Raw genomic sequence first — 57,671 nt, forward strand, 5'->3', positions numbered from 1 at the left:
AGGGCAATTTTACGAGCTTTAGATAAGGCTTCATTGACGATCCGGTCTGCATTTTTTTCTGCTTCCTTAAGGATCAGTTTTGCTTCCTTCTGCGCATTTCTTTTAACTTCTTCACCGGCTTCTTGAGCAATTACAATCGATTTATTCAATGTATCTTCGATGTTCGTAAAGTGGCCAAGACGGTCTTGAAGGCCCTCCAGCTTTTCTTCCATTTCTTTCTTTTCACGAAGAATCATTTCATAATCTTTAATAATTTGGTCTAGAAACTCGTTAACTTCATCTTCGTCATAACCACGGAAGCCTTTGCTGAACTCCTTGTTATGTATATCTAACGGGGTTAAAGGCATTTTCGCACCTCCAGAGCATTTTCAGAGTCTAATATAATCATATAATACTATACTAAATTTCGACAGACTATTTGTAAACCCTTCAACTGTCTATTATTTTTGTCTTCCAGCTGTCACACGCCATTTTTCCTTTTTAGTTCTGCCCTCAAGTGACAAAATTTTGAACCGGCCAAATCCTCTTGCAGAGATTACATCCCCTTCCTTTAATTCAAAGGACGACTGATCAGCAGGCTTCCAGTTCACCTTTACTTTGTTTTGATCAATTAAGGTCTGCGCTTTCTGCCGAGAAAGCTTCGTTAATGAAGAAAGCAGAGCATCAAGCCGCAGTGAACTTACAGTGAGAGACATTTCCTCCCAGGAATCCTTTACTTCTATAATGTCATCAAATGAAATTTTCTTTAGTGAGATAGAAGACCTGCCGATTTTTTCAAGGTTGGCAGTCAAATAGGATTCAATTTCTTCTGCAGCTAAAAACTGGACGTGCTCTCCATCGATTAGGACATCGCCGAACTTTTCCCTCTTCAATCCTAAAGACATCAAGCTGCCTAATACTTGCCTGTGCTCGATCGCAACAAACTTTTTCGGGTATGCAATTTCAAATAAGGAAATATGAAAATCGTCATCTGCTGGCGAAAAATAGGAAGGGCACAGTAAAGCTCTTTTTCTTTCGGCAGTTTCATTTCCTCCAAAGGTATAGACTCTAATTTCGTCATCATGGCCGATTATCGTGTTTAATATATATATTTCTCTTGGATCCAAAAAATCTGTAAGCTTAGGAGCATAAAAGTCCTTTACTTGTTCCCTCCACCCTAGAAACAAATCGATTAGCTCTTTTTCTTCCGGTCGAAAGTGCTGATAAATACTCATAAGAAGACTCCTTACCTGTGTAAATCCTATATCCTGATATAAAAAAACCCTGCCAAATAAAATTATTCTGACAGGTCATACGTTATTTGCTGCGCACCTTCAGCCTAAGTTAACCAAAAATAAAGCTGGTTAAGACCTGATGCAGCAAAATTGAGAACCATTATGGCAATAATGGGAGAAATATCGATCATGCCCAGGGAAGGAATAAATTTCCTGAATGGCTCTAAATATGGTTCACATATTTTTGCAAGGAACTGGCCGATTGATGTCTGGCGTGCTCCGCCGAACCACGACATTAAAATATAGATAATTAATGCATACGAATAAATGTTCAGCAGTTTTCCGATTACGTTAAAAATAACATCCATTAAGACCTACCACCTCGCTTCATCATACTCTTGTTCCTGCGTAAATCCTGTTATCGTGCCGGAAACATCTACATTATCCGGTGTACATAAAAAGATATTTGTTCCGATTCTTTGTATATCTCCGCCTAGCGCATAGACGGTTCCGCTTAGGAAATCAACAATTCTCTTAGCCTGATCATGGTCAATTTTTTGAAGATTAACCACAACAGCACGGCGGTTTTTTAATTCATCCGCAACTGTCTGAGCTTCAGAATAAGCCCGCGGTTCTGCAAGAATCACTTTAGAATTAGGTTTCTGGACACTTTGAAGGCTGACGACATTCTGATTGGGCTGCTTAAAGCCTTTAGCAGGGCGTTTATCCTCCATATCCTCCTCCATGATTTCTTCCCTATATTCAACTTCATCCTCAAGAGCGAAAAAAGATTTAAATTTCGAGACAAGAGTCATTTATAATACCTCCTTTGAAATTTTTAGCCGACTAAAGCTGTACCTATACGAACAAAGGTAGCTCCTTCTTCAATGGCAATATGAAAATCATTTGACATGCCCATGGACAATTCTTTACAAGGAGAGTTTTCAATATGAAGCTGTTGAATCTCTTCACGGAGGCTTTTTAACTCTTTAAAACAATGGCGGATTCTTTCCTCGTCCTCTGTTAAAGGAGCCATTGTCATAAGGCCATCCACAATGATCTTATCATGTCCGCTTAATGCCCTTACAAAATCCAATGCCTCTGAAGGGGTGATCCCATGCTTAGATTCTTCACCTGATACATTCACCTGGATAAAGCATTTTATTGGGTTGGATGCCCTTTTTTGAATCTCGTCTGCCAATGTCATACGATCCAAAGAATGTATGTACTCAACTATATCAATAATGGCCTTTACTTTTCTGGTTTGCAGCGATCCAATAAAGTGCCAGGTTGGACGATTTTTTAACACTTCCCATTTTGCAAGCAGACCTTCATCCCTATTTTCTCCGAGATGGACCACACCAGCATCTAATGCTTCCAGAGCTCTTTCGGAAGATACATATTTTGTAACAGCTACTAACTTAACTTCTTCAGGGTTCCTGCCGCTTTTTTGGCAAGCTTCGATTATTTTTTCATGAATGTTTTTTAAATTATGGGTTACCTTCAAAATGAAGTATCCTCCTTCCAGCCGATAAACCCTAACATTCGGCCAGTTTTCCCATGATCATTCCTATGGGAGAAAAAATGCTGATTTTGACAGCTAGTACAAAGACTGGATACACGAATATTCTCAAGCGGAACACCGGCCTTTTGTAAAATCAAGGCATTCAATTCCCTTAAATCTAAAGTATACTGACCCTCTTTAATTAAATTATAGGGCTTTTTGTCAACTTCTTCTAGTCTATTTTTAGCGAAATTTATCACTCTATCGTCAACTATATAGCAATCCTTGCAAATTGAAGGGCCTATGGCAGCAAAAATGTCTGATGCTTGAATGCCCTCCTCCTCCCAGATCCTGATCATTTTTTCTCCAATTCCGTCCACTGTGCCTTTCCAGCCTGCATGGGCAATCCCGATCATTCCCCTGTCTGGGGCTGCAAAATAAAGCGGGACACAGTCGGCAAAGCATAGCGTTAGCAGTATACCCTTTTGATCTGTATATAAGCCATCTGTGGCTTTAAAGGAAGTTTCATATGCTTCCCCGCCTTTGCCGCGGTCGCTCGTTTTAACTTTGACAATCGCTGTCTCGTGAGTCTGCTCTGCACCTGCCCATTGATCAATGCCAAAGGACAGAGAGCCAGCCAGAAGCCCCCTGTTCTTCACCACATGATCTGTTCTGTCTCCTACATGAAATCCGGTATTAAGTGTTTTGAATTCCTGTTCGCTGACTCCGCCGTTTTTTGTCGTGAAGCCAGCCGTAAAGCCTGGACTTGTTTGCTGAAAAAAATCAGCTCTATAAAATCGTTCATTTATAAGTGAAAATGGTTCTGCCATAGAAAAAACCTCTTTTTCCTAATGTTTTTTTCAGTGTACCACATTACCTTAACATCAGATAATTAAAATCCCTTTCCTGGTTCAATCTTAAAGGGATTAATGGCAGTTCCCGGATTCACAAGAATTACGTCTGCCCCTATTTTAATGATCTGATTCCAGGGGATAATCGTCTGCTCCTCTTTATTAAACAGTCCTGTTAATTTACCGGTTCCAGTAACTATTAAAGATACAACTTTTCCCGTAGCTGTATCTATTTCTAGATCCAGAGCCGTTCCGAGCCTTTTTCCGTCATGTATCGTAATGATATCTTTACTTTGAAACTCCGAAATTTTAAGCATCCTTTTCATCTCCCTGGACTTTTTACAAGTATATGTATGATGTGTGAAATGAATGAAAGTAAGGCAGGTCTTAATCTTCAATTTTAAAAAAACCCCGCTTTCCAAAAATGGAAAGCGGGGTTTTTAAGCTCTTACAGATGCAGCACTTTACGAATTAATGCTGGATATTTTTATTCATTTGTTTTATAGCCGCTTTTTCAAGCCTTGATACCTGGGCCTGAGAGATTCCGATTTCTTCAGCAACTTCCATTTGAGTTTTCCCTTGGAAGAACCGCTTCCGCAGAATCATCTTTTCCCGCTCATTCAGACGTCTCATGCCTTCTTTTAAGGCAATTTCATCTATCCAGAAGTTGTCCTTGTTTTTCTCATCACTCAGCTGGTCCATAACATAAATCGGATCCCCGCCGTCATTATAGATCGGCTCGAATAATGATACCGGATCCTGGATAGCATCAAGGGCGAATACAATCTCTTCATGCGGAACCTCTAATACTTTAGCTATTTCTTCTGCTGTTGGTTCCCGGGAGGTTTCACTCATAAGCCGCTCCTTTACCTGAAGTGCTTTATAAGCTATATCCCTTAGAGAGCGTGATACTCTTATAGGATTATTATCCCGCAAATATCTCCGGATTTCTCCGATAATCATGGGTACAGCATACGTTGAAAATTTTACATTTTGACTTAGATCGAAATTATCAATGGATTTCATAAGTCCAATACAGCCTACCTGGAATAAGTCATCTACATATTCACCGCGGTTATTAAATCTTTGAATAACACTGAGAACCAGCCTTAGATTCCCATTTACCAGCTTTTCTCGGGCATAATCATCGCCCTCTTGCATTTCTTTGAAAAGTTTTCGCATTTCGTCATTCTTAAGAACCGGTAATTTGGATGTATCCACACCGCAAATTTCAACTTTATTTCTAGTCAATTCATTCCCTCCTAACAGGAGCTGCTGTACAAAAAACAGTATCTCCTCGGGAGGGAAAAATATGCACATGTTCCATTACCTGCAAGAACACAAACAGATATCTTTAGTGCCGAAATCCTGAAAAAATAAGGGTTTTTTCATTAAAAAAATTTTTTTACTAAAAATCCGAAGCGCCGTTATAAGCTGCTATTAAACCATCTTGTTAAATTCTTTTCGAAGCCTTTTTATAATTCTTTTTTCGAGCCTTGATATGTAGGATTGAGAAATGCCCAGCATATCAGCTACGTCCTTCTGCGTTTTCTCTTCCCCCCCGACCAGTCCAAAGCGCAGTTCCATAATTTGTTTTTCCCGGTCGGTTAATTGGTGCAGTGCTTTATTTAACAGCTTTCTGTCCACATTAGCCTCTAAATCTTTTGTGATGATATCCTCTTCTGTTCCTAACACATCTGATAACAGAAGTTCATTTCCATCCCAATCAATATTAAGAGGTTCATCAAAGGAAACTTCAGATCGAATTTTATTATTCCTTCTAAGATACATTAGAATTTCATTTTCAATACAGCGTGATGCATAAGTTGCAAGCTTGATTTTCTTCTCTGGATTGAAGGTGTTAACGGCTTTAATTAATCCGATTGTTCCAATACTGATCAAGTCTTCGATATTAATTCCTGTATTTTCAAACTTTCTCGCTATATATACAACAAGACGCAGATTTCGTTCAATCAGCATGGATCGTGCTGTTTCGTCGCCGCCTGGAAGTTTATTTATTAATATTTCCTCTTCTTCTTTGCTTAGGGGCGGAGGCAGAGCTTCGCTTCCCCCAATATAATAAATTTCATCGGTCTTTAATCCCAGCTTCATTAATAATTTATACCAATAGTAATTTAACCGGAGCAGCCACTTTCTCAATGTTATTTCCTCCTCATTAGAAAATTCTGATATTAAGAAACACTTTTTTTCGCCGAAACCATCATCTTCGGGTGGATAATTGCGGCATACTCCATTTCAGGGGAAAGCTGCTGAAGTGTAAATGAAACTAAGCACTTTTTGACGTCAATAAATCCGTCATCTACATAAATTTGAACACTGTCAGGTTTAAACGCAGGAAGAATTTGCTGATCTGCTCCTATTACTTTGCTTGGAATCAGCCTGAGTCTGCCGGCCCACGGCAGGTCATATACTGCGCCGGATTCCATGATACACTCAGGTTGTTGCAGTAAATGAAGCATATTCACCGGTATTTGTTCCTCATAGCCTTTTAAGGAGAAAATCATGACAGGTGCCTGTGTCAGCGGATCATACAGCTGATTTCCGCTATCCACAAGTCCTGTGGCTGTAACTGTGAAATCGTCAATCGTGATAAGAACCTTTACCATCTTTTCAAACTTAATCTTAGTCATTTCCAGGCTGTCTAGATTTCGTTTTGAAAAGATCCAGGAGACTGGAAATCCTATGATCACAAACAGCCAGCTGACCGGATCCCCAAATCCGTTCATTAAGTATGTAACTTTCGTCTGTACAGAAGTAATGTTGGATTGAAATAAATAATGAACTCCCAGCATCGTTCCGCCTAAAAGAAACGTAATGAGATACAGAGCCATTAGTCCTTTTACAAAGTATTTCAATCTTCTATATCCAAAGGCTGCCAGGGTCATAGCAATTGAGAATATGAGCTTTGTTAAGGGATGCTCAGCCCAGGCATACAGAGGTGTGAAATTTAATATGATGATGATAGAGCCGATAAATCCTCCTGCCCCGATTCTAACTACAGATACTTTTCTTTTTAACATAAGGGCTGCTCCTGTCAGAAGCAGCGAGTCAAATAGCAGATTTAACAGCCAGATGACATCGAGATACATGACCAAAAACCTACCACCCCGCTCAGCATTACTGGTATGTTTTAAAAAAGTATATCGTACATCCCTTTTGAAATATGTCACTTTTTGGGTGGAAAAGCAGAGTTTTTTTAAGACATTTCTACGTTTATTGTCAGGAAAAAAATATGGATAGGCTTTATTCCAGACTCTGTATATGGTACGCAAAAGCTTATCTTTTTTTTGGGACATATAGAGACTAAGTAACTGGAATATATATAGATTTACGGAGAATAGGCGGAAAAAGTAAAAGTAAAAGTTTGAGGAGAAGAAGCCCTGGAACAATAAAAAGGGTTAACTTATTACTTCCAGCAATAAGTTAACCCTTACATTATCTATAGTATGCTTTTATCTGCGGCGGTTTCTATTCCTTAAGAATGTTGGGATATCTAAGGCATCATCCGCTTGCTGTCTAGTCTGTTCAACTGGTTCTTCTCTTTTTATGTCACGCTTCACCGGCTGAGCTTGTCTTTGCCCATTGAATGAATTTTGCGGCTGGCTGTAAGAAGAAGATGCCGGCTGATTGAAGGAGGATGATCTTTGAGGCCTTGCCTGCTGCTGAATTTCGCTTTCGCTAAAACCAGTTGCAATCACTGTTACAACAATTTCATCCTTTAAGTTTTCGTTGATAACCGAACCAAAGATCATGTTAACATCCTGATCGGATGCAGAAGCCACAATATCAGCAGCTTCCTGTACTTCAAACAAGCTTAAGTTGGATCCGCCTGTTATGTTCATAAGTACACCCTGTGCTCCGTCAATAGACGTTTCTAGAAGCGGGCTGGAAACAGCTTTCTTAGCAGCTTCAGCAGCACGGTTTTCACCAGTAGCCACTCCAATTCCCATTAATGCAGAACCTTTGTTTGACATAATTGTTTTTACATCAGCAAAATCAAGGTTAATCAATCCCGGAGTTGCAATTAAATCCGATATACCCTGCACACCCTGGCGCAATACATTGTCAGCTTCTCTAAACGCTTCAAGCATTGGAGTGCTTTTATCAACAATTTCAAGCAGACGGTCGTTTGGAATGACAATAAGCGTATCAACCGCTTCCTTCATTCCGGAAATACCGCCCTGAGCCTGTGTGGCACGCTTGCGGCCTTCAAAAGTAAATGGCCGTGTTACAACACCAACTGTCAAAGCACCTAAATCACGAGCAATTTGCGCGATTACTGGTGCAGCACCAGTTCCGGTTCCGCCTCCCATACCAGCAGTTACGAAAACCATATCGGCTCCACGAAGAGCTTCTTCAATTTGTTCTTTGCTTTCTTCTGCCGCTTTTTTACCAACTTCAGGATTAGCACCTGCTCCTAATCCGCGGGTCAATTTTCCGCCAATTTGCATTTTAATTTCTGCTTTTGAAAGATTAAGAGCCTGCGCATCCGTATTGACTGCGATAAACTCTACACCCTGTACTCCGTGTTCAATCATTCGGTTTACGGCATTATTTCCGCCGCCGCCTACGCCAATTACTTTTATCGTAGCTAAAGAATCTAAATTACTATCAAACTCTAACATGACAATCCTCCTATTTTAACGATATCCAGAGATGATTTTTATTCAAAGAAATAACCAAGGAACTTTTTGAATTTTGAGTCGCCTTTTTCTGCAGGCTGTTTTTCAGGTCTTTCTTTTGGCTGTGATGGCTTTTGGGTTCTTCTTTCCGCTTTTTCTGTGCTGCTGACAGCCGATACTGGAGTTCCCAATGTGGTTCCCTGCATTCTGCTCTTTTTGCAGGCATGCTTTATTAACCCCACTGCTGTCGTGTACTGCGGCTCACGAACTCCAATATAATTAGGTTCAGCCATTCTCACCCTGTTTTGGAAAATCAGCTGTGCCAGATCCAGAACGCCTGGCATTTTTACTGCTCCGCCAGTCAATACAAATCCTCCAGGCAGGTCCTCATAGCCCATTCTTCTAAGCTCATCGGTTATCAGCTCAAAAATTTCTGAAAGCCTTGCTTCAATAATCTCAGAAATCATAAGCTGATTACAAGGCTGCATCTGATCGCTGCCGATAATCGGCACATTAAAGACATCATCTTCGGATGCTTCGTCATAATATGCATGGCCGTGTGTAATCTTTATTTTTTCAGCATCTTCTGTAGTAGTTCTAAGTACGATAGAAAGATCCTTTGTTAAAGTTTCGCCGCCGATAGGGATTGCAAAGGTAGTCTTTAAGTGTCCCTGTTCAAAAACTGCAAGAGTAGTAGAACCTCCGCCTATGTCTACAAGTGCTACTCCGAGCTCCTTTTCGTCCTTAGAGAGCACAAGAGAACCTGCTGCCAGCGGCTGAAGAGCTATATCCGTAATTTCAAGGCCTGCTCTTTCTACACAGCGCAAAGTATTATGTAATAATGTTCTAAGACCTGTTATAAGTATGCCTTTCATTTCCAGACGGACACCAATCATGCCCCTAGGATCACTTATTTCTTCCAGCTCATCTACTTTGTAGTGGATAGGGATTACGTCAATAATTTCCCGGTCGGAAGGTATTGTCAATAATTCTGCTGCCTCTCTTACACGTGCAACATCTTCTTCTGTGATTTCTTTATTGCTGCTAGATACAGCTACAACACCATGGCATGGCTGAAGTGAGATATGATTGCCGCTGATTCCGACAACTACCCGCTTAATCTCCATTCCAACCATTCTCTCAGCTTGCTCAACAGCTCTTTGAATAGAATGAACTGTTTCGTCGATATCGACAATAGAACCTTTTTTAATGCCTTCGGATTTAACGTTACCCACGCCGATTATGTTTAATGTGTCGTTGACCATTTCCCCAATGATAACTTTTACACTGGATGTACCGATGTCAAGACTTACGTATATTTCATTGCTGTTCATTCTATGGCACCTCCTTTAATTGAAAAAGTTTTTAAATAGAACAACCAACTATGAATTCAATATATAGAATAGTCTATAAGCTTTGAAATTACTAATAAAAACAATTCGTCAAAACCATATTAAACCCTTTAAAAACTATAAATTTTTTTCTGGGGATTTCGACCATTTCGATAGCAAAATCCTTCTGATTACTGCAATATTTTGGAACAGCCTGACTCCAAATGCAAATACGGCAGCTAAATACAAGTCTACACCAAGATGAACACCTAGAAAAGCTAAACTTGCAGCTAATATAATATTAAAAAAGAATCCGGAAACAAACACCTTCTCATCATAAAGATTTTGAAGATAGGCCCTCATTCCTCCAAGTAAAGTATCCAAAGCAGCCAGAACCGCAATTGATAGATAGTTAGAATATTCATCGGGAATTCTAATATCTGTCAGCAGGCCCAGCATTACTCCAAGAATCAGCCCGAAAATAGGCAGCCACATTAGAATCACCCCTTTATTCTTGTCCTGCAGGCTCTAAATACTTAATTTTTAGAGGATTTTGGTATGAGGGAACCGCAAGTTCTTTTACAGGATCCGATATCTCAACTGATAAATTATCTATAAAAAACTGCTCTATTACTTTCGAAACCTTAATGCGGTCATGAAGATTCTGCGCATTACTAGACAGCACTCTCACTGTGATAGGATAACTTCCCAGAGAAAAGCCGCCAATTTTTGGTTCGCCATTTATCTCCCTTATCACGGTTGTATTAATAACTCTCTGGCCATTAATAGAGATATGTTCTGCATTGTACATATTAATCTCATTTAACAGCCTCTCCAATAATTCAGGGGAAATAGAATGGATGGTCTCCCCCAGAAGCTCTGCTTCCGGCAAAGGCTTGATCTTTATGACGATCCCTTCGCCAGTAACCTTGGTTTGTCCCGCTTCTTGTTTTAGTTCATTCAGAGTTTGTTTCAAGGCAGATTCCTTATTATGGCTTCTTTTAGTTTCATAGCTTGATGCCTGTTCCTCAAGCTCCCTGATTTCTGTTAAAAGCTTTGACTGCATCTGCTGTTCAGCCAGAATTTGGGTTCGCAGCTCCCATCCATCTCTAGTGTCTTTTATTTTTGGCTGTTTCACTGTCTGGAATTGGATGGCGAGCATAAGGCCCACAATGATGGAAATGCCAGTGAACCCCCACTTTATATCTTTCTTCATCTGATTCACAGCTTTCTATTGGCAAATTATTTACTGCCCAATACCGGTTCCATTATGATTTCTTCCATCTTTTCAACAGAAAAAATAATATTTTCGTTCACCAGCTGTTCCATGACACCGCCGCTTATATTAACTGCAGCCTCTAAAACGTCCGGGTCTCCAATGGCGGAAACAACAAATGGCGCAGGGTGCTGTGTTCCATCAATGGTTATAACAGGACCATTACAGACGATATAGGACTGCCGTGTCAGCCTCTGCCCATTTATAGCAACAGCCTGGGCGCCTGAGGCGTATAATTCATTGACCACTTTAAAAATGTGCTGTTCATGAACAATATAGTTATTTACATCCCCTGAGGAATTATAATCACCATCTGCCAGTGTAACTTCCAGCCCTTTGCCTTTAACCTTTACTTTCCCGAGGTACATTCTGTATTTATCCATCTCTTTTGTTATTTCAGAATAGTTATGAGCTTCCTTTGAAAGCTGTTTTTCCATAGAAGTAACTTCTTCCTGCCTGCTAAACAATTCTTTCTGAAGCTTCCGTGTCTTTTCTTCCTGCTCAACGAGATTTTCTCTTAGCTGAAAATCCCGGTCCCAGCTTTTATTAGATAATTTTGGCTGCTCGATTTTGTCTTTTGTAAGGTTATAAGAAAAGGCAATCATAAAGCCTAGTACAAGGCCGATAAGGGAGAGAACAAAGTGCTTGCTTTTCACTTTCATCTCACTCGTTCCCCTTCCTATCAGTACCTTTCTTGCTGTCATTGTCCCCTTTTTCGTACGCTTTAAAATACGAACCTACCTCAAGGTCAATGACTCCCTTAACGTCTGGGTCCAGCTGGCTGATAATGGATGGGTAGTGGACCAGCTTGTCCGACAGGCTCCTGCTTGTTGCATTCACTTCAAATCCGTCATTCATATAAATAACCAGATGGTAGGGATCGGTCTTCTTGGGATCATTATAAATCTCAGAAACCGAGTTTAATATTTCAGGAGGAAGCTTAGACAGCTCCATAACCAATTGAGATAAAGCATCTCCTTTTGAAAAATCAACCAGGATTGGAGCGTAATCGGGCAGGTCACCCTTAGCTAAAGGTTTAAGAAGTTCCCCGCTTTGGAGAATAGGATAGTATCTTGATTCTCTTGATAAATACCCTATCCTTCTGTATTCTTCAACCTGAATATTAACATGATTTGGAAAAGCTAAAGACACTTTAGCCGATTTTATTTGCGGATCCCGCTTCAAACGGCGCCAGACACCCTCTTTATCTATATCCCAAATATTGTCGCCTTTAGATAGTCCGCTGAGAGCTTGGATATGCGCCTCAGCAATATATTTGTTTCCTTGTATACGAATATCCTTAATGTGGCTTAAGGGGGATTGCAGATACACAACGGCGCCAATCAGCAGGAAAAAGAAAGACAGCAGCATGATCAGCCTTTTATTGGCTTTTCTTTTACGAATTTGTTTAAGTTTGGGAATTCGTTCTTCGATCGAAACGATGTTGCCCTTCTCCACTATTTCACCTCTCCCAACAACACTTCACATAAAATTATAAGAGGTCTTTATGTAAATGCTAAACCGGCCCAGCAGCTTCTCGATTCATATTCTTCACACACTGAAGCAACCCCTTATTTGATGTTCTTACTGGGTCAGCTTAAGTTTTTCTGATGAATAATTATACCACATTTCCAAGGAAATCTGAGGGTTTCCCTTTTATTTTCTTCCAATAATTTCAACCTCAGTCTCCATCTTGATTCCGTATTTATCAAAAATCGTGTCTTTAATATGCTGAATCAATGCTAAAACGTCCTCAGCGGTAGCTCCGCCAGCATTCACAATAAAATTACCATGCATATCAGATATTTTTGCTCCGCCTATAGAATGGCCCTTAAGCCCCGACTCTTCAATCAATCTGCCTGCATAGGATGGAAGAGGGTTTCTAAAGATACTGCCTGCACATGGATGATTATAAGGCTGTGTCTCTTTCCGGTAATTTTTATTATTTCTGATTTCCTCCACAATTTTCTCACGGTCGCCTTCACGTAATGAAAAAACTGCTTCGATCACGATGCCGGGTTTTCCTGTCTGAAGAATAGAGGTGCGGTATGAGAATTCCATTTCCTCCTTGGTCAGCCAGGCAATAGTGGCATCTTCAAACAATACACGGGCTTTTACAAGAATATTTGAAATATCAGAACCATGAGCTCCGGCATTCATATATACGGCACCGCCGACTGATCCTGGAATCCCGCCTGCAAATTCAAGCCCTGAAAGACCCTTCTTGCTTATCTGAGTAGCAAGGCTCACAAGGGAATAACCGGCACCCGCTTTAATTTCCGTACCATTTATTTCTAAATCAGAAAGTCCAGAGCTGAGTTTTATGACAGCTCCTTCAATCCCATTATCAGAAACAAGCAAATTGGATCCCCTGCCGATGGCCCGCCATTTTATATGGTACTTTTTAATGACCTTCATCGTTTTTTCAAGGTTTTCTATGGAAGATGGTTCGACAAATAATTCTGCAGGACCACCGATTTTCATGGTTGTATGGCTTGCAAGCGCTTCGTTCTCCAAAACCTTTCCAACATTCAATTCTCTAAGTTCTCGTATAGCTTCTTTCATTTCTACCGCCCTTTCTATTTACAGGTTCAGCCCATAAGAAAAGCAGATTAGTATTCCTGTTACTGGAGCCTTCATCTGCTTTAAACTAAATTTTTTCTATAGTTTATGATTCTTAAGCGAACCAAGTGCAAAAGACCTATTAACTCATATATTTCAGATTCATTATTTCTTATTTAATTCCTGCATTAGCTGATATAGCCTGTCAGCCGAATCAGGAACTCCCTGGCTTTTGGCTGCAGCCCTCATGTCAATATGTTTCACTGCATCCAGAATGATGGAGTCTATCATTTTCACAAGATTCCCGCCTGTCAGATCTTTTTCAAGGATAATTTCAGCAGCTCCATGTTCACTTAAGGCTCTGGCATTTTTTTCTTGATGGTTATCCGTTACATATGGACTTGGAATCAGAATGCTTGGAATGCCTAATGCGGTAAGCTCAGCAAGAGTTGTAGCCCCAGCACGAGTTACGGCCAGGTCAATCCCTGATAAAACTTCTGGCATATTGTGTACAAATGCTTTTATAACCACGTTTTCCGGGTTGGCATTTAGTTCTATTTCTTTAAGAATCGATTCATAATGGACCTCGCCGGTTATATAGAGGATCTGGTAAGGTTTCTCTCTTAATTCGGCCAGCACTTTTATCACTGCATTATTTATGGGTTTCGCGCCACGGCTTCCCCCAAAAATTAAAACCGTTTTTTTGTACGGATCCATCCCCAGAGCAACAAGACCTTTTTTGCCTTTATAGTCAATAACCTCTGAAGCCCTTGGATTTCCTGTCATAACGGTCTTTTCACCTGGAAAAAACGGCTTCGCTTCTTCAAAGCATACGGCTATTTTATCTACATATCTGCTTAAAAATTTATTAGTCAGTCCGGGAACACTATTCTGTTCGTGAATGACTGTAGGAATTCCCAATTTTGCTGCTGCATAAACAACAGGTCCGCACACATAGCCGCCGGTTCCAATCACAACATCCGGCTTAAATTCTCGTAATATCTTCTTACTATCTTTAACACCCTTTAAAAACCTAAACACCGTTTTAACATTTTCGAAGGAGACTTTCCTTTTAAAACCCGTAATGTGTATGGATTTAAAGGGGATGTTTTCCCGCGGGACAATACTGCTCTCCAGTCCGTTTTCCGTACCTATATAAAGAAAGGAAGCTTTTTTATTCCTCTTTTTTATTTCACGGATTAATGCCAGGGCAGGGTATATATGGCCCCCGGTTCCGCCACCACTAACTGCGATTCTCATTATTTGAAGTCACCTCAAGTTTTTTAAACAACTGCAAGCCTTTTTATTCAGGTTTCTTTATATCAGAAAAAAACAAAATACAGCCTGTCTCGTACTTGTACCTCACACAGCGGCTGATCTGCACCGATAAGGCCTGAAGCCCAAATCATGCAGCTGAACATTTCATTAACTTTATCATTATATTTTTTTAAATCAAATAGTTAAATGATAATTTAGGAATAGCCTGATGTCGTGATTTCTAGCTCCGAACTGACTCCCTCAAGTCATAAGCCAAGCCCTGCCCGAAGGCAAAGTGCACCTTCAAGCAGTCCTCGTCTTATGCTAGTCGGATGGCTGCTTTTCAGTCAATGATGTGTTTGCAATTAATGCGATATACATTGTTCGTTAATGATAAATTTTTTTGAAAGCACCGTTCTCGCTTGTACACCGTTCTCCGCTTTTCCCTATTATACTATATTCTAAACAGGGCCTGTTTTCCAACTCAAATATTACTATTTATCATTCATAACTTCTGGTAGAACTTCCTTTTTATTGATGCAAAAGCTTGAATTCCCTGCTCAGGTACTAGTAAAGAAGCCCTGCAGGCCTAAGTCTGCAGAGCTCTTTTCTTCCCTATTCTAAAACCCTGCTCAATATCTCGAGTATCTGCTGATGTTTAATAATACCCCGATTGCCATTAACATTAACGTCAGTGAAGAACCTCCATAGCTTAAAAAAGGAAGGGTTATTCCTGTAACCGGCATTAATCCTGTTACCACTCCGATATTAATCATTACCTGAATAGCAACCATGGCAATGATTCCAACAGCGAGAAAGCTGCCATAGAGATCGGGTGCTCCAAGTGATATCCTGATTCCCCTCCACAATAATAGAGCAAATAGCAGGATAACAAAGGAACCTCCTATAAAACCTAATTCTTCAGACAGAATAGCAAAAATAAAATCTGTCTGAGGTTCTGGAAGATAAAAAAACTTTTGACGGCTCTGCCCAAGCCCTAGGCCAAATAATCCTCCCGGTCCAATCGCATACAGAGATTGAATGATTTGAAATCCGCTCCCCAGCGGGTCCTGCCACGGATCAAGAAAAGAGGTGATCCTCTTAATCCTGTACGGTGCCGACAATATAAGGCCGACAAAGCCAGCGACCCCCATCAATCCCAGCCAAGAAAAGTGGCTGATTCGCGCTCCCGATACAAAGATCATTACAATACAAGTGCCGGTCATAACGGTGCCTGTCCCCAAATCCGGCTGGAGCATAATAAAGCCGAAAGCCACAAATACGAGAGATAATGCAGGCAGGAGCCCCGATTTAAACGAGGTAATATATTTTTGCCTCTCTGAGAGAAATTTCGCTAGAAAAGCAATCATAGCAAGCTTCATAAACTCCGATGGCTGAATCGAAAAAGCTCCGACTCCAATCCAGCTCCTGGAACCGTTCCGCACCATGCCCACTCCTGGAATGAGGACGGCAATTAAAAGTACAAAGCAGACAATCAGGATGATTTTTGACCATGTCCGCCATGTCCAATAATCAACGTTCATAATAAAAAACATGGCTAAGATTCCTACACCGGCAAAAAGAATTTGCCGTTTGGCAAAGAAAAAAGAATCATTAAATTTGTAATCCGCCCAAATGGCGCTCGCACTGTACACCATAATAAGGCCAACTGCCAGGAGCCCTAGTGTCACGATGATTAATATGAAATCCGGGTTCGACTTTTTTAAAGGCACGGTATACACCTCTGGCTGGTAGATTTGAGCCGGCAAGCAGAGATAGGCAAGTTTTTTTGGCATAACAAAAGACGATAAAGAAAATCTCTATCGTCTCAGTTACTATGCTGAACACACAAAGGAGGTGTGAAGCTTTAGCACCTTAACGGCGTTTGGCTGACAAATAATATGGCAGCTGCTTCAATTCTGTAACCAAGCTCTTACTTAAGTCTATGCACTGCCTCCATAAACATGTCTCCTCTGACCTCAAAAGTTTTATATTGGTCCCAGCTTGCACATGCTGGAGAAAGAAGAATGCAATCGCCCTCTTCTGAGAGTTCGAATGCTGCAGGAACGGCCGCCTCTACATTATCGACACGTTTGATCGTAGTTATTCCCGCTTCTCTCGCTGCACGTTCTAGTTTTGGGGCAGTCTGGCCAAAAGTAATTAAAGCTTTAACATTCTTTAAGGCAGGCTTCAGCTCATCAAATTCATTTCCGCGGTCCAAACCGCCGGCAAGAAGAATAGTCGGTTCCTTAAAGGATGTTAATGCAGCTGCCGCTGATAAAATATTAGTTGCTTTAGAATCATTGTAAAACGTTCTATTCTCGATTTCAGCGACAAATTGCAGACGGTGCCGAACTCCTGTAAATGTAGTCAACACCTTATGTATCGCTTCGTTAGGCACACCACTCAGCTTTGAAACAGCTATTGCTGACAAAATATTCTCCTGGTTATGCTTACCGGGAAGTACAACGTCAGACACTGCGATGACTTTTTCCCCTCTAAAGCACATATACCCGTCATCAATATACGCCCCGTTCTCCATGATCTTTTCGGTTGAGAATGGCACAAGGATAGCTTTTGACTGCCTTGCAAGCTCGATTACGCCAGGCTGGTCCGCGTTATAGACAAAATAATCATCTTCTGTCTGCGCCTTTCCTATTGCACCTTTTGCCTTAGCGTATTCCGCTTTCGTCCCATGATAATCCAGATGGGCATCGTAAAGGTTGGTTAGGACAGCTATATGAGGCCTAAACTTCTCTATCCCCATTAACTGAAAAGATGACAGCTCGATGACGATAACGTCATCTTTGCGGGCTTTTTCGGCCACACCAGATGCAACCGTTCCAATATTGCCAGCAATTAAGGGATTCTTGTTCCCTGCATTAAGCATGTCAAAGATAATGGTAGTAGTGGTCGTCTTCCCATTGGTTCCGGTTATTCCAATAAAAGGAGCCTCCGAAATTTGATAAGCAAGTTCAACCTCCGTAATAACTGGAATTCCTTTTGCTATAGCTCCCTTAACAAGTGGAATGCTATAGGGAATACCAGGATTTTTAACAATTAATTCAAAGCCTTCATCCAGCAGTTCAATAGGATGGTCACCGCAGATAACCTTAATTCCCTGTTCAACCAGCTCGCCTGCATCAGGATTTTCTGATACTGGATTTTTATCATTTACCGTTACAAAAGCGCCCAGTTTATGCAGTATAGTGGCAGCGGTGACGCCGCTTTTTGCTAAACCCAGTACTAGTACTTTTTTTCTTAGATATTTCGTTACTTCTTTCACTTATAACCACACCTCTAAATAGATTCCTAAAACAGCAAACAAAAATCCGACCGACCAGAAGGTAACAACGACTCTCCATTCAGACCAGCCTACCAGCTCATAATGATGATGAAGCGGGCTCATTTTAAAGATCCTCTTACCAGTGGTTTTAAATGAAATAACCTGGAGAATGACGGATAGAGTCTCAATGACAAATACCCCCGCAATGATAATCAACAGCAGCTCAAGCTTTGTAAGCATCGCCACAGTAGCAAGCGCTCCTCCAAGAGCAAGAGACCCTGTATCTCCCATAAAAACTTTCGCAGGATGGGCATTGAAAACCAGAAACCCGAGGACTGCTCCAGCCATGGCCATACTGAATATAGCAACATCATACTGAGACTGATTCCAGGCAAGTACTGCGAAAGCACCGAAAGCTATAGCCGAAGTCCCTGATAAAAGGCCGTCAAGTCCATCTGTTAAATTCGTAGCGTTAGAGAAGCCAACCAGCCAGAAAATGACAATCGCTACATACAGCCAGCTTAAATCAAAAGATAGATCAGTGCCCGGTATGACTATTTCAGGACTGAAATGTTCGCTTGTTCTAAAAATTAAGAAGAAGATAATGGCAATTACAACCTGCCCAAAAAGCTTTTGCTTAGACGTGAGTCCAAGATTTCTTTTCATAACGACTTTAATAAAATCATCAAGAAAACCAAGCAGCCCAAATCCAAGGGTTACAAGAAGGAGCAGATATATCTCAATAGAAGTTTCTGAAAACTTCGCTGTCATAATTAAACTGGTGACCGTAACCGCCAGGAGAATCATAAGGCCCCCCATAGTAGGAGTACCTGATTTTTTCTGATGTGATTTAGGACCTTCATCACGAATGCTCTGTCCGAATTTTAATCTTCTCAAGAAAGGTATAAAAACCGGAGAGAGAAGAACCGTAATTAAAAATCCCATTACAATCGTAAATAATAAAACTTGCACTAACATGAACTGGTTCCCTCTTTCCTATTGCAATCAATCATTTTCATCAAAATTAAAATATGTTTTTCTCTCTTTTTTCAGAATAATATAAAGCAAAACAGTTGAAAAATTCACCAAGGACACATAACTGCATTTGTTCAAGGTGTCATTTTGTTACTAAGAACTCCCTTGCAACAAGCCTGTCATCAAAGTCATGTATTTTATCTCCCACGATTTGATAAGTTTCATGGCCTTTTCCAGCAATAATAATCACATCTCCACTTTTTGCTTCAGAAATGGCATGCTCAATTGCCTGTTTTCGGTCAGGAATTACGGTATAATCCAGGCCTTTAACGCCTTCCTCCATATCCTTAATGATTTCAAGCGGATCTTCGCTTCTAGGATTGTCGGCTGTGAAAATCGGGTTTGTAGCCAGTTCGCAGGCAATCTGTGCCATTAGGGGCCTTTTCGTCTTATCCCGGTCACCGCCGCACCCAACTACCACGAACACCCGCTGCTCTGCAAATTCCTTAACCGTCCGGATCACATTTTCCAGACTATCCGGAGTATGAGCATAATCGACGATGACCGCAAAATCCTGTCCTTCATCAACAAGCTCAAAACGACCTGAAACCCCTTTTACTGCTTCAAGAGAAGTTAACATTGATGGTATGTCTAATCCCGCACAAAGACCTGCAGCTATGGCAGCGAGAGTGTTATATACACTAAACTTTCCAGCCATCTTCAGTTTCACCTCTGTGCTCTCCCCCAGAGCTGTCAGGGTGAATCGAGTACCCGACGAAGAAATCGCTACATTTTTTGCCATAACATCAGCAGCCTCGTCTATTCCGTATGTTAAAACGTGGGCTGCTGTATATTTCATGAAATCTGCTGAAGCTGGATCATCAGCATTAAGAACAGCAAACTTTGGTTTCGCTTCGCTGTAGCTATTCCCAAGCCGCGAGAATAACAGCCCTTTTGCAAATTTATAATTTTCCATAGTGCCATGGAAATCCAAATGATCCTGCGTCAGGTTTGTGAATATCGCAATGTCAAAATCACAGCCATTCACCCGGCCCAATTCAAGAGCATGAGAGGACACCTCCATTACAGCATGAGTTACTCCCCGTCCTGTCATCTGTTTAAATACTTTTTGCAGAGTGAGACTGTCGGGGGTCGTGTTTTTCGTCTCCTGCTTTTCATCGCCAATTTTGGTATACATTGTACCGATCAGACCTGTTTTAGAACCTGCATCTCTTAAAATTTTTTCAATTAAATGGCTAGTAGTTGTCTTTCCATTTGTCCCTGTTATGCCAATTAAATTCAGCTGCTGAGTTGGATGACCATGGAAAGCATCAGCAAGGATGGCCATCGCTTTGGTAGTATTTGGAACTACTATCACAGGTATTTTCACATCGAGCTCTCTTTCAGCAATAATGGCCTTTGCCCCCCGCTCTACAGCAAGACTAGCAAAATCATGGCTGTCCACCGTATAGCCTTTAACACAAATAAATAAACTTCCTTCTTTTATTAATCTATGGTCATTCTCAACTGAAGTAATATCAGGATTATCAACCGATACAGGTGATAATAAAGGCAAGTGGCTTAACAAACTATGTAACTTCATATTTTCATTCCTCACTATCTAAAACTTGACACTAATTAATATTCTATACGAAATCCATGCGTTCCGCTAATTAAATGGGCAATTTTAAAAAAGAAACGGCAAACTCATTCCTTTTGTCCCACAAGTCTGGTAAATCGTGCTAGCGTTCGGTTAATGAGGGCTTATTATTAAAGATGTTATTAAGCCTGCCAGCTGCACAGAAAACGGCTGGTTTTTTTAAACACAGCCGTTTTTTTACCAACATATATTTTATACTTATTCAGCTTTTTCGCCAAGATAAATTCTTATAGTGGAACCTTCTTTTACTTTTATGCCAGGCGGCGGTGACTGCTTTACAACCAGATCGCCTTTCCCGGCCACATCCAGATTAATGTTAAAAGGCTGTGTCTGCAGCTCTTTAACCGTCATTCCCTTTAAATCTGGAATCTCGATCATAACGGGATCAAGCCAGTTTGTTTTTTTCTCTATCTGATTCTTTCGCGGCGGTACTCCCATAGCTCTAAGCGAATCATTCATGATTTTACCAACAATAGGCGCTGCAACTGTTCCCCCGAATTGAACGGTTCCCTTCGGATTATCCACTGCCGTATAGACTACAATTTGCGGATCATCTGCAGGAGCAAAACCGATAAAGGAAACGATATAATTACCTTCCATATATCTTCCATTCTTTACTTTTTGGGCAGTTCCAGTTTTGCCGCCCACTCTGTAAGACTCAACAAAAGCCTTACCACCGGTCCCTTGCGCAACGACCGATTCCAAAGCACCCCTAATTTGTTTGGAGGTTTCCTCCGAGATTACCTTTCGTTTAGCAGAAGGTGTTTTTCTCATTATTACTTCCCCTGTTTTTGGATCGGTAAGTTCCTTGGCTATATACGGCGTATACAAGGTCCCTCCATTAACAGCAGCAGAGACAGCTGCTACCTGCTGAATCGGTGTCACAGAAACTCCCTGTCCGAAAGCAGTGGTAGCCTGTTCAACCGGGCCGACTCTATCTAGATTGAAGAGAATTCCTCTTCCTTCACCCTGAAGATCTATGCCCGTTTTTTCTCCAAATCCAAAATTCTTAATATAGGAAAATAGTTTATTTTTACCCAATCTTTCTCCTAATTCAATAAACCCGGGGTTACAGGAATTTTGAACCACCTCTAGGAAAGATTCGGATCCATGGCCGCCATGCTTCCAGCAGTGGAGCCTTGCTCCTCCAACTTCAACGGATCCAGAGTCATAAAACTGATCATGTAAAAGATCAACCTTTTTCTCTTCAAGAGCCGCAGCCAGCGTAATAATTTTAAAGGTGGAACCAGGCTCATATGTACTCCATACAGGCAGATTCCGATTATAAATTTCCTGGGGCACATCTCTAAACTTGGCAGGATCAAACGTCGGCCTGCTGGACATGGCCAATATTTCCCCTGTTTTTGGATCCATTGCAATCGCCACAATTCCATCCGGATTATAGGCAGCTTCCGCGTTATCAAGCTCTCGTTCTACAATCGTCTGGATCTTGCTGTCAATTGTAAGCTTTAAATCCAGCCCGTCATCGGGGGCTTTATAATCATCAGCCATTTTTTCCATTCTTTTTCCTTTGGCATCCGCGTAAAATTTGACATATCCTTTGCTCCCCTTTAGTTCCTTATCATAAGAAAGCTCAATACCCATGAGCCCTTGATTATCAATCCCAGCAAAACCCAGAACATGGGAAAGATATTTACCAAACGGATAATGCCTTTTAGAATCTTCAGCAATATAAATCCCTTTCAGTCCTAGCGCCCTTAATTCCTTCGCTTTCTCATGCGAAATCTTCCTGCCCTCAGGAATTTTCACCATAGATTGCCTCGAAGTAATCAACTGGTATGCCTTCTGCCTATCCATTTTCAAAATAGAGGCCAGCTTTTCAGAAGTATCTGCTGGATCCTTAACCTGCCGCGGCACTGCATAAATAGTGGGAGCACTGATATTGGTTGCCAGTGCAACCCCATTCCTGTCCAAAATCTCCCCCCTCTTCGGCTCAAAAGGCAGGTTCCTGCTCCATGAATCCTTTGCCCGCTCGGTTAGGGAGTTTCCAAGAAAAAACTGAACATACCCGAGCCTCACGTCTATTATTAAAAAAATAAGCAAACCCGCAATCAGCGCAATCGCCAATCTCTTACGTACCGTTACATTTGAAACACGCATAATCGCACCTCCATAAGCCTTCGCTGTTATGAATCTATGCTTGTACATGTTAATTCAGAACCAGCATTCAGCTGAAAACCCCTATCCCGATGTGTGCGGGCTGCTGGATTAGGAGCACTGAGTATTTAGATTTAAGGGCAGAAAGTAGCAGCTCTTTTGTTTAGTGGTATGTTTTTTCTTTTGAGTCTGTGTTTTATAATGAATTCTCACTTTGAGGCTTTGTGTATGAGTTAGTTTTACTGCGTAATTTCGCAATAAATAAATGAGGGACTCATCTGCATCCGAAATGTCTTATTGAGAAAAAGAGTTTCTTACCCTATGAGCTGTTAACAAAAAATTATGAGCGGTTTTCGAAAAAATATGAGTAGTGTTTTAATATTTATAAGCCGGTTTTTTGAAAAAATGAGCCGTAATTCGAACAATATGCGCCATCACCTTACTTTTCACCCAAACGGTTTCGCTTTTTGTTCAATGTTGGCATGCCTAACCACAGAACTTCTCTCCCAACACCCACAAAAAAACAGGGGAAAACGCATTTCCCGTTTTCCCCTGTTTCTCTATGAGCCTCTATTTTCTTCATCTGTTTCCGGTTCTTTCTTTTGTGTATCTTCTGGTGTTTTCATTTGGACGATTAAATAGTCTTTATCTGATAGTTTGTTGCCGGCCTTTATATTTTGTTTAACCACATATCCATTACCTACTGTTTGCAAGGGGATGCTGCCGATTTTTGCCAGCTTCATAGCATCTCTCAGCGACCAGCCTTTCATGTTGGGTGCAGTTAATTGTCCTTCACTGCGTAGTATTATCCGTTCACCCTCCAATAATTTTGTGCCGGGCTTTGGATTCTGGTCGATAATTTGTGTTCCTGTACCAAGAGTCGTTACTTGGTAGCCTCGTGATTTGAGTTCTTCTGCAGAACTTTTTATATCTTTTTCTGTAAAATCTTCAATCGCTTCTGCTTTCTTTGTTTCTGTTTTAGATGGCTCTATATTTAAATATTGGAGACTGTTTCGCATAACGGTATTAAAGATCATGGACACTGGGATGCCTCCGTCAGCATAATATTCCACTTCAGGCTGCTGAACAGCTACATACATGACAAGCTTAGGATCGTTCTTAGGGGCCATGCCTAGAAAAGAAAAAACATAGTTCTGATTTCCTTGCAGGTACTTTCCATCAGGTCCCGGCATTTGTGCAGTACCGGTTTTACCTGCTACATCATACCCGTTAATTTTATAGCGTTTCCCTGTACCATTCTCAGCCGTCACTACGGTCCCGAGATAATCTCTCACCTTTTTAGCGGTTTCTGCGCTGATAGGCTGTGAAACTACCGTAGGTTTCGTTTCTTTAATTACTTTTTTAGTCACAGGATCTGCAACTTCTTTTATGACAAACGGCTTCATCATTTTGCCGTCATTTGCGATGGCCGACGCCGCCTGAACCTGCTGGATTGGCGTAATAGCCGTCCCCTGCCCGAATGCTGTTGTTACTTTTTCTATAGGCCACTTATACAGGATTTTGCCTGTTGCCTCATATGGGAGGTCTATTCCTGTAGGTTTATCGAAACCAAATTTAGTAAGGTAATTTCTGAATTTGTCTTCCCCGAGCTTCTCCATGGCCAATTTAGCAAAGGCTACATTTGAAGATCTTTGAAGGCCTTCAAGGTAGGATATGGTTCCCCATCCTTGTCCGCCGTTATGGTCTCTAATAACTCCCGACTTATTCACCTTGTATGTACCTGATTTATATAATTCGTTTGGATTAAAGACATTTTCCTGTACGCTTGCAGCTAATGTGAATACTTTCATAGTGGAACCAGGTTCGAAGGAGTCTTCTAAAGCCAGGTTCTGCCAGCCATTTTCTAACCCTTCTCTTGATTTAGGATGAAACGTCGGCCTCTGGCTCATCGCAAGAATTTCGCCAGTTTTTGGATTGGCTACAATGGCAATCATTTTTTTAGGATTATATTTCATTTGTACTGTATTTAATGAGTCTTCCAAAAAGGTCTGTATTTTCTTATCTAGAGTAACTGATACTGTAGATCCGTCTTTAGGAGCAGTGATTCTCTCCTTAGAATTTGGAAGCAAAAAGCCCCATCTGTCACTGTCATATTTAACAATGCCGTCTGTCTCTTTTAAATACTTTTCCATTGTCTTCTCAAGGCCCATACTTCCCATTGAATCTGTCTGCTTTGTTTTGGCATTAAATTTGTTTTCAGTAAAGCCGATAAGATGGGAAGAAAATACACCATTGGGATAAAATCTCTTCGATTCTCTCTGAAACATGATTCCTGGAAGTTTAAGAGATTCTATTTCATTCTTTGTCTGGTGGGTAATATCTTTTCCGGCAGTTCCAAATTCAACCTGAAATACACCTTTTTTGTTTAAAAGCTTAAAAATTTCATCTTCATCCATTTCGATGTATTTTGACAGCTTTTCAGCGGTTTTTTTCGGATCGACCACATGCTTGGGATTTTTCAGCGAGGATGTAACGGATCTGTCCAGAATGGCTGTTAATTTATAAGAAACAGTGTCTTCGGCGATCGCCTCACCGTTTCTGTCTACAATGCTGCCCCTGCGCGCTTCGAGTATGTCCTGCCTTAAATATTTTGTCTCGAGTTTTCTTGAAAGAGCAGTTCCCCCGGCTTCACCAGTAACCTGGATGAATAAAAACCTTCCAGCTAAAACAAAAAAGAGCAGTCCAAATATAAAAAATAGAAACACTGCTCCAGTAGAAATATTCTTTTGCTTTGTCTGCATTAGTCCTGCACGACCTTAACATTGTTTTGATTTAATTTAAGGCCTAGCTCAGCTGCTTTTTTCCAGATTCTTTCATAAGTACTCAGTTCGCTTACCTGCACTTTCAAATCGCCGTTAACTTTTTTCTGATCTTCGATTGATCCTTCAACCAGCTGGATGTCTCTATTGACAGAGTAGATAGCAGATTGGTTCGCAATGACTTTAATTCCCGCTCCTGCTACCAGCAAAGCAAAAACCACTAAAAGAATTTTTTCTCCAAAGGTGATGCCCGTCTTATGCCGGACAACGGATTGGACCTTCTTTTTAGGTTCAGCCTGCCGATCCTGAATATGTTTAGCTACAGTGCTCATTGTTCTCCCCCTAATCTGTCATTTATATTTTTTCAGCTATTCGCAGCTTTGCCGAGCGAGCACGGTTATTCACTTCCAGCTCCTCTTCACTTGGCACGATTGGCTTTCTTGTTATGATTTTTATTATAGGTTTATATTCATCTGGAATAATTGGCAAACCTGGCGGAAGAGGCGGTACTTCGCCTAACTTTTTATATACCGATTTACAGATTCTATCTTCCAGGGAATGGAATGTTATCACCGATATCCGTCCTTGTGGAGCTAAGAGATCGATAGCCTGATGAAGGGAATCTTCAAATACTCCTAATTCATCATTTACGGCTATCCGGATTGCTTGAAATATCCGCTTAGCTGGATGGCCGCCTTTTCGTCTGGCAGGAGCTGGTATTCCTTCTTTAATCAGCTCTACCAATTCGAATGTGGTCTCTATTGGCTTGATTTCCCTGGCAGCTTCTATTTTTCGGGCAATTTGTTTAGAAAATTTTTCTTCTCCATATTGAAAAAAGATTTTTACCAGTTCTTGAAATGACCAGCTATTGACAACATCATAAGCTGAGAGACCAGAAGTTTGATCCATTCTCATATCAAGTGGTGCGTCGTTATGATAACTAAATCCTCTTTCCGGTGTATCAAGCTGCGGAGAGGATACTCCGAGATCATACAAAATTCCATCTACCTTATGTATGCCGCGATTACCCAGCTCTTCGGCAATGTGCTTAAAATTCCGTTGTATAATGGTCACTTGTTCACCATAATCCTTAAGCCTGCCCTGAGCATTTTTCACAGCAGTTTCGTCTTGATCAAAAGCAAATAACTTCCCCGACGGAGAAAGCTTGGACAATAAATACTCGCTGTGTCCTGCTCCGCCCATTGTACAATCCACATAAATACCATCTGGCTTAATATTTAAGCCGTCTACCGTTTCCTTTAGCAAAACGGTCGTATGCTGAAACAATAACATCACCTTCCAATCGAGAATGAACATATCCATTTGCGTGCTGCTGTTTTTAGATATCAAAACCAATCATATTTTCAGCAATCTCAGCAAATGAATCTTCGGAATTTGTAAAGTAGTCTTCCCAAAGAGGCTTGCTCCAAATCTCAATTCGATTGGAAACTCCGAGAACAACACATTCTTTTTCTAGCTGCGCATATGAAGTAAGCGGTGCGGGTATATTAATGCGGCCTTGTTTGTCTAATTCGCATTCTGATGCTCCTGAAAAAAAGAACCGCGTAAAGGCACGCGCATCTTTCTTGGTAAGCGGCAGAGCTTTTAGCTTTTCTTCGAGCTGCTTCCATTCTTCTAATGGATAACCAAATAAACACTGATCAAGACCGCGAGTCAATACAAATTCTTCGCCCAGGCCATCACGAAACTTGGCTGGAACGATAATTCGGCCCTTGTTATCAATGTTATGATGGTATTCGCCCATGAACATTTGCCACTACCCCCACTTTCTATTTTCAATGTACCACATCCCCCCACTTTTCACCACCATTTTTATCTTTTTTAAAGGAGATTTAATTTGTTCCATCTTTGGCAGCAGAGACGGGCATGATTTTCGCCTGAATCATCCGAGCTTTTTACATCAGCCCGGAGAGCTTCATAAACGTTTCTCTTCATTAGCTGCCGCAGACTAACGATTATTATTTTTAAAAACAAAGCTCTGTTAAACTTGCCTGTTGATTTCCTCTCCAGGCACTCGCTTTTTCGCGGATGGTCCGGAAGCCTCCTCGGCGTTACACGCCTGTGTGATCTCCCTTAATAGAAAAGCGGAGGACGGTGACTTTCAAGCTAGTTCTTTTTAGAATATTGTGATGAACAAACTCGTTACTAAACGACTCTATAGAAAGTCAGACACCTGATATAGAAGACTTGCTGATTGGCAAGCGACAGTGAAGACAGAAGCTTAGTCGCCCTTATGCGTTAGCCAGGCATAAGACGAGCGGCAGCGAAAGGCGCTTTTTGCCTTTTGATGGTGATTGGCTTATGACCGAAGGTGTCAGTCCGAAGCTAGACAATATCCGCTTTTCCCGCAGGACATTAAAGTACCATCCTCGAATTCTCACCGCACGAAGGAAATGCGAATGCATTTTCGAGGATCTCGCGCCTGCAGCGAAGATCAACATAATGACAAAATCAACAATGAACTTTAACATAGCAAAACAAAAAAACAATGCCCCATTTTAACGGGCATTGCTTTCTTTTATAAAAATATGACTTTGTGTTTATTATTGAATTCGTACTCCAGTTCCGCGAGGTCAGTAATAAAATCCGGCCCGTACTTATTCAAGTAATAAAAAGGATTCCAGATTCTCTCCTGTGGAGAATTAAGGGGGTGGAGAGAAGCGGTTATTCTTTCATATTTATTAATTACTATATGATGTTTTCTTCTATTCATTTCGTCTGTTTTTTCATAAATGAAATCTAGCTGTTTTTGAATAAATTCGCGATTCTTATCAAGCAGGGGTCTCAGCGATCCATCGATCTTCAAAGCCTGTTCTGCAAAATCACCGTGGGATTCTTCTAGATTTCGGATAAGTTTCTGATGCAGATTCACCAGAGTTTCATCCTCGATAGACTTTAAATATTGGTCAAGAGCATCATTGGTCTTCCCTGTCAGTGCAGTTTCCAAGGGGATGGCAAGCTCATTAAGGTCGGTTTCAATCGATCTTTCCACAATTGTTAGATTGAGCCTCGGGACAATAGGAGGCATCTTCATATCAAATAGTTCAAAAGCCTGTTTCAGCTCGGCCCAATACGCTGCCTCACCCGGCCCGGCAATAAAGGCGAGGACCGGAAATAAACTTTCCTGCATGATTGGCCTGGTTACAACATTATTGCTTAAACTTTCTGGCCGTGTTTCAGCCATCTGCAGCATGTCAGTCTGCGTAAAAGATAATGAAGCAGTTTTATCGGCAATAAAGTTCCCCTTGCCGTCCAGCTCCAGCAAAGTCCGTTCCTGGTTCTTTGAATCATAGTAAAAAAGATTTGCAGCATTGGAATGAATATCGATCGCCTTTTTATACCCTGCTTCCTCTACCAGGTTTTGCTGAGAAAGTACTGCATCGGTTATAAATTCCGCATTTTTTATCATACTTGTAAAATATTCGGTTTCAAGCTTTCTTAATCCCGGGTCAGCCGCATCAATCAGCAATAATCCGCTTCCTTTAAACCACGCATGCATCAAACGTGCAAAAAAATCTGAAAAGCTGGAGGATTCCTCAACCAGTTTCTTAACATTCTGCAGCAGTTCATTCGTATAATTTGTTTCTCCATAGCTTTCTATAACCTTTTCAACCCAGGCCACAGCAGCAGCATAGTCGAGTTTTACATCTGAGACCATTGGTTTCTTAGTGATATACATAGGAAAGGTAACCTTGTCAGGCTTGCCATTCTGCATGGTATATACGTGATTAACTTCCTGGATATCATGGTCTTCTCCAGCTATCCAAAATACGGGTATTACTTTTTTATTCAAGGCCTTTTCCTGCTGCTCTGCCAGCTTAATGACCGATAGTGCTTTATGTATCGTATATAGCGGCCCGCTCAGCAATCCTGCCTGCTGGCCCCCGATAACTACGGCCGATCCCTCACTTGTTAGAGCTTCAATGTTTATCCTTACAGCATCGTTGATTCCAAAAGGATCCATATACTGACGGATATGATCAGCCAGATCTTTTCTATAGAAATGACGATTCATTAGATCGCTGTATCTTTTTTCGTAAACTTTTTCATCATTTATATCATAATGAAAAAAATTATCCGTCTTAAGCCTGCCACTTATATAGTCTGAAGCAAACTGATTGATTGCCGGCAAGACAAGATCCTTAATTTCCATGAAGGTACTTCCTTTCTCTCTCTAACTTACCTTTACAAATTATATCACCCAGTACGCATGAAAACAAAAAAAGCAGACCGGCCGGCTGACATTTAAACGCTTTAACGCGCACAATGCTAAATCGCCAAAAGAATATTAAATAAACATTCCTGTTACCCCTTGGATTGTTCCGTAAATCGTTAAAATCATATAAAAAACGATAAACAAAATAAAATTAATCCGCCAAAATCCCTTCAATACTCTAAAGAAATCGATTTCTTCCCTATATTTATAATTAAGAATAGAAACAGATACCGCAACTAACAGCAAAAAAAGGATTAAGACCCAGAATAAAGAAATGTTCCATATTGTTTTAATCATATAATGGACAGAGAGCATAAAAAATAATGTAGCAAAATCTGCAGATATATGGACAGATTTCCGATGGCTTTTAGTTATCTGCTTCGCTACAATAAACGTTAACAAATAACTCAAAATTGGAACAGTAATTAAGGTTGCGGCAAAAACAGACACAATCTGGGTCAATCCCTTTCCTCCCCTTGCAGCTCCTTCCCTTTAACCATGCTGTACAATAGCTTAGCCAGGGCCGGTTCTTTTTTTCTAATAGAAGCCTGTTCAATGACAAATCCAAGTATCGCATCAATTTCAGTTAATCTCTTTTCCTCTATATCTCTTAACATGGATGACTTATTAAGGGCTGTTCTCATACATATCCGTTCTATGTACTCTTGCATTTCTTTTTTTTCGTCAATATTGAAGATATGAATGATTTCCTTAAGAAGTGATTGAAACAGCGAATAGTAGTGCGCGTTCTCCATTAATGCTCCATTCGGGGCTCCAAGAACCGCCGTTAACGGATTAATGCATGCATTCACTATAAGCTTCTTCAACATCATTCCGTAATAATCCTGCTCTATTATAAAAGGAAATAAATTTCCTTCTGCTTCGAGATCATAAAATGAAGTGCTTCCTCGAAAAGCAGCTGCCCTTGTTACCCCTAGACCTGTGTGTTTAACGGTATGGTCATTTAATTTAAGAGCGCCATGCTCTACAATTCCAATTCCGATACTGTGGTGCGGCAATCCATCCAGCTGGTTTAAATGCGACATTCCATTTTGCAAAAACAGCAGGGCTGCATAGTGGTTTTTAATGTGAGGCAATACCTCAATCAAGTGGTAGGATTTCACACAAACAATCAGCAGATCTGTATGTGCTTCAATCTCTTGTATTGGCAAGGCTGACACCCGCGCAATTCGTGCATGATCTCCTTGAAGAAGCTTAACTCCATGCTCTGCAATTATATCTGCCTGTTTTTCTGTTCTTGTATATAAAGTAACCTCATTGATCTGTGAAAGATATGCAGCAAACAGTAAGCCGATAGATCCTCCTCCAATAATCCCAATCTTCATATGACCCGCTCCCTATTTCTTTATTCCATATTAGCAAACACGTAGGGAAACTGAAACTAGCTTTAAGACCATCCTGAAAAAAACATTTCCAGCACACCTTTATGGCAGAATTTTTTGATAAGTTATTATATAATAATAGTAATGGCATTACCCATTCATGTTATAGTGCCAGAAAGCGTTTCCATTTAAAAGATGCGCAGCTGGTGCGATTTTAGGGGGCATACAAAATGAAGCTTAAAGTGGTAAATTTACTTGTTAACTACAAAACACTAGAAGAATTTAAACTGTTTAAAGAATATGGCATCCAGGAGCTCTCTATGCTCGAAGACTTACAGGATAATATCATCGAGGATGATAGCGAATCTCCATTTTACGGAATATACTTTGGCGATAAACTAGTGGCCAGAATGAGTCTTTACAAAGTAAGTGCCAAATATGACCGTTACTTTGACCCGCCGCAGGATTATTATGTTCTTTGGAAGCTTGAAGTACTGCCTGCCTATCAGAAGAAAGGCTACGGCCGTGCTCTGGTGGAGTTCGCAAAAGGGCTGGGTACTCCTCTTAAAACAAATCCTAGAATTCTTTCACATGAATTCTGGAATAAGATGGGCTTTCAAAACGTCAGCTATGATATGGAAAGGGATTTAGGAGAAAATCCAATGGTCTGGTTTCCTGAAGGCGTTAAAGAACAACATGCTGACCATTCTTAAAAGATATAAAACTTGTATTTTGTTAAACACTAACACCCCCGCTTAATCCGCAGGGGTGTTGTTTTAACGCTATATATATGGATGAATATAAACTATTTCTTAACTCTTTCTAAATTCCCATTTTTGTCCATTTGAAATTTAACATTCTGCCCTTTTATTTCTTCCTCCAAAAACATAAGCTTTCTGGCTCTCTCCATTATTTGAATAAGAGCGCGATAATCATCTTCCACGGTTGTCAGTTTTTCCTGAAGCTGTCTATTGAACTGAAGTACATGTTCATGTTCTTTCTTTAATTGCTCAAGCTCTTGCTTTAATTCTTCGTTTTCCTGTTCTTTACTTTTACCTTGAAAGCTTTGGTCATAATCCACGAGAAATTGAATTACATCATTCAAATTTATTAAAGGTTCGCTCTCTCTCTCGTTTGCCGAAGCGCTTTTATCTTGCACGGATTTGACTGGAGTATCATTTGCTTGTTCATGTACAGGTGCCTCAAAATGTTTCTTCTTGCTTTGCTTTCTCTGTTTTTTAGCCAGTTCTATGCCAGATTTGTATTGTTTCCTGACAAAGGAATTCCATCTAAATCCGCATGCAGCAGATGTTCTTGAAAGTTTCTTTCCCACTTCCTCAAACGCTTTCAGCTGGGTGCTCCCTTCTCTTATATGCCGTAAAACTACTTCGGCCAATAAAAGGTCTTCATCCTGTGACCAGGCATCCTGACGGGCAATGGACATTATCTTCACTCCTTGCAAGTTTTTATTTCATCATATGCACTTGCTAGAAAAGATAGAAGATGAAAGATAATAAAGTAAGAAATAAAAATATATATTTACTTCTTATCCATAAACCTTTTCACTGCGTCAAAATGAACATCTGTCTCCCAAAGCCTGGAACACTCTTTAATTTCCTCATTTATTCTCGCTAAAAGTCCACTGGCCTCCCATTTCTTGACAAGCAGATTCTTATAAGCCATTAAAACTGGAGCTTCCTTACTTAGAAGCCTGCTTTGCAGAGAATCCCAGCCTTCATCTTGATTTTCAGAAATAATATAATCTATAAAACCAAGCTCTTTTGCTTTTTCAGCTGTATGTACATCCGCTCCAAGCAGCAGCTCAAAAGCAGCTCTTACCGGCAGCTTTTCATAAAGAATTGAAGCCCCGCCCCAGCCGGTCGTAATTCCCTGGTTTCCTTGTACAAAGCCAAGTTTTGCTGTACGATCTGCTAGTCTTATATCACAGGCCGCCGCAATTTCACAGCCGCCGCCAACCGCAGTCCCATTTATGTTCGCTATTGTAGGCTTATGGAAAGTTAATAGTCTGTATAAAATGCTGCCCATACGCGAGAGCATGACAAGTGCGTCATCTGCTGTTTTAAGCACATGGAATTCTTTTAAATCACCGCCTGCACAGAATGCTTGGTTCCCTTCACCGCGGATCATAACTGCCTTAATAGAAGAATCTTGCTCAGCCAGCTCCAGCGCCAGCTCCAGCCCATCCATCACTTCAAAATTAATTGCATTTCTCTTTTCAGGCCTGTTAATAATGATCGTTAACAGCCCCGAACGAGATAAGTCCGTTTTTACCGAATTCTCCATATTTACCTCCTGGTGCAAGAAATAGTACACAGATATTTTAATATTCGGCTCAATAAGTGAAAACCCTCTTTGCGATGAGCAAATCACCTTATTTGTTTGGGGGAAGTCACGCTTAGCAGAAAAAAATAATGGATTGAAATACCGTCATAGAGACGCAAGAAAAACTACCTGGTTCTTGTTTTAGGCCAAGAAAAAAATAATGATCTCACAGCTCCGCTCTGAACGTTTTAACGTGCATCGTTTGCGTTATAATCGGTTTACTGGTCAAAATCAACTTTCCAGGAGTGCGGATGTAACTTTTGTGGGGATTTTTCGATTGTTTGCGGCCAATCAAATGGGTGAAGTATGCATAAACAATTTTCTCTTACTTAAAGCCAATAAAAAAAGCACAGAGAATAGTCTCTGTGCCGCAAAAGAAATTATTTGCTGATAACTTCTTTTCCTTTGTATGTTCCACAAGCTTTACAAATACGGTGAGCAAGTTTCATTTCACCGCAGTTTGGGCATGCTACCATACCTGGGACTTGAAGCTTAAAGTGTGTACGACGTTGTCTTTTAACAGTTTTAGAAGTTCTTCTAAAAGGTACAGCCATTATTCCCACCTCCTTAAAAATGAGTTAAGAAGCTAAGATATCCAGTAATCTGGTTCTTTCGCACTTTACGATTTGTTGTTTTCGTTTTCAAAGAAATTAGCCAGCTTCGCTAAGCGAGGGTCAATTTTCTTCTTTTGATCTTCTTCAGATAATACTTCCCAATCTTTCCCTGATTGCGGGGCAGCATCTTCTGAATCGATATCATCGCAAAATACCTGAATAGGTATTTCGATTAAAATGTTTTCTTTAATTACAGGCAATAAATCAATCACATCGCCTTCTACTGAATAAGAATTTTCTGCATATGGATCTTCGTATTCAGTATTTAAAAGAAAAGTTTCGATCGTGTCAATATCGATTGGATATTCAACATCAACAAGAGTCCGTGAACAAGGTAAAATCAGCTTTCCATTAATATGGAGATGAAATGTAATCTTAGACGAACTAATATCCACTCTGCCAGTTATATGCATCGGAGAAGCATCGCGGATCTGTTTATCCAGTTCTTTAATGTCAGAAACATCAACACTTTCATCTAATTGAAGATTTTTATCCCGGTACTTCTGAAGTTGAGTAATTGTCCATTTCAAATGAATCACCTCGTAGGCAACAAAAGTAATTATATCGGTCATTCAACCGTTTGTCAATATTTTTTCTTTACACTATAATAGAGAAAAAAGCAGAAATTTTCTCCCTATTAATCAGTGGATGAGTACATACCATTTTAACATGTTCTAAGAAAATGGCAAATTTTCTGTTCCAGACGGTAAAAAAGAGGTGAAATGATGAATTCGCTAGGAATAGTAGTGGAATACAATCCATTTCATAATGGCCACTCCTATCATATTCAAGAAAGTGTTAAGGCCACGGGTGCAGATTTAGTTGTTGCTGTCATGAGCGGGAATTTTCTGCAGCGCGGCGAGCCGGCTCTCGTGAATAAATGGACTAGAACTCAGATGGCGTTACGGGCCGGAGTGGACATTGTGTTTGAATTGCCCTATCCATTTGCTGCACAGCAGGCTGATATTTTTGCAAAAGGAGCAATAGGTATACTAGAAGCAGCAAGATGTAATTCTGTCTGCTTTGGCAGTGAAGTGGGAAAGATAGACCCTTTTCTTGAGGTTCAATCCTTCATGAAGAATCATAAAGCAGAGTATGATACTTCTGTTAAAGAATTCAGCAAGGCTGGATATAGTTATCCAAGAGCCAGTTCACTCGCTTTTAAAAAAGTATCCCAGGACGATGAGTTACTCGACTTGACCAAACCGAACAACATACTAGGTCTTCAATACGTACAAGCAATTGTACAAGGTTCCTATTCCATTAAACCTTGTACGATTCAGAGGATTATGGCTGATTATCATAGCACGGAGCTCGGCACCCACCCCATCGCGAGTGCTACCGGCATCCGGAAAACGCTTTTTGAACAGTCACTCTCTATTGATCCTATTCGAAATCAGGTTCCCGCTTCTACGGCGGAAGAACTTACCCGTTATTTTAACCAATTTAAAACTTTTCATAATTGGGAGCTGTACTGGCCGCTACTTCAGTATCGGATTATCTCATCTCCAAGCGTTGAACTGGCAAAAATATATGAAGTGGAAGAAGGTCTTGAAAACCGCTTTAAGGCAGCTGCGGAGACCTCTGTGTCATTTCTGGAGTTTATGGAAACAGTCAAAACCAAAAGATATACCTGGACCCGGCTGCAGCGTGTTTCCTTGAATATCCTTATGAATCGCAGCAAAGAGATAATGTCTGCCGAATCTATAGAACCGGCTTATCTACGCCTTCTTGGCGCAACAGGCAAAGGACGGCAGTATCTCAATCAGCATAAAAAGAAGCTGGGTTTGCCCCTGATCACAAAACCATCTTCATTTAAACCCTTACTTGAAACGGATATCATGGCGTCAAAAATTTATGCCCTCCCTTTAAAGCCCGTATTACAGGGATCTCTTATGAAAAGGGAATTCCAGCCGCCGGTTTTTATCGAAAAGCCTTGATATCTTCCTAAATATAAAAAAACCCCTGCTGATAACGGCAGGGGCTCACTTATTTTCCTTTTACTTTATCTAAATACTCTAGAGCTTCACTAAAGGTATCGACAGGTACAATCTTCATGTTTGTCTCAATGTCTTTTGCCGCCTTAACAGCAAGACGGTAGTTTGAATCCTTTTTCCCTTTTTCGTTTGGCGCAAAGAAAATGTCTGCTCCGCTTTTATCGGCTGCGACAATCTTCTGATCGATTCCGCCAATCGGGCCTACAGTCCCATCAGGCAAGATTTCGCCGGTTCCAGCTATCTTGCGGCCTTTAGTAATATCCTCTTCGGTCAGCTGATCATATATTTCCAGTGAAAACATTAAACCGGCAGACGGGCCGCCTATCTTATCAGAATTGATAGTGACTTTTGGGTCTGTGGTGATATTTTTATCATCTATGAGATGGATTCCAATACCCATTCTTCCTTTTTGTCCCGGAAGTGGAGCAAGCTTAATCCTTTTGTTCTTCGTCTCTTTGTCTCTTTCAAAGCTGATCGAAATTTCTTCACCAGATTGTTTCTTACTTAAATAGTCTATAAACTGTTTGGAGGATTGGAAAGTCCGGCCATTCAGCTTCACAATTCTATCTCCGGGTTCAAGTACTCCGGAAGCAGGCATCTTATCACTAACATGCATAACATAAATACCATTAAAGTGTGAGGTCACAGTCTGGCCTGCTTTTTTATAGGCCACTTCAATCGCACTTTCCTTAGAACCTTCCATCATGTTCAGCTGTCTGACATTATATTCTTCATCTGTTTCATTTTCGTTTCTTATCTGATTGATCGGGTACAGTTCCTGATACTTACTAAACTTCGCAATTAAATAGGTATATATATTTGCTTTACCCATTCTTATGGTAGTAAGCATAAATTCTCCCTTGGATTGGTATCCGCCGTCTACATGGACGACAGGATCCAGTTCCTCTGCCATTCCTGGCTTCGTTACATAAAAGGGGAGTGTAAAAAACGTTGAACCGAGTATGACGATCATAACGATAATGAACGAGCTTATTGAAAACTTACGGCTCATTCGGGTGCTGCTCCTTCCATTTTTGAATCGAAGCTTTAATTTTATCTACATTCTTTCTGGCCTCTTCTTCTCCAATACTAATCATTTCTTCAATATTTGTAAATGCTCGTGAACTGAATTGCTCTACTCTCGGACGGAGCATAATATCTGAAGCAAACTCTCTATGCATGACAAGCTCCATTTGCAGAATATCCAGGCTTTGCATGATCACGTCATAAATAGATTGAATCTCAAAATTCTGTTTAACATGGGCAACCTCTACGCCTATGACAATATCCGCTCCCATTTCCCTGACTACTGATACCGGAATCCGGTCCACCACACCGCCATCAACTAAAAGTCTGCTTCCAATCTTTTCAGGTACGAATATCCCCGGGATGGAAATGCTTGCCCGAACGGCCTCCGCTATCGGCCCTTTTGTAAAAATAACCTTTTCCCCTGTATTGATATCAGTTGCTACTACCGACACTGGGATATTCAAATCCTCTAAATTTTTGCCATATGTAAAAATCCGAATAAAATCTTTTATTTTTTTCCCCGATATTAATCCCATTTTGGGAACAGTGAAATCCAAAAAGAACTTTCTTTTAAATGCGGCGGATAATTTATACAGACGCTCTAAATCCTGTCCTGAAGCATAAAAGCAGCCCACCAATGCACCCATACTGCTGCCTGCCATCATATGGACCGGTATTCCTTCTTCCTTAAGTACTTTTAAGACACCTAAATGAGCAAAACCTCTTGCACCTCCAGACCCTAATGCCAAGCCAACTTTAGGTTTCTCCATCAAAGGTGCCCCCTCTCTCTGTCTTATTAAACTTATGGTCTAAATTTTGATATATGAGTATATGGTGTAATTAAGGACAAGTTAGTTTTTCACCCTGACTTTTGGGCATTATAAATAGTCCGTCAAAATGTTGTGTTAGAGGCTTACTTCTTTTCTAGGGGGACGAAAAGGTTGAATAGATCGAGATTTAAAACGGTAGTATTGTCAGCTTCAGCTGTCTTTTTGGCTGGGGCTCTCATTAAATTTCCACAGGAAGCATTTCAAGCATCCATTAGAGGTTTGAATATGTGGTGGGAAATTGTCTTTCCATCCCTGCTGCCTTTTCTTATTATTTCAGAGATGCTGATCGGCTTCGGCGTTGTTAGATTTATAGGTGTACTGCTTGAACCTTTCATGAGGCCATTATTTAGAGTACCGGGTGTAGGCGGCTTTGTCTGGGCAATGGGAATGGCTTCAGGCTTTCCTGTTGGCGCTAAATTAACCTCAAGACTGCGGCAGGAAGGCCAATTGACAAGGACTGAAGCTGAAAGACTGGTAGCCTTCACCAATTGTTCGAATCCCATCTTCATATTTGGAGCAGTTTCGATTGGATTTTTCTACAATACCCGTTTAGGTATAATTCTCGCCCTCGCCCATTATTTATCCAATTTTACCGTTGGCATTGTCATGAGATTTTATGGGAAAGATGAAGACATATCACCAGAAAAAAGCAAGAAAAAAATATCGATCAAAGCAGCCTTGATCGCCCTTCACCGCACACGAATAAAGGATAAACGGCCAATAGGAAAATTGCTTGGAGATGCCGTGCAGTCATCCATCAACACGCTTCTTATGATTGGAGGCTTTGTTATATTATTTTCTGTAATTAACAAACTCTTATTCCACATGGGTATTACAGCTGTGTTATCTGGCGGTATGAAACACATATTGAACCTGTTCAATTTTTCCGAATCACTCAGCGTTCCCTTGTTCGCCGGTATATTCGAAATCACTCTCGGCTCCCAGATGACAAGCCAGGCTCAAGGAGCATCCCTCCTGCATCAAGTTATCATTACCAGCTTTATTCTTGCCTTCAGCGGTTTTAGTATACAGGCTCAGGTGGCCAGCATTCTAGCTGAAACTGACATCCGATTCTTCCCTTTTTTTGCTGCCCGAATTCTGCAGGGTTTATTTGCTGGTTTTTACACTCTCTTGTTATGGCAGCCGCTGTATGAAAATAATTGCTGCCAGGAAAAGGCTTTGGGTGTACTGCCAGCAGGCTGGATTCCCGAATCTGACTCAATGAGTTCATTGTTTTATTTAATGGGCAAGTACGGCCCGGTCTTTACTTTAGTTTCACTTTTTTTATACATAATCATCCTATACCTTCGTATATTTCAAACATCCCGCAATTAAAAAGCTCCAGTAAAAAACAGCACTCCATTGGAATGCTGTTTGTTTTTATTATTTCTATGTATATTTTTCTAATAATGAATCCTTCACTACAGCCGGTACAAGTTCAGAAATATCCCCGCCATATTTAGCTACTTCCTTGACAATACTGGAGCTGAGGAATGAATACTGATTATTGGTCATGATAAAAAACGTTTCAATATGTTCATTTAACAAACGGTTCATAGATGTAATCTGCATTTCATATTCAAAATCGGAAACAGCTCTGAGTCCTCTAATAATAGCATCCGCATTAATACTTTGAGCATAATCTACTAAAAGGCCCTGAAAAGAACGAACCTTCACATTTGGAATATGTGCTGTGGCCTGGCTGATTAAATTCAGTCTCTCATCCACTGTAAATAATGGGCTTTTGGAAGAGTTATTCAATACGACAATATATACTTCCTCAAAAACCTTCGCCCCTCTTTGAATGATATCGAGATGTCCATTGGTAATTGGATCGAAGCTTCCAGGACAAACTGCAATTTTACCCATTTAAATTCTCCTCTAATTATATATACTCCGTACATCCTGCAGGCAGTTTGATCTTGACTCCCGGTTGTGCATAAAGCTATTCGGGATAGGAATTAAGAATGCTTGTAAATCGTAACCGCAATCATCCCATATTTCTCCTGCCTCCATAATATAAGATTCTCAAATTCCTTATCTAATATTACATCGGAAGCATGTTCACAGACGATGATGCCTTTTTCAGACAAGAGATTATGTTCCTGAACCATAGCCACCAAATTTTCAATGATATGTTTTTTATAGGGCGGATCCAGCAGAATAAGATCAAATGTAAGTTCTCTTTTAATAATGGCCTTCAAAGCTCTCTCGGATTCATTCTTATACACCTCTGCCTGCTCTTGAAAACCGCATGCTTCAAGATTCGAACGAATCGTACTAATCGCTTTATGGTCACGGTCAACAAAAATCCCCTGATCCATTCCCCTGCTAAGAGCTTCAATGCCAAGGCCTCCGCTTCCTGCAAATAAATCTAATACAAGGCCTCCATCAAAATAAGGACCAATTATATTAAATATCGACTCTTTTACTTTATCGGTTGTAGGACGAGTTTGGTTGCCAGGTACAGCCTTAAGCGGCCTGCCTTTGCATGTTCCTGATACGACCCTCATAGTTTTTCACCACATTTATCAGCAAAATAAAATTCTATCCTATCCTAACACATTCAATGTAAATCAGCCAAATGTTTCTGTCCCTTCTTAAGAGCCTGTATGAAAGACCCTAAAAGAGCAGGCGCGTACTGAAAAAAATTAAGTGTCAGTGAATAATGTCCACTTTATTGGCCCATACTGTCTATTAACAGCATCTTATTCGAGGATGTTGTTGCCAACCGCGGAGAAGACTTACGTTTCCCCATAAGTTCTTCCTCCGGTTTCTCCTCTCCCTTTGCCTTCTTTCCTTATATGAAGGATATAGAAGGACCCTGCAGATTCGTCTGCAGGGTTTTTTATTTTGATTCCCTGCCAAACGAACATGATTTTTCTTTTAACTGGCTTAAATTGAAATCATTTATTGTGTATGATCATCCTCATAAATTTCTGAAAACCCCTGTAAATTTGTATTTAGCCTCCAGAATTTCGTTCTTCCCCAAAAGATTTCAATTCTCCCCCATATATCTACATATACTCGAGGATTTTATTAATAGCCGGAATAACGATACAATCCACTTTTTTGACCCTGAAACAGCTGCTTTTCAATGTTTTATCTCTATCAAGGCGTGATTTTTCAATGAAAAAATTTCAATATAATGGTCATAGATGTGACATAGCCTAATTAATAAATCTGCTTTTGCTTATCTTTGTGTTAAAGCTAATTTGCACGGTCTGTGGAGAAGTGTTTTTCAGGAGAAGGAATTGTTCCTGCGATAGGCGTTCCAGCCTACAGGGTCTTTCCATACAAAACTTCTCAAGCAGACAAATACATGTTACATTTGAAAAAGCATCTCGTCTGTACTAACTCTATTGCAGACATCATAGGAGGAACCTCATGATTCAAAGATTCATTGAACTAGGAGAAGGATATTCAGATATATACGAACTGCTCGAAATTGGCCGTGCCAGCCGCGAACGAGTCTCTCGCCTGCTGGCTTTTCATACAATAAAAGAAAGCAGACCGGTCACATCAGTGGCAATTACCATGCAGCCTACCAGCCCTGGTGAATTTCAGCCCATTTATATATGCAGAGAGGGCATACCAAATCCCGGCGCCAAACCCAACAAACGATACGACCTCTTTGCCGAACTCGCGAATGAACTTGATAAACCAATCATCGAACTAGATGTAAAACCCTCAAATACATTTGCAGAAAAAGAACTGTACTACCAGCACCTTATTGGGATCCTAAGAATGAACAAATACCTTCCCCCGATGAAATAGAAAAGCGGAAAGCGGTCCGGAGCGATAGCGGAGGAGCTGCCAGACAAGCATAAGACGAGCAGGCCGTGGAAAGCGTCTTTCTTTCCATGGACTGATTGGCTTATGACTCGAGGGCAGCAGCTTGGAGCTAGACATAATGAAAAGCGGAGAACGGTGCTTTTCACGGGCTACTATTTATAGCAGAATGATTTACCTGTTTATTAATAACAATCAACCTGTGAAAAGCAGACACCTGAAAGGCATAAGACGAGCGGCAGCGAAAGGCCGCTTTTGCCTTTTGATAGCGATTGGCTTATGACCAAAGGTGTCAGTTCGCAGCTGGACAAAGAAAAGCGGAGAACGGTGCTTTTCACGGGCTACTATTTATAGCAGAATGATTTACCTGTTTATTAATAACAATCAATCTTGTGAAAAGCAGACACCTGAAAGGCATAAGACGAGCGGCAGCGAAAGGCCGCTTTTGCCTTTTGATGGCGATTGGCTTATGACCAAAGGTGTCAGTTCGCAGCTGGACAAAGAAAAGCGGAGAACGATACTTTTCACGGGCTACTATTTATAGCAGAATGATTTACCTGTTTATTAATAACAATCAACCTTGTGAAAAGCAGACACCTGAAAGGCATAAGACGAGCGGCAGCGAAAGGCCGCTTTTGCCTTTTGATGGCGATTGGCTTACGACTTGAGGGCATTTGTTGGAGCTAGCTGCCCCAACAAATGCCGGCAAAATAAAGATCAGCATAAAACTTCAAAAGTTAAGCATAAAACTCGAAAAGTTAAGCGTAAATCTCTAAAAGTTAAGCATAAATCTCCAAAAGTTAAGCGTAAACCTGATAAACATAAACAAGCATCTGAAAAGATAAGCATAGTTATCAAAAAATAGGCACAAATTCTAACTGTTTCTGTAATGTTTGATAGAGGTCGGCAAAAAAGATACTAAACTTATGGAGTTCAGCTGCTAGGCTGGTATTTTTTGATTAATAGGAAAGGATTAGATAACTTTAGAAGGTAATTCGTTAGAGCGGGATTTTCTTCAGGAAAAAAATATTTATTAAGCACTGGCCATCCTGGATAGGTTTCAGTTTTTTGGGGATTACCAAACTAAACTGTATCTTGAAGCCTCCTTGTTTGGGAAGCAATGACTGATACACCCAAAAAACTACGTATTCGAGAAGAATGAACTAAGAAGCAGCTGCTGCCCAGCATTCATCGTGGCGGCGACGCGCCTTCCCCAATTACATTCACATTACATTCACAAAATACAAAAAAGGCGAGATTCTAAAACCTTGAATCTCACCTTTTTATAATTCCATTTTATAATCGTACTCTTTTGCTTTATCGGGCTTGGAGTTCTCATATTCCAGCTTGAGAAACGGTTTATACGAAAGCTCCACTTTTTTCACAAAAGAATAGCTTTGTATTTTTTCGGAAAGTGCCGGTACTTCATCCATGTCGGTATAAAGGACGACATATTTCAATTTCTTTGATACATAGTGTATGTTTCCATATCTTCTAAGCATTTTCACTTGTTTTAGCGTATGCAGCCAGATAATAATGCTTTGCCTTGAACCGATCATATCTTATTCTCCTTAGTGTAAAGGCTATATAGATAGTGTAGCATAGAAAAAACTTTGTTATCAATATTAAATAACTTGCCACTTGCAGGAATCCTTAATAACATACATCTATAGAGATCAAAAGATTCATTGTCGCTTATAACCAATCAGCCTTTTAATAGAATATGAAGGTGGTGGAAGTTTGAATCTTGAACTGATATGGACGCTTTTCATTGATACTCTTGCTAATAATCATGAAATACATTCCGCCTTCTATAAAAAGTCCGCCGGCATTCCTTTTTTATATGTTTCGGCTGTAAGCAAAGATTTCGATCCTTACCAGGCAGAATTTGCTATAAAAGAAGCTTCCGCTCAGGTGATGAAGGGGAAGCAGCTTCATAGTGAGACGGTCTTTGTTCGTCAAGATGAAAAACTTTATGTTTATCGCCACAGATTTTATGTTCCGCAGCGAAAAATGTTCTGCTGTGGCAATCTGTGTGCCGACTGTATCCGATTTACACAGTAATGTGTTCCCAGTGATGATTGAAACATCGTTATATGTTAAGGTACACAGCAATCAATAAGTAATAAGTCTTTTTTAATTCCGCGGCAAAACTCGGACAGATAGAGCTCAGGCGGCATACAAAAAAGCCAAAATCCATACACTGACGGATTTTGGCTTTGTATTTAGGAACAGCCGCAGCCTCCACCGCTGCCGCATCCACCTGAACAGCTCGATCCGCTGTCAAAGAATGGGTTACCGGTCGGCACCTTAATATTAGGTGAAACAGCGCGGCCTACACGGACACTGACCTCGTCCAGAAGGTTTTGCAGTTCAGTTTCTGCCAGTTTATATGCAGCAATCGTTGGATGCAGATCCATTTCCCTTTTAAGCTGTCTGGCATTAAGAGAGACTTCACGGTAATTCGGATGATATTTTCCAAATCTTTGGACCTCTTCATAAAGTTCCTTAATAGTAGAGAATTTCTTGATTTTCTCTTGAGCAAGCTTGTCCGCCTGCATTTTATATAATGAAAGAAAATATTGCTCGCCAATATCTGAGTCAATAATGGCCTGGGCAAGATTTTCCGCAAAATCTATGATTTCAACACTTTCTACAGTAGCAAGCATCAGCCCACCTCCATCCCTTATTTTAACATTTTAATTCTAGAGATGCGAACAGGATTTATTTGGAATAAATACCCAATCTAATATTATAGTCGTCCTGCCGGAAATCTGGATCTACCGACTTTAAAAAAGCATATGTATCTTTCTTTATCACTTTGCCATCAAAGAAGTCTGCATCTGAAACAAGCCACCTATTAACAGATTGTTACCTCTTCCCGTATGTTTGAGTTGTGCATCGATTAGATCGGCTTTTCCTTATTTTCAAAACTAAGCGCTTTAACACGGCACGAATATACATAATCCAGCAAAGGAATGAATAAGTCCCTCCTTATTTTCTGTAAAGATTTTCTTTTTAGTCATATAAAACTAAGAATATACAAAGAAAAACCTCTTCCGATTGAAAAGAGGTTTTCCTTATTTAACTGCATTCATGGTTTGGAACATAGAAATCATCATGGAAGCCATTTGGACTCCATTGGTGAGCTGGGAAACTCTGTCTGGGATAGATTTTTTGAAAAAATAAGCAGCTTCCGTTTCCATCTTCTGAAGTTGTTGCGGATTTCTTGTTAATCTTCTATACCAGATAGGCTGAAGCCTTAAGTATTTCTTTAAATCTTCTTTTCCTTCTATTATTTCAAATAAATCTTTTCGCAAGCAGCAGCCTCCTTTGTTAATCTTTTCTGAGGGCGAATGGATTAGGCGGTTTACTTTCGGTTTGAACCGTATTTTCTGGAGTACTTTGAAACTGGGTTAGCAGCCCCTGAACTGCCGATATGGCCTGACTTAATGAGGAAATATGGGATTGAATCTGGTCCATATCCATATTTTTTATCGTTGATAATAGGGTGGAAACTAAATCATTTTTACTTTCTTTCTCCTCTTTGGGACTGGAAGCTTTTATAGAAGCTGCACCCTCAAAGAAATCAAGCCATTTTGGGTCGTCTTCTCCCAGCAGGTACCATTCTTCGTATATCTCCTGCCAGGTAAACCGTCCTTTTCTTACCTCCAGCACTAGTTTGGGATGATTCTTAACGAACCCTTTAAATCTCTCGATTGAATCATTCTGTTTATCTGTCAAAATACCACACCTCGCAGCCATGACATTTGCCTATTACAGAGTATGCACTTGTTAATAAAGTGTTACTGCCTGAAGGGAATTTTTTGACCAGAAAGAAGGATTCTAAATATAATGGATATATCATGATGTTAAGGAGAGATCAAGTGGGAACGCGAATGACTGAATTAGTTAAACAAATAATGGATAACGGTTCGGAAGCTGATCAGCAGGTACTAGAGCAGGTTCTTACTGGCCTAGCACAAAAACCGGCTAAACAACAAACTTATATCAATTTACTATTTGGATTTGAAACAGAATTTACTTCCGATGGACTAGCTATGACAATGCCGGTCACATCCCTGGTTCATAATACTCTCGGAATTGTACACGGAGGCGTGATTACCACTCTTGCTGACACTGCTATGGGCACATTGGCCAACAAGATGGTACCTGAGGGCCAGGCTGCAGTTACTACAGAAATACAGGTCCATTTTTTTAAAGAAGCAGCAGGAAGCAGATTGGTGTGCAAATGCAGTGTCTTACATAAGGGCAGACAAACAATGGTCTTTGAAAGCAAGGTATATAGAGAAGATGGGATTATGTGCGGCCATTCCACCGGCAGTTTCTTTATTGTTCCTAAAAAAAATTAAATGGTTACTGCTATTGTAATTCCAATAATCTGTATTTACTTTTATTGGCTGACTAAACGCGAAATGAAGGAGCAGGAAACGAAGTGGATGAGCTTAGGCGAGGTTAATGATGAATACTTAGTGCATGGTAAAGTGATACATGTAAAAGGTGAAAAACAGAAGTTTCATTATAACAGATATCTATATGTATATACTCTTGTGATTGCGGCTGATACAGGAAAAATGACCGCCCTTAAGATCTTCCCTTTCCGAGGTGATGAAATCCCCTCTCTGCCAATCCGATTAGAGGACACAGTTTCCATTTTCGGAGAGTGGCGTGAGCATCAATTTATAATAAGCAGGATAGAAAAACAGAAATAAAGACAGCCTATTATGATTTAAGGCTGTCCCTGTTATTTAACAAAGTTTTGTGTGTAATATTTGCGGTAAACGCCGACTCCGATTCCCGTAAATTCTTCATTCAGCATGGCATCTCTATGGCCTTTGCTGTTAAGCCAGCCCTCTACAGCTGCTATGCCATCCACATAATTGGCTGCTATATTTTCTCCTGCGAGTGTGTAAGCAATATCACTTTCTTCCAAACGGTCTGTCAGCTCACCTTTCGTTGGAGAAGTATGAGAAAAATAGTCATCGGTCAGCATATCTTTACTATGCAAATAAGCTACTTCTGATACGTCTTCAAGTAATTCAAGTTCTTCTAATTCGAATCGAGTTCTAATTATATTTGTAAGATCATAAATTTGATTTTTGTTTCCTTCTTCAATCATCTTCCACTGCAGCTCATCTGGTTGTTTTGGATTGGTAAGCTGACCCCGGTAAATAAGCTCGTACGGCCGCAGCTGCACGAGTGTATCTGGATCAAGGAATCTGACACTTGAGACACTTCCTGTGAATTTATCCAGATATAGCTGAGCATATATATTGTCCAGTTTTATTAAGGGCCTCGTATTTATATCCTCTTCCGATAGCTCAAACCGGTAGGTAGTCCCCTTATGTTTGAAATCTATCGATGTATTTATATTAATCCGGCTGAAAATATCATTGATTGGCTGTCCGATTTTAAATGGAGCCGCATTAACCTGACTGCCGGTTCCGTAAACTGTAACGGCCTTGTTATCTTTAACTCCTATTTGGAAATAATTTTGTGAATCCTGGTTGTAGATCCACCATTCATATCCGTAATAAGATAGATCTTTTCTGATGGGCAGCCCGAAATTTTTTATAATAGCCTTTGAATCTTTTCCGATGATGGCCGATATTCCATTCTCGGGTCTTGGTATCCTAGATGTGCTGTTTTCAGCAGTCTGGCTGGCAAGCTGTTCTGTTTCATTATTCTGCCTTATATGTTTTTCTCCATTTAATACAGGGTTATCTTGAGCATCTTCCCCTATATCCACATAGATGCCGATTATGAAAAAAACAGCAGACAAAATTAACACTCTCAATACCGCTTTCAGAGGAAAACCTCCTCCCTCGTCCTGTGAATTTTCTCTGTTTGTCTAAATCTTGTCTTTATTATAACATTATATATTTTATTACACATGAACATTCATAACCTGAGCTTCTTTTATTATAAGAGGCCGGCTGTGTATAATAGTAAAATATCTTTTTCTATACATTGCAAGAAATAATATTTCGTAATATTATAAAATATGAGGAAGAACTGTGTATATTATTCTTCTCTGGAATATTAGGGAAATCAAAATATTTTAGAGAAATTCTACAGCCTTATAAAACGGAGGGATATATATGAAATTTGAAGGTACTGGAATTGAGAAATACATAGCCGAACTAGCCCGTCTAGATGAAATTATGCATGAAAACGGACTAGTTAGAGCAGAACAATGGGATTATGACCGGGTCAACTATGACAAAAAGTTCATTCTTAAAGAAGGCGTTTTTTATCTTCGAATCCAGGGATATGCTGTTGAGGGGGATGTCGGTGCCAATAAAGCAGATATCCAGTTACTGACTCCTATCCTAGGGAAGCATTATTATCCTCACGGTGTTGAATATGGGGAGGGCGAGAAATTCCCGGCCGGACTTGTTAAGCAGTGTGAGCAGATTATTACTTCTATTAAAACAGAGGTAGAGAAATTCGCAATTGCATAACCATTCACTTAACCTTTTTTATCAAAAGCGCATGTATTTCATGCGTTTTTTTTTGTTAGCCAATGCTTTCGTTTGTGAATGATCAGCCAGAAACTTATAATTTAAGTATCCTGTATGGAAGGAGCAATGTGGTGCCTGCACTTTTCTTAAAAAAATATAGTATCGTTGCACTGGCTGTACTTTTCATTTGCATCCTTGGATATCTAATACTCCCGGTGTCAGTTCCTTTAATCTGTGCGTATATAACAGCCTGCCTGCTTGAGCCTGCATCTAAGATTTTGCAGACAAAATATTCATGGAGCCGCAAATTTTCGAATTTCATTGTTTTCACTTTATTTAATATGCTGATCGGGATTTCGGCTTATTTCCTCACTACTAAAGTGGTTACAGAAGCACTGCAGCTCATTCAAAAATTGCCTCTTTATTTAAACCAGTTTAATCACTCATGGCTCAATTACGACCGAAACCTAACTCATTCTTCGAACACCCTGCCAGAGCCGATCATGGCTGAAATAAGTTCACAGACTGCAAAAACACTCGACAGAATTAAAGCAGAGCTGGGAACTCTTATTAATATCGATAAAATCACGGACATCATTACGAACATCCCAAACTTTTTAATCAGCTTCATTGTTTACCTGGTAGCTTTATTTCTATTTCTGAATGAAATGCCCTCACTTCGTTCAAAAATCTACCAGCATTTAAAAGAAAGCTCAGCAGAAAAATACTATTTAATGTCTTCCCGTCTCTCCTTTGTTTTGGCTGGTTTTATGAAAGCCCAATTTCTTGTTGGGATCATCATCTTTACTGTCACCCTGACTGGAATGTTATTTATTAATGCGGACATCGCTATTCTAATGGCTGTTATCATTGCTATTGTAGATTTTATTCCTTTTGTCGGATCTATTATCATTCTTGGACCCTGGTCACTCTTTCATTTTATGACAGGGGATATACCAACAGGCACCCAGCTGGCCTTATTAGGCTGTATGCTGCTGATTATTAGGCGGGCGGTGGAACCAAAAGTAACGGGAGCCCATATCGGCCTATCCCCCTTAAACACTTTAATCTCCATGTATCTAGGCTTTAAGGTTCTCGGTATACTGGGCATTATTTTTGGCCCTGTCCTTCTGGCTGCTGTTTATACAGCAAGTGAAGCAGGAATCATTAAACTTCCATTTAAAATATAGGCTATGATAAAGTTCATTGTTGATTTTGGCACTATATTGATCTTCGCTGCAGACGTGAGTCTCCTGCGCGAGAATCGGGTAAGGCCTAGCTTTCTTAAACGAGTATTGTTGTGAAGAAAAGCACCGTTCTCCGCATTTCGGGTTGTCCAGCTCCAAGCTGAGACCCTCGTGTCATAAGCCAATCAGTCCATGAGAAGAAAAGCACTTCTCACAGCCTGCCTGTCTTATGCAAGTTGGGTCTCTGCCTGCCTTATCCGCTTAGTTGTATACTCATTAACACTTCATCATTCAGTTTACTATTAGTTAGTATAGGCAGGCACCGCTTTACGCTTTTCTTGTTGTCCAGCTGCGAACTGCCTCCCTCGAGTCTTAAGTCAATCAGTCCTTATGAAGAAGAGCACTTCCTACGGCCTGCTCGTCTTAAGCTTGGCTGGCGCATAAGTGCGACTATGCTTCTGTCTGCGCTGTCGCTTGCCATTTAGCAAGTCTTCTTTATCGGGAGTCTGCTTTTCATATAGATCGCGAAGAAATAAGAAAGCTATTCAATAAGCCTAGCTTTCTTACGAGTATTCTGAAGAAAAGCAGAGTTCTCCGCATTCCCATATAAAAACCACAGATCTTCTGAAATTCGGATCTGTGGTTTTAGTTTAAAAGAAGTCGTAAAAGAATGGTTTTATATTCGGAATCGCCTTTTGAAATGCCAATAATTTATCAGGCTGGCCCGTTATCTGCCCTAGCGCTGCAAGAGTTTCAGCTGTTTGTGCCCCAAGCAGTACAGACGTTAATGCATTGATGGATAAAGTGATAGCTTCATTTCTCGTATCGCTGTCATTCCATTCATCTGCCTTCAGTACGGTTACTTCTTTATTGCTAATCATATAGATTTTATTATTCCACTCTGCCGCTTCATCAGTTACAGAGATCACAAGCTTTTTTTCTAATTCATTAAAAGTATATTGAGTTAAAAATCCTTCAACATCGACAATCCTCGCCATGAAATAAGGGATCAGCTCGGTTTTCACTTTGGGCTGGTCTATGTAAGATGGAAAAGGATCATGGATGGATGTGATGATTTCTGCCTTTTCCACCATAGAGTCGTGCTGGCAGATAAAATTCCACATCGCTCTGTATCCTTCAAAATTAAGAGACACATATTCCTGCACATTTATCAGCTTATCAGCAGCTTTATATAACATATAGGCCTGCGCTTCTCCATTATGGTCATAATACATGGCAAGTGTGTAATCATGATAAACGGAATAGTTCCACCAATAAGGGGTTCTTGTTAACATACCCCCAAATTGCAGAGCAAACTTCTCATACACTTCGTTTGCTTCAGGTGGATGAGTTTCTTTATTATATCTAACTATCCTGCCTGGAGCGGAAGGCAGAGGCTTCAAGTCTTCCCGGTCCAGTTTTACTTTCTTCAAGGAGCTGAATATTTCCCAGCCATATTTTCTATAAAAGGAAATCTTAAAGGGATGTAAGTACGATAAAGTCTGCCCTTTTTCTCTCATTATGAGGAGGGCCTCCTTAAGCAAAGCATCAACCATGCCGGACCTTCTATGCTCTGGATAGGTAGCAACAGAAGCGACCCCTCCCATTTTAAATCTTGTGCCTTGAATCATTACTTCATGTGAGAGCAGGTGCATTTTAGCAACGAGCTCGTCCTCTTTGAGGATTCCATAGATATCCTGGTGTGCATAGTGGTTTAATTTTTCAGGAATATCCTCTTCCTTTACTTTATACTGAAAAGCATACATAGATAAATCAAGCGCTTCCTTCCTTCTCTCACCGGGCAATTGAATAATATTGTTTTGCATACTGCGCCTCCAGAATTAATGATAAGTAAAAGTCCACTTTGAATAACGGCTGTCATCGTGATCCATAATAAAGCCTAAATCTTTTAATACACTCAGCTTATAAGCATCTTTCCTTAAACAGTCAACGGCAAGGGACTTTATTTCCTTAGGAAACGACTTTACTGTGTATTTCATAAAAATATACAGACTTTCCTCCAGATATTCCAATTCAGCATCAGGGCTGATAAAGGAAATGGCCATATACCCTTTTCGTCCTTTTTCCTGGTGAAATATAAAATCCCCCACCATTTTTTTAAGCTTTAAATCTGCTATAATCCAAAATTTAAACCCTTCTTCCCCACTTTCTAATTGTTCGATATAATACGGTAAAAATCCTTTAAATAAATTGGACGGCCAGGAGTTAGGCATGACAATTGGTGATCGTTTGACAAGTTCATCTCTATACAGAATTAACGATTTTGCCAGGTCTATGGAACACGCCATAACTATAATTCTATCTGTTTTATAATCATCCACCATTATAACCTCCTCTAGACTATAACCCTATATTGCATATGGCAATGACTAATCCAACTTTATTCTAAAAGGTATCACCATTTTCAAACATCTCGCTATATAAAGAAAACTCGCTCCAGGCGAGTCAATGAACAGTCACGGATACATACAATATGTTATGTATAGGCAATAAAAATGCTGCCAATACATTGTATTCAGCAGCACAGCTCTTTAGCCCTATTTCATTAAAAACCTAAAATTGCCTTTATGACTGATGTGGTTTCTCCGCCCTTATAAAATACATACAGGAGCAAGTAGACTGCAACGCCAGTAATCGCAGTAAAGAACCAAATAATGCTGGTGATCGGCCCTAACATTCTATGCCTAGCCAGCTTGTTTTTATAGCCTGTCCATAAAGAAAAAATCCCCATAACAGCTCCTACAGTGGCCAATGTAATATGGAAAATTAAAAATATAGTATAGTAAATTTTAATGCTTTCTGGTCCGCCAAAGGAAGTATTGCCAATAAAGATGGTTCTTGATGCATAGATAACAAAAAATATAATCGCAAAAATTGCCGCAAAAAACATGGTTTTTTTATGAGCCTCTATTTTTCTCTGTTTAATCTGCACCCAGCCAATCGCAACTGTAATTGCGCTAAGAACGATGAAACTCGTACTGATTGTCGGTAATATTGGTAAAGACATGAACAAAAACGTCCTCTCTAAGTTTATTACATGAAATAGCCTTACATAAATACATACAAGGCTTTGGCCTATGGTAATTGTATTAAACAGTTTCACTATTATCAATAAATAAAGACAGGAAAAGCCAGTTTCAGCAGTAATTGTTCAGAAAAAGACACATTTTGACACAAAGAAGGGTGCCCCGAATGGACACCCTTTGGTTTTTCAATCATTTACTTATAGAACCAGGTGTGTAGACTTGTCCTTCCCTTGGTTCGTAAAGGTTTGCAGTTTCTTCAGATGATTTCTGGTTTTCTTTCTTGTACCAGTCAAAGAAAATATATCCGAGCATGGAGCCATATACAATTTCTTGAATAATTTTCATTAATACTCCGCCAAGCTGCTGGTCCTCTAGCAGCGGCAGCCAATTCAGCAATTCGGGACCGCTTAAACCTAAATTTGCGAGTGCAGAGGCAGGAACACATAGTGTCATAGCCTGAGACCAGGCAGCCGGATCAGTGAATGTGTCGTATAAAGGATGTTTCGTAAAAATGATCAGGGCACAGGCAGGGGTCAGCAGGATTCCATTGCCGAAGATATATCCGACCTTTTGTAAGCCTGACAGCTCTTTGTTGGTCTCTAAATTATTAACCACTGGCCACCACATGAAAATGGCAGTTATAAAAAGAAATACCGTGTATAAACCGTGGTACCACATATTCATTTTTACAAAATCAAAAATAAACGGAATGTGGTAGAAAGAGAAAAATACATTAAAAACCAATAAGGCAATCAGGGGCTTAGTAAAAAACGAGAAAGGCTTTTCTATTAATCTAAATTTAAAAAGCTCCCTCCACACCCATGCTGGAAAAGCAGTAATAAATAACGGCGGAATCACTAAATATAGAATGGCCATCTGCGTCATATGAGCGCTGAACATGATATGACCAAGCAAATCAAGTGGAGAACCCTTTATTATATACAGCGAGAGCATGGCTGTAATAAAAATACTAGCCTGCTTTTTTGTAAGCGGAGTACTTCCTTTAAAATAAGATCTATATTTTATGGTTAATAGATAGAAAGCTGCCGTCAATACAACAAGTGCCAACATAAAAAAAGGACTCCATAAAGCCCGGAAACCAAACATCTCAAGAGATAACAATTTACTCCCTCCAAGTCTTTCATTATGTGCTGTCTTTATTATACATGAAACAAAGTGTTATTACATTTACCTGGAAGACTATTTCTCCCCTGCCTTTTCGATGGACACGGAATTGTCATAATGGGTTCTCTATGAAAAATAAAAAAGCAATGATTGAACCGTGTTCGGGACCTTTCAGATTTTGGTTTGCACCGCTTCTCATTTTTGACTTCCTAGCTTTCCTTTTAAAAATGAAATGAACAGCACTAAAAAACCGGCTGAAGACTCAGCCGGCTCTTTATTAAATCCAAGTAATTGTAACAAATGTCAATACTGTAATTAAAGCTACTGCTAATCCAGAAAAAAGGAAAAGCTGGGGTGTTTCATGGCCTTTATGGCTCATATGCATGAAATAATACAATTGGAAAATAACTTGTACTACAGCCAGGAGCATGATAAAAGGCGCTACAAACCAGTGAGAAAACCCATCAAAATGGACGGCAGCAAATGCGATCAGTGTCAAGAAAATCATCAGCGCAAAAGATACTACCTGATATCTCATTTCTTCAGCGTTTTTCTTACGGCGATAAATTAAGTCTGCCTTAGGGTTAGCTGAATTTGGTCGTAAATTCTCCATCAATTTATCCCACCATTCCCATTAAGTATACAACAGTAAAGATAAAGACCCAAACTACGTCAATAAAATGCCAATATAGACTTGCGACATAGAATTTTGGAGCATTGTAAAGGTCTAACCCGCGTTTAGCATTTCTAACCATCAGTGAGAGAATCCACAATAATCCGAATGCAACGTGGCCTCCATGGAATCCGACTAATGAATAGAAAGCACTGCCAAAAGCGCTGCTCGTAAATGTATGGCCTTCGTGGACATAATGACTAAACTCATAAATTTCAAGGCCCAGGAATGCTGCACCCAATAAAACAGTAATCAGAAGCCATGCCTGCATCCTTTGAAAGTTAAAATTCTTCATATGGTACATCGCATACACACTTGTTAATGAACTTGTAAGCAGGAGCATAGTTGCTGCAAAAGTAAGCTCCATGCTGTATAAATCTTTGGCAAGTGGATGACTTGAATCAGGCACTTTATCTTTTAAGGCAAGATATGTGGCAAATAGAGATCCGAATAGTACGGTTTCTCCCCCTAGAAAGAACCAGAAACCTAGGAACTTGTTTTTTGCTTCAAGGGTAGCTTTTTCAGGCGACGAAGGCCATGTCATTTCAGTGAATTTGTCTTGAACTGCTGCCATTATGCCCTGCCCCCTTTATCGTCTTCATTTTCAAGGTCTTCTTTATGAATATGGAAACCATGATCGTCTTTCACTGAACGGATAAGCATAGAAATAAGTGTGATTCCCATACCTATGATCAGAACTGGCAGTGCCCAATTCTTGTCATCCACATGATACATGGCTCCAAATGCCGCAACAAACAATCCAAATGAAATGGTTACTGGTAAGAAAGATGGGTTTGGCATATGAATGTCACCAAGCGGTTCGGCCGGTGTCATTTCTTTTTTGCCTTCCATTTTTTCAATCCAATACGGATCAAGACCGCGTACCAGCGGCAGCTGTTTGAAATTATAAAATGGCGGCGGTGAAGGAATCGCCCATTCCAATGAACGGCCATCTTCCCAAGGGTCATTGCCAACCCTAACATTCTTAACCTGAGTCATTACAATATTAATCAATAAAATGATTACAGCTACTCCCATGAAGAAAGCCCCAATGGAACTGATTAAGTTTCCAGTTTCCCAGCCTTGATTTGGCAGGTAAGTAAATACCCGTCGAGGCATCCCCATCAGTCCTAGGAAATGCTGAATAAAGAATGTTAAATGGAATCCAATTAAAAACAGCCAGAACGTAATTTTTCCTAATGCTTCATTAAGAAGGGTACCGAACATTTTTGGCCAGTAATAATGAGTTCCTGCTAAAAGTGCCAGCACTACTCCACCGACAATAACATAGTGGAAATGGGCAACAACAAAATAGCTGTCATGATATTGATAGTCAGCAGCAGCGACAGCGTTCATGATCCCTGTTACTCCACCGGCAACAAAGGAAGGAATAAACGCAATAGCATACAGCATAGGAGTGGTAAACTTAATGTTTCCGCCCCACATAGTGAACAGCCAGTTAAAGATTTTAATACCAGTCGGCACGGCAATAGCCATGGTTGCTACAGCGAATATAGCGTTTGCAATCGGCCCCATACCTACTGTGAACATATGGTGAGCCCAAACCATGAATCCTAAGAAACCGATTAATACGGTTGCAAAAACCATGGATGAATATCCAAATAATCTTTTTCTTGAGAATGTAGCAAATATTTCTGAGAATATACCAAATGCCGGAAGGATAAGAATATATACTTCAGGGTGGCCAAAAATCCAGAAAAGATGTTCCCAGATAATGGTGTTTCCACCTGCTGATACATCAAAGAAATTCCCTCCGAATAAACGGTCAAACATTAATAAAAACAAACCTACAGTAAGTGCAGGGAATGCAAATAAGATTAGAGCAGATGTAACAAAAGCTGACCATGTAAATAATGGCATCCTCATATATGTCATACCAGGAGCCCTCATATTGACGATGGTTACGAGGAAGTTAATACCCCCTATCAATGTACCAATACCAGATATCTGGAGGCCCAGGATATAAAAATCTACGCCATGGGTGTCTGATTCCAGTGTCAGGGATGCGTAAGACGTCCATCCAGCATCCGGTGCTCCTCCAAGGAACCAGGAGCAGTTTAAGAATACCCCGCCAAAGAAAAACAGCCAAAACCCAAGCGAGTTTAAAAACGGAAACGCAACGTCGCGTGCACCGATTTGAAGCGGAATCGCTGCATTCATAAATGCAAAAATTAATGGCATTGCAGCCAAGAATATCATGGTGGTACCATGCATAGTCAAAATTTCATTATATAGTCCGGCACTGACGAAGTCATTGTTTGGGACAGCAAGCTGAACACGGATGAAAAGAGCTTCAAGCCCGCCAACCAAAAAGAAAAATCCGCCGGCAATCAGGTATAAAATGCCGATTTTCTTATGGTCTACTGTTGTCAGATAGTCCCAAACCGTTGCGCCAAAACTCTTCTTATGAGCGTACGTACTCACGGTTAAACCTCCCTTTGTAAATCACAGATCCCCTAGTGCTCTTCGGTGAAGCGGATTCACCGCTATGTATAATAGTTAAAGCACTTTATTGTTCGAGCTTAAGCCCCATCAAATAAGCTGTTAAAGCATCAAGCTCATGCTCATCCAGTTTTTGATATTTGCCAGTCATCAAGTTTCCTGGCTTCACTTGTTCTGGATCCTGCATCCATTTTTTCAAGTTTTCTTCATTATGTTCAAGAATCCCTGCAATTCTTGTTCTGTCTCCAAAATTAGCAAGGTTAGGAGCGGTACGCGCCTGTTCCGGTCTTGAATCATTTGCTGTGTTAGCATGACAGCCGATACAGCTCTTGTTATAAATCTCTTCGCCCTCTTTTGCCAGGTTACCCTCGGCAGCAGGCTTTTTCAAATTCTTCATATCTTGTGTCCATTGTTTAAAATCGTCCTGTGAAAGAGTCTGCACTTTGAAATCCATGTATGCATGTGAAGGACCGCATAGCTCAGCACACTTTCCATAGAACTGGTTTTTAACCTTTTCTGAACCTTTGCCATCAAACTCAAGCCAGAACTGATTTACACCCTCAGGGTTTGTATCAGTCTTTCCTCCAACTGCAGGAATCCAGAATGAATGCTTAACATCTGATGATTTAACATTAAAATAAACTTTTTTGTCTGTTGGAACGAACAGATCCTGGCTCGTTACGATTCCAAGGTCTGGATACTCAAATTCCCACCAGTATAAATTCGCTCTTACATTAACTACAAGAGCATCCTTTGTTTTGCCATCCTTGTCCTTTTGTTTCATTGGTGACACATCTGCCAGCTGAAATGTGTATGAAACAGTAGGAACGGCAAGTACTAAAAGTAAAAGAATTGGTATAACTGTCCAAATAATTTCAAGTTTGTGGTTCCCTTCCACCTGTTTGGGAATGCTGTTTTCATTTTTCTTCGTTCGGCGGAAACGTGCAATTACGTAAATGAATATTACAGTCACCACAATAATAACCAGGACCATAATAACCGTGCTCAGTATCATTAGGTCATACTGCTTTTTTGCAACTTCACCGGCA

At 40.3% G+C, this 57,671-nt stretch carries 61 protein-coding genes (2 of these 61 cut by a window edge); 10 read left to right on the plus strand and 51 right to left on the minus strand.

Features of this window, described 5'->3' with window-relative positions; translation table 11 throughout:
• From JOC77_RS08475 to JOC77_RS08620, 30 genes are all read right to left on the minus strand, one after another.
• A protein-coding gene (locus JOC77_RS08475) for a DivIVA domain-containing protein (protein WP_204541658.1) crosses the window boundary here: on the minus strand, positions 1 to 347 show its 5' portion. 157 nt of this gene lie to the left of the window's left edge; only the first 347 of its 504 coding nucleotides appear in the window; it begins with the start codon at positions 345 to 347; its stop codon lies beyond the left edge, outside the window.
• A gap of 93 nt (positions 348 to 440) precedes the next feature.
• Positions 441 to 1,214 (minus strand): YlmH family RNA-binding protein, encoded by a 774-nt coding sequence (locus JOC77_RS08480; protein ID WP_204541661.1) that lies wholly within the window; start codon positions 1,212 to 1,214, stop codon positions 441 to 443.
• Positions 1,215 to 1,318: 104 nt separating this feature from the next.
• Positions 1,319 to 1,582 (minus strand): YggT family protein, encoded by a 264-nt coding sequence (locus JOC77_RS08485; protein ID WP_204541664.1) that lies wholly within the window; start codon positions 1,580 to 1,582, stop codon positions 1,319 to 1,321.
• A gap of 6 nt (positions 1,583 to 1,588) precedes the next feature.
• Positions 1,589 to 2,029, minus strand: coding sequence for a cell division protein SepF (locus tag JOC77_RS08490; protein ID WP_204541667.1), 441 nt, complete (start codon positions 2,027 to 2,029; stop codon positions 1,589 to 1,591).
• A 23-nt stretch (positions 2,030 to 2,052) separates the two neighbouring features.
• Positions 2,053 to 2,721, minus strand: coding sequence for a YggS family pyridoxal phosphate-dependent enzyme (locus JOC77_RS08495; protein WP_204541670.1), 669 nt, complete (start codon positions 2,719 to 2,721; stop codon positions 2,053 to 2,055).
• Positions 2,718 to 3,548 carry a peptidoglycan editing factor PgeF gene (gene pgeF, locus JOC77_RS08500; RefSeq protein ID WP_204541673.1) on the minus strand — a complete coding sequence of 277 codons (831 nt, stop codon included), beginning with the start codon at positions 3,546 to 3,548 and terminating at the stop codon, positions 2,718 to 2,720. Before pgeF ends, JOC77_RS08495 begins: the two co-directional genes overlap by 4 nt.
• Positions 3,549 to 3,610: 62 nt before the next feature.
• Positions 3,611 to 3,886, minus strand: a complete 276-nt coding sequence (locus tag JOC77_RS08505; protein ID WP_204541676.1) for a YlmC/YmxH family sporulation protein — start codon at positions 3,884 to 3,886, stop codon at positions 3,611 to 3,613.
• A 154-nt stretch (positions 3,887 to 4,040) separates the two neighbouring features.
• Positions 4,041 to 4,820, minus strand: coding sequence for an RNA polymerase sporulation sigma factor SigG (sigG, locus tag JOC77_RS08510; RefSeq protein WP_204541679.1), 780 nt, complete (start codon positions 4,818 to 4,820; stop codon positions 4,041 to 4,043).
• A gap of 189 nt (positions 4,821 to 5,009) precedes the next feature.
• Positions 5,010 to 5,729, minus strand: a complete 720-nt coding sequence (sigE, locus tag JOC77_RS08515; RefSeq protein ID WP_101641298.1) for an RNA polymerase sporulation sigma factor SigE — start codon at positions 5,727 to 5,729, stop codon at positions 5,010 to 5,012.
• 32 nt (positions 5,730 to 5,761) lie between these two features.
• Positions 5,762 to 6,679: a sigma-E processing peptidase SpoIIGA gene (gene spoIIGA, locus JOC77_RS08520; RefSeq protein WP_239558682.1), complete on the minus strand. Its 918-nt coding sequence runs from the start codon at positions 6,677 to 6,679 to the stop codon at positions 5,762 to 5,764.
• Positions 6,680 to 7,042: 363 nt separating this feature from the next.
• Complete coding sequence (gene ftsZ / locus JOC77_RS08525; RefSeq protein ID WP_204541685.1) at positions 7,043 to 8,215, minus strand: cell division protein FtsZ; 1,173 nt, start codon at positions 8,213 to 8,215, stop codon at positions 7,043 to 7,045.
• 38 nt (positions 8,216 to 8,253) lie between these two features.
• Complete coding sequence (gene ftsA / locus JOC77_RS08530; RefSeq protein ID WP_204541688.1) at positions 8,254 to 9,546, minus strand: cell division protein FtsA; 1,293 nt, start codon at positions 9,544 to 9,546, stop codon at positions 8,254 to 8,256.
• A 135-nt stretch (positions 9,547 to 9,681) separates the two neighbouring features.
• Positions 9,682 to 10,038 (minus strand): small basic family protein, encoded by a 357-nt coding sequence (locus tag JOC77_RS08535; protein WP_204541691.1) that lies wholly within the window; start codon positions 10,036 to 10,038, stop codon positions 9,682 to 9,684.
• A 13-nt stretch (positions 10,039 to 10,051) separates the two neighbouring features.
• A complete protein-coding gene (locus JOC77_RS08540) occupies positions 10,052 to 10,759 on the minus strand; it encodes a DUF881 domain-containing protein (RefSeq protein ID WP_204541695.1) in 708 nt (235 codons plus the stop codon).
• Between the two features lie 26 nt (positions 10,760 to 10,785).
• Positions 10,786 to 11,481 (minus strand): DUF881 domain-containing protein, encoded by a 696-nt coding sequence (locus JOC77_RS08545; RefSeq protein ID WP_239558668.1) that lies wholly within the window; start codon positions 11,479 to 11,481, stop codon positions 10,786 to 10,788.
• Position 11,482: 1 nt separating this feature from the next.
• Positions 11,483 to 12,277, minus strand: coding sequence for a cell division protein FtsQ/DivIB (locus JOC77_RS08550; protein WP_204541701.1), 795 nt, complete (start codon positions 12,275 to 12,277; stop codon positions 11,483 to 11,485).
• 198 nt (positions 12,278 to 12,475) lie between these two features.
• The gene (gene murB, locus JOC77_RS08555; RefSeq protein WP_204541704.1) at positions 12,476 to 13,384 is read right to left on the minus strand and encodes a UDP-N-acetylmuramate dehydrogenase; all 909 of its coding nucleotides are present in this window, start codon (positions 13,382 to 13,384) and stop codon (positions 12,476 to 12,478) included.
• 162 nt (positions 13,385 to 13,546) lie between these two features.
• The gene (gene murG, locus JOC77_RS08560) at positions 13,547 to 14,641 is read right to left on the minus strand and encodes an undecaprenyldiphospho-muramoylpentapeptide beta-N-acetylglucosaminyltransferase (RefSeq protein WP_204541708.1); all 1,095 of its coding nucleotides are present in this window, start codon (positions 14,639 to 14,641) and stop codon (positions 13,547 to 13,549) included.
• Positions 14,642 to 15,270: 629 nt separating this feature from the next.
• The gene (spoVE, locus tag JOC77_RS08565) at positions 15,271 to 16,371 is read right to left on the minus strand and encodes a stage V sporulation protein E (RefSeq protein ID WP_204541711.1); all 1,101 of its coding nucleotides are present in this window, start codon (positions 16,369 to 16,371) and stop codon (positions 15,271 to 15,273) included.
• 200 nt (positions 16,372 to 16,571) lie between these two features.
• Positions 16,572 to 17,924, minus strand: coding sequence for a UDP-N-acetylmuramoyl-L-alanine--D-glutamate ligase (gene murD / locus JOC77_RS08570; protein ID WP_204541714.1), 1,353 nt, complete (start codon positions 17,922 to 17,924; stop codon positions 16,572 to 16,574).
• Positions 17,925 to 18,902 carry a phospho-N-acetylmuramoyl-pentapeptide-transferase gene (gene mraY, locus JOC77_RS08575; protein ID WP_204541717.1) on the minus strand — a complete coding sequence of 326 codons (978 nt, stop codon included), beginning with the start codon at positions 18,900 to 18,902 and terminating at the stop codon, positions 17,925 to 17,927.
• Between the two features lie 139 nt (positions 18,903 to 19,041).
• Complete coding sequence (locus JOC77_RS08580) at positions 19,042 to 20,502, minus strand: UDP-N-acetylmuramoyl-L-alanyl-D-glutamate--2,6-diaminopimelate ligase (protein ID WP_204541720.1); 1,461 nt, start codon at positions 20,500 to 20,502, stop codon at positions 19,042 to 19,044.
• Positions 20,503 to 20,757: 255 nt separating this feature from the next.
• The gene (locus JOC77_RS08585; RefSeq protein ID WP_204541723.1) at positions 20,758 to 22,680 is read right to left on the minus strand and encodes a stage V sporulation protein D; all 1,923 of its coding nucleotides are present in this window, start codon (positions 22,678 to 22,680) and stop codon (positions 20,758 to 20,760) included.
• A gap of 557 nt (positions 22,681 to 23,237) precedes the next feature.
• Positions 23,238 to 25,439, minus strand: a complete 2,202-nt coding sequence (locus tag JOC77_RS08590) for a penicillin-binding protein (RefSeq protein WP_204541783.1) — start codon at positions 25,437 to 25,439, stop codon at positions 23,238 to 23,240.
• Positions 25,439 to 25,789, minus strand: a complete 351-nt coding sequence (gene ftsL / locus JOC77_RS08595; RefSeq protein ID WP_204541786.1) for a cell division protein FtsL — start codon at positions 25,787 to 25,789, stop codon at positions 25,439 to 25,441. Before ftsL ends, JOC77_RS08590 begins: the two co-directional genes overlap by 1 nt.
• A gap of 22 nt (positions 25,790 to 25,811) precedes the next feature.
• The gene (rsmH, locus tag JOC77_RS08600; protein WP_204542044.1) at positions 25,812 to 26,744 is read right to left on the minus strand and encodes a 16S rRNA (cytosine(1402)-N(4))-methyltransferase RsmH; all 933 of its coding nucleotides are present in this window, start codon (positions 26,742 to 26,744) and stop codon (positions 25,812 to 25,814) included.
• Positions 26,745 to 26,796: 52 nt separating this feature from the next.
• Positions 26,797 to 27,228, minus strand: coding sequence for a division/cell wall cluster transcriptional repressor MraZ (gene mraZ, locus JOC77_RS08605; RefSeq protein WP_204541790.1), 432 nt, complete (start codon positions 27,226 to 27,228; stop codon positions 26,797 to 26,799).
• Positions 27,229 to 27,996: 768 nt separating this feature from the next.
• Positions 27,997 to 29,631, minus strand: coding sequence for a bacillithiol biosynthesis cysteine-adding enzyme BshC (gene bshC / locus JOC77_RS08610; RefSeq protein ID WP_204541793.1), 1,635 nt, complete (start codon positions 29,629 to 29,631; stop codon positions 27,997 to 27,999).
• Between the two features lie 135 nt (positions 29,632 to 29,766).
• Positions 29,767 to 30,156 (minus strand): DUF3397 domain-containing protein, encoded by a 390-nt coding sequence (locus tag JOC77_RS08615; RefSeq protein WP_204541796.1) that lies wholly within the window; start codon positions 30,154 to 30,156, stop codon positions 29,767 to 29,769.
• Positions 30,153 to 31,040 (minus strand): 2-dehydropantoate 2-reductase, encoded by an 888-nt coding sequence (locus JOC77_RS08620; protein ID WP_204541799.1) that lies wholly within the window; start codon positions 31,038 to 31,040, stop codon positions 30,153 to 30,155. The genes JOC77_RS08615 and JOC77_RS08620 overlap by 4 nt, the downstream gene beginning before the upstream one ends.
• A 227-nt stretch (positions 31,041 to 31,267) precedes the next feature.
• On the opposite strand from JOC77_RS08620, the gene JOC77_RS08625 reads away from it, so the two are divergent.
• Positions 31,268 to 31,750, plus strand: coding sequence for an N-acetyltransferase (locus JOC77_RS08625; protein WP_204541802.1), 483 nt, complete (start codon positions 31,268 to 31,270; stop codon positions 31,748 to 31,750).
• A gap of 92 nt (positions 31,751 to 31,842) precedes the next feature.
• Here the strand turns inward: JOC77_RS08625 and JOC77_RS08630 are convergent, their stop codons facing one another.
• From JOC77_RS08630 to JOC77_RS08645, 4 genes are all read right to left on the minus strand, one after another.
• On the minus strand, positions 31,843 to 32,481 hold the full coding sequence (locus JOC77_RS08630) for an RsfA family transcriptional regulator (protein WP_204541805.1): 639 nt from the start codon (positions 32,479 to 32,481) through the stop codon (positions 31,843 to 31,845).
• Positions 32,482 to 32,576: 95 nt separating this feature from the next.
• The gene (locus JOC77_RS08635; RefSeq protein WP_204541808.1) at positions 32,577 to 33,341 is read right to left on the minus strand and encodes an enoyl-CoA hydratase/isomerase family protein; all 765 of its coding nucleotides are present in this window, start codon (positions 33,339 to 33,341) and stop codon (positions 32,577 to 32,579) included.
• A gap of 419 nt (positions 33,342 to 33,760) precedes the next feature.
• The gene (rpmF, locus tag JOC77_RS08640) at positions 33,761 to 33,934 is read right to left on the minus strand and encodes a 50S ribosomal protein L32 (protein WP_101645633.1); all 174 of its coding nucleotides are present in this window, start codon (positions 33,932 to 33,934) and stop codon (positions 33,761 to 33,763) included.
• Between the two features lie 65 nt (positions 33,935 to 33,999).
• Positions 34,000 to 34,524 carry a YceD family protein gene (locus JOC77_RS08645; RefSeq protein WP_204541811.1) on the minus strand — a complete coding sequence of 175 codons (525 nt, stop codon included), beginning with the start codon at positions 34,522 to 34,524 and terminating at the stop codon, positions 34,000 to 34,002.
• A 192-nt stretch (positions 34,525 to 34,716) separates the two neighbouring features.
• Here JOC77_RS08645 and JOC77_RS08650 point away from each other — a divergent pair, with 192 nt between their 5' ends.
• The gene (locus JOC77_RS08650; protein ID WP_239558669.1) at positions 34,717 to 35,934 is read left to right on the plus strand and encodes a nucleotidyltransferase; all 1,218 of its coding nucleotides are present in this window, start codon (positions 34,717 to 34,719) and stop codon (positions 35,932 to 35,934) included.
• 49 nt (positions 35,935 to 35,983) lie between these two features.
• Here JOC77_RS08650 and JOC77_RS08655 read toward each other — a convergent pair whose 3' ends face one another.
• Positions 35,984 to 37,003, minus strand: coding sequence for a SepM family pheromone-processing serine protease (locus JOC77_RS08655; RefSeq protein ID WP_204541813.1), 1,020 nt, complete (start codon positions 37,001 to 37,003; stop codon positions 35,984 to 35,986).
• On the minus strand, positions 36,993 to 37,790 hold the full coding sequence (locus tag JOC77_RS08660) for a patatin-like phospholipase family protein (protein ID WP_204541816.1): 798 nt from the start codon (positions 37,788 to 37,790) through the stop codon (positions 36,993 to 36,995). Before JOC77_RS08660 ends, JOC77_RS08655 begins: the two co-directional genes overlap by 11 nt.
• A gap of 171 nt (positions 37,791 to 37,961) precedes the next feature.
• On the opposite strand from JOC77_RS08660, the gene ylbJ reads away from it, so the two are divergent.
• Positions 37,962 to 39,185 (plus strand): sporulation integral membrane protein YlbJ, encoded by a 1,224-nt coding sequence (ylbJ, locus tag JOC77_RS08665; protein ID WP_204541819.1) that lies wholly within the window; start codon positions 37,962 to 37,964, stop codon positions 39,183 to 39,185.
• A 54-nt stretch (positions 39,186 to 39,239) separates the two neighbouring features.
• Here the strand turns inward: ylbJ and coaD are convergent, their stop codons facing one another.
• Positions 39,240 to 39,719 carry a pantetheine-phosphate adenylyltransferase gene (gene coaD / locus JOC77_RS08670; protein WP_204541822.1) on the minus strand — a complete coding sequence of 160 codons (480 nt, stop codon included), beginning with the start codon at positions 39,717 to 39,719 and terminating at the stop codon, positions 39,240 to 39,242.
• Positions 39,720 to 39,811: 92 nt separating this feature from the next.
• The gene (gene rsmD / locus JOC77_RS08675) at positions 39,812 to 40,363 is read right to left on the minus strand and encodes a 16S rRNA (guanine(966)-N(2))-methyltransferase RsmD (RefSeq protein WP_204541825.1); all 552 of its coding nucleotides are present in this window, start codon (positions 40,361 to 40,363) and stop codon (positions 39,812 to 39,814) included.
• 874 nt (positions 40,364 to 41,237) lie between these two features.
• On the opposite strand from rsmD, the gene JOC77_RS08680 reads away from it, so the two are divergent.
• Positions 41,238 to 41,627 carry a DUF7147 family protein gene (locus JOC77_RS08680; protein ID WP_204541828.1) on the plus strand — a complete coding sequence of 130 codons (390 nt, stop codon included), beginning with the start codon at positions 41,238 to 41,240 and terminating at the stop codon, positions 41,625 to 41,627.
• Between the two features lie 304 nt (positions 41,628 to 41,931).
• Complete coding sequence (locus JOC77_RS08685; RefSeq protein ID WP_204541831.1) at positions 41,932 to 42,186, plus strand: hypothetical protein; 255 nt, start codon at positions 41,932 to 41,934, stop codon at positions 42,184 to 42,186.
• A 739-nt stretch (positions 42,187 to 42,925) separates the two neighbouring features.
• Here the strand turns inward: JOC77_RS08685 and JOC77_RS08690 are convergent.
• On the minus strand, positions 42,926 to 43,201 hold the full coding sequence (locus tag JOC77_RS08690) for a YlbG family protein (RefSeq protein ID WP_204541834.1): 276 nt from the start codon (positions 43,199 to 43,201) through the stop codon (positions 42,926 to 42,928).
• Between the two features lie 181 nt (positions 43,202 to 43,382).
• Here JOC77_RS08690 and JOC77_RS08695 point away from each other — a divergent pair, with 181 nt between their 5' ends.
• Positions 43,383 to 43,706, plus strand: coding sequence for a hypothetical protein (locus JOC77_RS08695; protein ID WP_204541838.1), 324 nt, complete (start codon positions 43,383 to 43,385; stop codon positions 43,704 to 43,706).
• A 161-nt stretch (positions 43,707 to 43,867) separates the two neighbouring features.
• Here the strand turns inward: JOC77_RS08695 and JOC77_RS08700 are convergent, their stop codons facing one another.
• The 3 genes from JOC77_RS08700 to JOC77_RS08710 form a co-directional block, all read right to left on the minus strand.
• Positions 43,868 to 44,311: a YlbF/YmcA family competence regulator gene (locus tag JOC77_RS08700; RefSeq protein ID WP_204541854.1), complete on the minus strand. Its 444-nt coding sequence runs from the start codon at positions 44,309 to 44,311 to the stop codon at positions 43,868 to 43,870.
• Positions 44,312 to 44,722: 411 nt separating this feature from the next.
• On the minus strand, positions 44,723 to 44,962 hold the full coding sequence (locus JOC77_RS08705) for a YlbE-like family protein (protein ID WP_204541858.1): 240 nt from the start codon (positions 44,960 to 44,962) through the stop codon (positions 44,723 to 44,725).
• Between the two features lie 16 nt (positions 44,963 to 44,978).
• The gene (locus JOC77_RS08710; protein WP_239558670.1) at positions 44,979 to 45,386 is read right to left on the minus strand and encodes a YlbD family protein; all 408 of its coding nucleotides are present in this window, start codon (positions 45,384 to 45,386) and stop codon (positions 44,979 to 44,981) included.
• 83 nt (positions 45,387 to 45,469) lie between these two features.
• Between JOC77_RS08710 and JOC77_RS08715 the strand changes: the two genes are divergently transcribed.
• Both JOC77_RS08715 and JOC77_RS08720 read left to right on the plus strand, forming a co-directional pair.
• Positions 45,470 to 46,015: a PaaI family thioesterase gene (locus JOC77_RS08715; RefSeq protein WP_204541864.1), complete on the plus strand. Its 546-nt coding sequence runs from the start codon at positions 45,470 to 45,472 to the stop codon at positions 46,013 to 46,015.
• Positions 46,016 to 46,375 carry a hypothetical protein gene (locus JOC77_RS08720; RefSeq protein WP_204541867.1) on the plus strand — a complete coding sequence of 120 codons (360 nt, stop codon included), beginning with the start codon at positions 46,016 to 46,018 and terminating at the stop codon, positions 46,373 to 46,375.
• 32 nt (positions 46,376 to 46,407) lie between these two features.
• Here the strand turns inward: JOC77_RS08720 and JOC77_RS08725 are convergent, their stop codons facing one another.
• Positions 46,408 to 47,445: a CAP domain-containing protein gene (locus JOC77_RS08725; RefSeq protein ID WP_239558671.1), complete on the minus strand. Its 1,038-nt coding sequence runs from the start codon at positions 47,443 to 47,445 to the stop codon at positions 46,408 to 46,410.
• 319 nt (positions 47,446 to 47,764) lie between these two features.
• On the opposite strand from JOC77_RS08725, the gene JOC77_RS08730 reads away from it, so the two are divergent.
• Both JOC77_RS08730 and ytvI read left to right on the plus strand, forming a co-directional pair.
• Positions 47,765 to 48,127: a YugN family protein gene (locus tag JOC77_RS08730; RefSeq protein WP_204541870.1), complete on the plus strand. Its 363-nt coding sequence runs from the start codon at positions 47,765 to 47,767 to the stop codon at positions 48,125 to 48,127.
• A 131-nt stretch (positions 48,128 to 48,258) separates the two neighbouring features.
• Positions 48,259 to 49,317 (plus strand): sporulation integral membrane protein YtvI, encoded by a 1,059-nt coding sequence (ytvI, locus tag JOC77_RS08735; protein ID WP_204541873.1) that lies wholly within the window; start codon positions 48,259 to 48,261, stop codon positions 49,315 to 49,317.
• A gap of 647 nt (positions 49,318 to 49,964) precedes the next feature.
• Here the strand turns inward: ytvI and JOC77_RS08740 are convergent.
• The 8 genes from JOC77_RS08740 to coxB form a co-directional block, all read right to left on the minus strand.
• Positions 49,965 to 51,140 carry a GNAT family N-acetyltransferase gene (locus tag JOC77_RS08740; protein WP_204541876.1) on the minus strand — a complete coding sequence of 392 codons (1,176 nt, stop codon included), beginning with the start codon at positions 51,138 to 51,140 and terminating at the stop codon, positions 49,965 to 49,967.
• 15 nt (positions 51,141 to 51,155) lie between these two features.
• Entirely contained in the window at positions 51,156 to 51,659 is a 504-nt protein-coding gene (locus JOC77_RS08745) for a hypothetical protein (RefSeq protein WP_204541878.1), read from the minus strand.
• 221 nt (positions 51,660 to 51,880) lie between these two features.
• Complete coding sequence (locus JOC77_RS08750; RefSeq protein WP_204541881.1) at positions 51,881 to 52,342, minus strand: DUF420 domain-containing protein; 462 nt, start codon at positions 52,340 to 52,342, stop codon at positions 51,881 to 51,883.
• Positions 52,343 to 52,550: 208 nt separating this feature from the next.
• On the minus strand, positions 52,551 to 53,468 hold the full coding sequence (gene ctaG / locus JOC77_RS08755) for a cytochrome c oxidase assembly factor CtaG (protein ID WP_204542054.1): 918 nt from the start codon (positions 53,466 to 53,468) through the stop codon (positions 52,551 to 52,553).
• 295 nt (positions 53,469 to 53,763) lie between these two features.
• Positions 53,764 to 54,099, minus strand: a complete 336-nt coding sequence (gene ctaF / locus JOC77_RS08760) for a cytochrome c oxidase subunit IVB (protein WP_204541884.1) — start codon at positions 54,097 to 54,099, stop codon at positions 53,764 to 53,766.
• Positions 54,100 to 54,103: 4 nt separating this feature from the next.
• Positions 54,104 to 54,733 carry a cytochrome (ubi)quinol oxidase subunit III gene (locus JOC77_RS08765; protein ID WP_204541887.1) on the minus strand — a complete coding sequence of 210 codons (630 nt, stop codon included), beginning with the start codon at positions 54,731 to 54,733 and terminating at the stop codon, positions 54,104 to 54,106.
• The gene (gene ctaD, locus JOC77_RS08770; RefSeq protein WP_204541890.1) at positions 54,733 to 56,604 is read right to left on the minus strand and encodes a cytochrome c oxidase subunit I; all 1,872 of its coding nucleotides are present in this window, start codon (positions 56,602 to 56,604) and stop codon (positions 54,733 to 54,735) included. The genes JOC77_RS08765 and ctaD overlap by 1 nt, the downstream gene beginning before the upstream one ends.
• A gap of 85 nt (positions 56,605 to 56,689) precedes the next feature.
• Positions 56,690 to 57,671, minus strand: the 3' portion of a protein-coding gene (coxB, locus tag JOC77_RS08775; RefSeq protein ID WP_204541893.1) for a cytochrome c oxidase subunit II. Its footprint extends 101 nt past the window's final position; the window shows 982 of its 1,083 coding nt (coding positions 102–1,083); its start codon lies off the right edge, out of view — the gene reads right to left on this strand; its stop codon occupies positions 56,690 to 56,692.

Source organism: Peribacillus deserti (assembly GCF_016909175.1).
GTDB lineage: Bacteria > Bacillota > Bacilli > Bacillales > DSM-1321 > Paraperibacillus > Paraperibacillus deserti.

Coding starts and splice junctions, on each gene's coding strand:
- JOC77_RS08730 (WP_204541870.1), top strand. CDS start 47,765: ATGAAATTTGAAGGTACTGGAATTGAGAAATACATAGCCGAACTAGCC.
- ftsZ (WP_204541685.1), bottom strand. CDS start 8,215: ATGTTAGAGTTTGATAGTAATTTAGATTCTTTAGCTACGATAAAAGTA.
- JOC77_RS08700 (WP_204541854.1), bottom strand. CDS start 44,311: ATGCTTGCTACTGTAGAAAGTGTTGAAATCATAGATTTTGCGGAAAAT.
- JOC77_RS08490 (WP_204541667.1), bottom strand. CDS start 2,029: ATGACTCTTGTCTCGAAATTTAAATCTTTTTTCGCTCTTGAGGATGAA.
- coaD (WP_204541822.1), bottom strand. CDS start 39,719: ATGGGTAAAATTGCAGTTTGTCCTGGAAGCTTCGATCCAATTACCAAT.
- pgeF (WP_204541673.1), bottom strand. CDS start 3,548: ATGGCAGAACCATTTTCACTTATAAATGAACGATTTTATAGAGCTGAT.
- JOC77_RS08545 (WP_239558668.1), bottom strand. CDS start 11,481: ATGAAAGTGAAAAGCAAGCACTTTGTTCTCTCCCTTATCGGCCTTGTA.
- JOC77_RS08540 (WP_204541695.1), bottom strand. CDS start 10,759: ATGAAGAAAGATATAAAGTGGGGGTTCACTGGCATTTCCATCATTGTG.
- JOC77_RS08690 (WP_204541834.1), bottom strand. CDS start 43,201: ATGATCGGTTCAAGGCAAAGCATTATTATCTGGCTGCATACGCTAAAA.
- JOC77_RS08660 (WP_204541816.1), bottom strand. CDS start 37,790: ATGGAGAAACCTAAAGTTGGCTTGGCATTAGGGTCTGGAGGTGCAAGA.
- ctaF (WP_204541884.1), bottom strand. CDS start 54,099: ATGGAGAATTTACGACCAAATTCAGCTAACCCTAAGGCAGACTTAATT.
- ftsA (WP_204541688.1), bottom strand. CDS start 9,546: ATGAACAGCAATGAAATATACGTAAGTCTTGACATCGGTACATCCAGT.
- JOC77_RS08620 (WP_204541799.1), bottom strand. CDS start 31,040: ATGAAGATTGGGATTATTGGAGGAGGATCTATCGGCTTACTGTTTGCT.
- murG (WP_204541708.1), bottom strand. CDS start 14,641: ATGAGAATCGCAGTTAGTGGTGGCGGAACCGGGGGCCATATATACCCT.
- rpmF (WP_101645633.1), bottom strand. CDS start 33,934: ATGGCTGTACCTTTTAGAAGAACTTCTAAAACTGTTAAAAGACAACGT.
- JOC77_RS08535 (WP_204541691.1), bottom strand. CDS start 10,038: ATGTGGCTGCCTATTTTCGGGCTGATTCTTGGAGTAATGCTGGGCCTG.
- mraZ (WP_204541790.1), bottom strand. CDS start 27,228: ATGTTCATGGGCGAATACCATCATAACATTGATAACAAGGGCCGAATT.
- ftsL (WP_204541786.1), bottom strand. CDS start 25,789: ATGAGCACTGTAGCTAAACATATTCAGGATCGGCAGGCTGAACCTAAA.
- rsmD (WP_204541825.1), bottom strand. CDS start 40,363: ATGAGGGTCGTATCAGGAACATGCAAAGGCAGGCCGCTTAAGGCTGTA.
- JOC77_RS08650 (WP_239558669.1), top strand. CDS start 34,717: ATGATGAATTCGCTAGGAATAGTAGTGGAATACAATCCATTTCATAAT.
- spoIIGA (WP_239558682.1), bottom strand. CDS start 6,679: ATGTATCTCGATGTCATCTGGCTGTTAAATCTGCTATTTGACTCGCTG.
- JOC77_RS08590 (WP_204541783.1), bottom strand. CDS start 25,439: ATGCAGACAAAGCAAAAGAATATTTCTACTGGAGCAGTGTTTCTATTT.
- ctaG (WP_204542054.1), bottom strand. CDS start 53,468: ATGTTTGGTTTCCGGGCTTTATGGAGTCCTTTTTTTATGTTGGCACTT.
- JOC77_RS08740 (WP_204541876.1), bottom strand. CDS start 51,140: ATGCAAAACAATATTATTCAATTGCCCGGTGAGAGAAGGAAGGAAGCG.
- JOC77_RS08625 (WP_204541802.1), top strand. CDS start 31,268: ATGAAGCTTAAAGTGGTAAATTTACTTGTTAACTACAAAACACTAGAA.
- JOC77_RS08505 (WP_204541676.1), bottom strand. CDS start 3,886: ATGCTTAAAATTTCGGAGTTTCAAAGTAAAGATATCATTACGATACAT.
- JOC77_RS08680 (WP_204541828.1), top strand. CDS start 41,238: ATGATTCAAAGATTCATTGAACTAGGAGAAGGATATTCAGATATATAC.
- JOC77_RS08745 (WP_204541878.1), bottom strand. CDS start 51,659: ATGGTGGATGATTATAAAACAGATAGAATTATAGTTATGGCGTGTTCC.
- murB (WP_204541704.1), bottom strand. CDS start 13,384: ATGAAAGAAGCTATACGAGAACTTAGAGAATTGAATGTTGGAAAGGTT.
- JOC77_RS08585 (WP_204541723.1), bottom strand. CDS start 22,680: ATGCGTGTTTCAAATGTAACGGTACGTAAGAGATTGGCGATTGCGCTG.
- JOC77_RS08580 (WP_204541720.1), bottom strand. CDS start 20,502: ATGAAGTTACATAGTTTGTTAAGCCACTTGCCTTTATTATCACCTGTA.
- JOC77_RS08485 (WP_204541664.1), bottom strand. CDS start 1,582: ATGGATGTTATTTTTAACGTAATCGGAAAACTGCTGAACATTTATTCG.
- JOC77_RS08480 (WP_204541661.1), bottom strand. CDS start 1,214: ATGAGTATTTATCAGCACTTTCGACCGGAAGAAAAAGAGCTAATCGAT.
- JOC77_RS08765 (WP_204541887.1), bottom strand. CDS start 54,733: ATGGCAGCAGTTCAAGACAAATTCACTGAAATGACATGGCCTTCGTCG.
- JOC77_RS08750 (WP_204541881.1), bottom strand. CDS start 52,342: ATGTCTTTACCAATATTACCGACAATCAGTACGAGTTTCATCGTTCTT.
- JOC77_RS08635 (WP_204541808.1), bottom strand. CDS start 33,341: ATGGAGAATTCGGTAAAAACGGACTTATCTCGTTCGGGGCTGTTAACG.
- bshC (WP_204541793.1), bottom strand. CDS start 29,631: ATGGAAATTAAGGATCTTGTCTTGCCGGCAATCAATCAGTTTGCTTCA.
- JOC77_RS08630 (WP_204541805.1), bottom strand. CDS start 32,481: ATGTCCATTGCCCGTCAGGATGCCTGGTCACAGGATGAAGACCTTTTA.
- mraY (WP_204541717.1), bottom strand. CDS start 18,902: ATGTTAGTGCAAGTTTTATTATTTACGATTGTAATGGGATTTTTAATT.
- JOC77_RS08655 (WP_204541813.1), bottom strand. CDS start 37,003: ATGAGCCGTAAGTTTTCAATAAGCTCGTTCATTATCGTTATGATCGTC.
- JOC77_RS08720 (WP_204541867.1), top strand. CDS start 46,016: ATGGTTACTGCTATTGTAATTCCAATAATCTGTATTTACTTTTATTGG.